General features: G+C 69.1%; 53 protein-coding genes and 1 pseudogene (1 of these 54 running past the window's edge). 29 read left to right on the top strand and 25 right to left on the bottom strand.

Annotated features, from left to right (window positions below; translation table 11 throughout):
- The 6 genes and pseudogenes from OXG55_03305 to OXG55_03280 form a co-directional block, all read right to left on the bottom strand.
- On the bottom strand, positions 1–367 hold the 5' portion of the coding sequence (locus OXG55_03305; GenBank protein ID MCY4102286.1) for a hypothetical protein. It extends 272 nt beyond the left edge of the window; 367 of the gene's 639 nt are visible here — the first part of the coding sequence; its start codon is at positions 365–367; its stop codon lies off the left edge, out of view.
- Positions 364–846 carry a pantetheine-phosphate adenylyltransferase gene (gene coaD / locus OXG55_03300; GenBank protein ID MCY4102285.1) on the bottom strand — a complete coding sequence of 161 codons (483 nt, stop codon included), beginning with the start codon at positions 844–846 and terminating at the stop codon, positions 364–366. Before coaD ends, OXG55_03305 begins: the two co-directional genes overlap by 4 nt.
- Before the next feature lies 1 nt (position 847).
- Positions 848–1,432, bottom strand: a pseudogene (locus OXG55_03295) (RsmD family RNA methyltransferase).
- A gap of 18 nt (positions 1,433–1,450) precedes the next feature.
- On the bottom strand, positions 1,451–2,086 hold the full coding sequence (locus OXG55_03290) for a GNAT family N-acetyltransferase (GenBank protein ID MCY4102284.1): 636 nt from the start codon (positions 2,084–2,086) through the stop codon (positions 1,451–1,453).
- Positions 2,087–2,099: 13 nt separating this feature from the next.
- Positions 2,100–4,253 (bottom strand): ATP-dependent DNA helicase RecG, encoded by a 2,154-nt coding sequence (gene recG / locus OXG55_03285; protein MCY4102283.1) that lies wholly within the window; start codon positions 4,251–4,253, stop codon positions 2,100–2,102.
- Between the two features lie 28 nt (positions 4,254–4,281).
- The gene (locus OXG55_03280; protein ID MCY4102282.1) at positions 4,282–5,889 is read right to left on the bottom strand and encodes a DAK2 domain-containing protein; all 1,608 of its coding nucleotides are present in this window, start codon (positions 5,887–5,889) and stop codon (positions 4,282–4,284) included.
- Between the two features lie 198 nt (positions 5,890–6,087).
- On the opposite strand from OXG55_03280, the gene OXG55_03275 reads away from it, so the two are divergent.
- Together OXG55_03275 and OXG55_03270 are read left to right on the top strand one after the other, a co-directional pair.
- Entirely contained in the window at positions 6,088–6,315 is a 228-nt protein-coding gene (locus tag OXG55_03275) for a cold-shock protein (protein MCY4102281.1), read from the top strand.
- A gap of 30 nt (positions 6,316–6,345) precedes the next feature.
- Complete coding sequence (locus OXG55_03270) at positions 6,346–8,157, top strand: phosphoenolpyruvate carboxykinase (GTP) (protein ID MCY4102280.1); 1,812 nt, start codon at positions 6,346–6,348, stop codon at positions 8,155–8,157.
- Positions 8,158–8,162: 5 nt separating this feature from the next.
- On the opposite strand, the gene OXG55_03265 is transcribed toward OXG55_03270, so the two are convergent.
- From OXG55_03265 to OXG55_03235, 7 genes are all read right to left on the bottom strand, one after another.
- Positions 8,163–8,399 carry an Lrp/AsnC ligand binding domain-containing protein gene (locus OXG55_03265; GenBank protein ID MCY4102279.1) on the bottom strand — a complete coding sequence of 79 codons (237 nt, stop codon included), beginning with the start codon at positions 8,397–8,399 and terminating at the stop codon, positions 8,163–8,165.
- A gap of 153 nt (positions 8,400–8,552) precedes the next feature.
- Positions 8,553–8,978 carry an Hsp20/alpha crystallin family protein gene (locus tag OXG55_03260; GenBank protein ID MCY4102278.1) on the bottom strand — a complete coding sequence of 142 codons (426 nt, stop codon included), beginning with the start codon at positions 8,976–8,978 and terminating at the stop codon, positions 8,553–8,555.
- Between the two features lie 180 nt (positions 8,979–9,158).
- The gene (locus OXG55_03255) at positions 9,159–9,530 is read right to left on the bottom strand and encodes a hypothetical protein (protein MCY4102277.1); all 372 of its coding nucleotides are present in this window, start codon (positions 9,528–9,530) and stop codon (positions 9,159–9,161) included.
- A 36-nt stretch (positions 9,531–9,566) separates the two neighbouring features.
- Entirely contained in the window at positions 9,567–10,358 is a 792-nt protein-coding gene (locus tag OXG55_03250) for a PIG-L family deacetylase (protein MCY4102276.1), read from the bottom strand.
- A 164-nt stretch (positions 10,359–10,522) separates the two neighbouring features.
- Positions 10,523–11,662, bottom strand: a complete 1,140-nt coding sequence (locus OXG55_03245; protein MCY4102275.1) for a CaiB/BaiF CoA-transferase family protein — start codon at positions 11,660–11,662, stop codon at positions 10,523–10,525.
- Between the two features lie 46 nt (positions 11,663–11,708).
- Entirely contained in the window at positions 11,709–12,365 is a 657-nt protein-coding gene (locus OXG55_03240; GenBank protein MCY4102274.1) for a PH domain-containing protein, read from the bottom strand.
- Between the two features lie 65 nt (positions 12,366–12,430).
- Positions 12,431–12,772, bottom strand: coding sequence for a metallopeptidase family protein (locus tag OXG55_03235; GenBank protein MCY4102273.1), 342 nt, complete (start codon positions 12,770–12,772; stop codon positions 12,431–12,433).
- A gap of 122 nt (positions 12,773–12,894) precedes the next feature.
- Here OXG55_03235 and OXG55_03230 point away from each other — a divergent pair, with 122 nt between their 5' ends.
- Positions 12,895–14,148 carry a Xaa-Pro peptidase family protein gene (locus OXG55_03230; protein MCY4102272.1) on the top strand — a complete coding sequence of 418 codons (1,254 nt, stop codon included), beginning with the start codon at positions 12,895–12,897 and terminating at the stop codon, positions 14,146–14,148.
- Between the two features lie 162 nt (positions 14,149–14,310).
- On the opposite strand, the gene lhgO is transcribed toward OXG55_03230, so the two are convergent.
- Complete coding sequence (lhgO, locus tag OXG55_03225) at positions 14,311–15,507, bottom strand: L-2-hydroxyglutarate oxidase (protein MCY4102271.1); 1,197 nt, start codon at positions 15,505–15,507, stop codon at positions 14,311–14,313.
- Between the two features lie 267 nt (positions 15,508–15,774).
- On the opposite strand from lhgO, the gene OXG55_03220 reads away from it, so the two are divergent.
- Entirely contained in the window at positions 15,775–17,577 is a 1,803-nt protein-coding gene (locus OXG55_03220; protein ID MCY4102270.1) for an ATP-dependent DNA helicase UvrD2, read from the top strand.
- Here the strand turns inward: OXG55_03220 and OXG55_03215 are convergent.
- Entirely contained in the window at positions 17,574–21,101 is a 3,528-nt protein-coding gene (locus tag OXG55_03215; protein ID MCY4102269.1) for a pyruvate carboxylase, read from the bottom strand. The genes OXG55_03220 and OXG55_03215 overlap by 4 nt on opposite strands.
- On the opposite strand from OXG55_03215, the gene OXG55_03210 reads away from it, so the two are divergent.
- The 6 genes from OXG55_03210 (at position 21,100) to OXG55_03185 (ending at position 26,674) form a co-directional block, all read left to right on the top strand.
- Positions 21,100–21,921: a class I SAM-dependent methyltransferase gene (locus OXG55_03210; protein MCY4102268.1), complete on the top strand. Its 822-nt coding sequence runs from the start codon at positions 21,100–21,102 to the stop codon at positions 21,919–21,921. The genes OXG55_03215 and OXG55_03210 overlap by 2 nt on opposite strands.
- 47 nt (positions 21,922–21,968) lie before the next feature.
- Complete coding sequence (locus OXG55_03205) at positions 21,969–22,931, top strand: PD-(D/E)XK nuclease family protein (protein MCY4102267.1); 963 nt, start codon at positions 21,969–21,971, stop codon at positions 22,929–22,931.
- A gap of 403 nt (positions 22,932–23,334) precedes the next feature.
- A complete protein-coding gene (locus OXG55_03200) occupies positions 23,335–24,297 on the top strand; it encodes an ABC transporter substrate-binding protein (GenBank protein MCY4102266.1) in 963 nt (320 codons plus the stop codon).
- Between the two features lie 18 nt (positions 24,298–24,315).
- Positions 24,316–25,152: an ABC transporter permease subunit gene (locus OXG55_03195; GenBank protein MCY4102265.1), complete on the top strand. Its 837-nt coding sequence runs from the start codon at positions 24,316–24,318 to the stop codon at positions 25,150–25,152.
- Entirely contained in the window at positions 25,149–25,937 is a 789-nt protein-coding gene (locus OXG55_03190) for an ABC transporter ATP-binding protein (GenBank protein ID MCY4102264.1), read from the top strand. Before OXG55_03195 ends, OXG55_03190 begins: the two co-directional genes overlap by 4 nt.
- Positions 25,934–26,674, top strand: coding sequence for an ABC transporter permease subunit (locus tag OXG55_03185; GenBank protein MCY4102263.1), 741 nt, complete (start codon positions 25,934–25,936; stop codon positions 26,672–26,674). Before OXG55_03190 ends, OXG55_03185 begins: the two co-directional genes overlap by 4 nt.
- 40 nt (positions 26,675–26,714) lie before the next feature.
- On the opposite strand, the gene OXG55_03180 is transcribed toward OXG55_03185, so the two are convergent.
- On the bottom strand, positions 26,715–27,134 hold the full coding sequence (locus OXG55_03180; protein ID MCY4102262.1) for a PIN domain nuclease: 420 nt from the start codon (positions 27,132–27,134) through the stop codon (positions 26,715–26,717).
- A gap of 363 nt (positions 27,135–27,497) precedes the next feature.
- Here OXG55_03180 and OXG55_03175 point away from each other — a divergent pair, with 363 nt between their 5' ends.
- A complete protein-coding gene (locus OXG55_03175; GenBank protein MCY4102261.1) occupies positions 27,498–27,770 on the top strand; it encodes a hypothetical protein in 273 nt (90 codons plus the stop codon).
- Positions 27,771–28,296: 526 nt separating this feature from the next.
- Here OXG55_03175 and OXG55_03170 read toward each other — a convergent pair.
- A complete protein-coding gene (locus tag OXG55_03170) occupies positions 28,297–29,277 on the bottom strand; it encodes an adenosine deaminase family protein (GenBank protein ID MCY4102260.1) in 981 nt (326 codons plus the stop codon).
- A gap of 8 nt (positions 29,278–29,285) precedes the next feature.
- Positions 29,286–29,987 (bottom strand): pyridoxamine 5'-phosphate oxidase family protein, encoded by a 702-nt coding sequence (locus tag OXG55_03165; GenBank protein ID MCY4102259.1) that lies wholly within the window; start codon positions 29,985–29,987, stop codon positions 29,286–29,288.
- A gap of 302 nt (positions 29,988–30,289) precedes the next feature.
- Between OXG55_03165 and OXG55_03160 the strand changes: the two genes are divergently transcribed.
- The gene (locus OXG55_03160; GenBank protein MCY4102258.1) at positions 30,290–31,588 is read left to right on the top strand and encodes a DUF4143 domain-containing protein; all 1,299 of its coding nucleotides are present in this window, start codon (positions 30,290–30,292) and stop codon (positions 31,586–31,588) included.
- A gap of 169 nt (positions 31,589–31,757) precedes the next feature.
- Here OXG55_03160 and OXG55_03155 read toward each other — a convergent pair whose 3' ends face one another.
- Complete coding sequence (locus OXG55_03155; protein MCY4102257.1) at positions 31,758–32,177, bottom strand: PIN domain nuclease; 420 nt, start codon at positions 32,175–32,177, stop codon at positions 31,758–31,760.
- A gap of 297 nt (positions 32,178–32,474) precedes the next feature.
- Between OXG55_03155 and OXG55_03150 the strand changes: the two genes are divergently transcribed.
- Positions 32,475–33,242 carry a hypothetical protein gene (locus OXG55_03150; protein ID MCY4102256.1) on the top strand — a complete coding sequence of 256 codons (768 nt, stop codon included), beginning with the start codon at positions 32,475–32,477 and terminating at the stop codon, positions 33,240–33,242.
- Between the two features lie 72 nt (positions 33,243–33,314).
- On the opposite strand, the gene OXG55_03145 is transcribed toward OXG55_03150, so the two are convergent.
- From OXG55_03145 to OXG55_03130, 4 genes are all read right to left on the bottom strand, one after another.
- Positions 33,315–33,728 (bottom strand): DUF488 domain-containing protein, encoded by a 414-nt coding sequence (locus OXG55_03145; protein ID MCY4102255.1) that lies wholly within the window; start codon positions 33,726–33,728, stop codon positions 33,315–33,317.
- 1 nt (position 33,729) lies between these two features.
- A complete protein-coding gene (locus OXG55_03140; protein ID MCY4102254.1) occupies positions 33,730–34,986 on the bottom strand; it encodes an ATP-binding protein in 1,257 nt (418 codons plus the stop codon).
- Between the two features lie 144 nt (positions 34,987–35,130).
- A complete protein-coding gene (locus OXG55_03135) occupies positions 35,131–35,862 on the bottom strand; it encodes an alanyl-tRNA editing protein (protein MCY4102253.1) in 732 nt (243 codons plus the stop codon).
- A gap of 302 nt (positions 35,863–36,164) precedes the next feature.
- Positions 36,165–36,563, bottom strand: a complete 399-nt coding sequence (locus OXG55_03130; GenBank protein ID MCY4102252.1) for a VOC family protein — start codon at positions 36,561–36,563, stop codon at positions 36,165–36,167.
- A 317-nt stretch (positions 36,564–36,880) separates the two neighbouring features.
- On the opposite strand from OXG55_03130, the gene OXG55_03125 reads away from it, so the two are divergent.
- Both OXG55_03125 and OXG55_03120 read left to right on the top strand, forming a co-directional pair.
- Positions 36,881–37,993: an ATP-binding protein gene (locus tag OXG55_03125; GenBank protein ID MCY4102251.1), complete on the top strand. Its 1,113-nt coding sequence runs from the start codon at positions 36,881–36,883 to the stop codon at positions 37,991–37,993.
- A gap of 661 nt (positions 37,994–38,654) precedes the next feature.
- Positions 38,655–38,960 carry an NYN domain-containing protein gene (locus tag OXG55_03120; GenBank protein ID MCY4102250.1) on the top strand — a complete coding sequence of 102 codons (306 nt, stop codon included), beginning with the start codon at positions 38,655–38,657 and terminating at the stop codon, positions 38,958–38,960.
- Between the two features lie 185 nt (positions 38,961–39,145).
- Here OXG55_03120 and OXG55_03115 read toward each other — a convergent pair whose 3' ends face one another.
- Both OXG55_03115 and OXG55_03110 read right to left on the bottom strand, forming a co-directional pair.
- The gene (locus tag OXG55_03115; protein MCY4102249.1) at positions 39,146–39,271 is read right to left on the bottom strand and encodes a hypothetical protein; all 126 of its coding nucleotides are present in this window, start codon (positions 39,269–39,271) and stop codon (positions 39,146–39,148) included.
- A gap of 211 nt (positions 39,272–39,482) precedes the next feature.
- Complete coding sequence (locus OXG55_03110; GenBank protein ID MCY4102248.1) at positions 39,483–39,764, bottom strand: hypothetical protein; 282 nt, start codon at positions 39,762–39,764, stop codon at positions 39,483–39,485.
- Between the two features lie 644 nt (positions 39,765–40,408).
- On the opposite strand from OXG55_03110, the gene OXG55_03105 reads away from it, so the two are divergent.
- From OXG55_03105 to OXG55_03040, 14 genes are all read left to right on the top strand, one after another.
- Positions 40,409–40,645 (top strand): Arc family DNA-binding protein, encoded by a 237-nt coding sequence (locus tag OXG55_03105; GenBank protein ID MCY4102247.1) that lies wholly within the window; start codon positions 40,409–40,411, stop codon positions 40,643–40,645.
- A 436-nt stretch (positions 40,646–41,081) separates the two neighbouring features.
- Entirely contained in the window at positions 41,082–42,200 is a 1,119-nt protein-coding gene (locus OXG55_03100) for a DNA sulfur modification protein DndB (protein ID MCY4102246.1), read from the top strand.
- Positions 42,201–42,372: 172 nt separating this feature from the next.
- A complete protein-coding gene (locus OXG55_03095; protein ID MCY4102245.1) occupies positions 42,373–43,734 on the top strand; it encodes an RNA-directed DNA polymerase in 1,362 nt (453 codons plus the stop codon).
- Positions 43,735–43,814: 80 nt separating this feature from the next.
- Positions 43,815–43,952, top strand: coding sequence for a hypothetical protein (locus tag OXG55_03090; protein MCY4102244.1), 138 nt, complete (start codon positions 43,815–43,817; stop codon positions 43,950–43,952).
- A gap of 20 nt (positions 43,953–43,972) precedes the next feature.
- Positions 43,973–44,434: a hypothetical protein gene (locus OXG55_03085; protein MCY4102243.1), complete on the top strand. Its 462-nt coding sequence runs from the start codon at positions 43,973–43,975 to the stop codon at positions 44,432–44,434.
- Between the two features lie 3 nt (positions 44,435–44,437).
- Positions 44,438–44,683 (top strand): hypothetical protein, encoded by a 246-nt coding sequence (locus OXG55_03080; protein MCY4102242.1) that lies wholly within the window; start codon positions 44,438–44,440, stop codon positions 44,681–44,683.
- Between the two features lie 270 nt (positions 44,684–44,953).
- A complete protein-coding gene (locus OXG55_03075; protein ID MCY4102241.1) occupies positions 44,954–45,844 on the top strand; it encodes an alpha/beta fold hydrolase in 891 nt (296 codons plus the stop codon).
- A 191-nt stretch (positions 45,845–46,035) separates the two neighbouring features.
- Positions 46,036–48,306, top strand: coding sequence for a TerB N-terminal domain-containing protein (locus OXG55_03070; protein MCY4102240.1), 2,271 nt, complete (start codon positions 46,036–46,038; stop codon positions 48,304–48,306).
- The gene (locus OXG55_03065) at positions 48,306–49,673 is read left to right on the top strand and encodes an ATP-binding protein (GenBank protein MCY4102239.1); all 1,368 of its coding nucleotides are present in this window, start codon (positions 48,306–48,308) and stop codon (positions 49,671–49,673) included. The genes OXG55_03070 and OXG55_03065 overlap by 1 nt, the downstream gene beginning before the upstream one ends.
- 101 nt (positions 49,674–49,774) lie before the next feature.
- Positions 49,775–53,470, top strand: a complete 3,696-nt coding sequence (locus OXG55_03060; GenBank protein ID MCY4102238.1) for a DEAD/DEAH box helicase — start codon at positions 49,775–49,777, stop codon at positions 53,468–53,470.
- A 234-nt stretch (positions 53,471–53,704) separates the two neighbouring features.
- Positions 53,705–54,709, top strand: a complete 1,005-nt coding sequence (locus OXG55_03055; protein MCY4102237.1) for an endonuclease NucS — start codon at positions 53,705–53,707, stop codon at positions 54,707–54,709.
- Positions 54,710–55,141: 432 nt separating this feature from the next.
- Positions 55,142–56,305 (top strand): XRE family transcriptional regulator, encoded by a 1,164-nt coding sequence (locus tag OXG55_03050; GenBank protein MCY4102236.1) that lies wholly within the window; start codon positions 55,142–55,144, stop codon positions 56,303–56,305.
- Entirely contained in the window at positions 56,295–56,801 is a 507-nt protein-coding gene (locus tag OXG55_03045) for a DUF4411 family protein (GenBank protein ID MCY4102235.1), read from the top strand. Before OXG55_03050 ends, OXG55_03045 begins: the two co-directional genes overlap by 11 nt.
- Positions 56,802–57,312: 511 nt before the next feature.
- On the top strand, positions 57,313–57,507 hold the full coding sequence (locus OXG55_03040; GenBank protein MCY4102234.1) for a hypothetical protein: 195 nt from the start codon (positions 57,313–57,315) through the stop codon (positions 57,505–57,507).
- The last annotated feature ends 164 nt before the right edge of the window (positions 57,508–57,671 follow it).

Below are 57,671 nucleotides of genomic sequence, written 5' to 3'. Positions count from 1 at the left end.
TGCGCCCCGCCTCGGCCTTCACGTCGTCGATGAGCTCCTCGGCGTCCCGGCGCGCCTTGGCCAGGTAGTCGTTGCGCTCCTTGATGAGCCACCTGGCGCTGCGCAGGGCCACCGGCAGCCGGGCCCGGGCGATGCGGATCAGCTCCAGGAGGTGGTCACGGTCCAGCCGGACCTGCGAGGACAGGCTCGAGGCGCGCGCCCCGCTGACGTACCGCTCCAGGTCGGCGAGTGCCGCCTCCACGTCCTCGACGACTTCGGGGCCGCCGCCGGCGAGGGACTCGAACGGCCCCGGCTCGCCGGCCGGCCCGCCCGGGGAGAAGTCCGGCTCGTCGCCGCCGGGCGCGAAGGGATCGTCGTAGCGGCTCACGAGACCGACCGGTTCTCGGCGAGGCGCTTGGCCACCGGGGCGGGCACCATCGAGTCCACGTCGCCCCCGAAGCGGGCGATCTCCCGGATGTACTTCGAGGCGATGAAGGAGCTGGCCGAGGTGGACGGGAGGAAGACGGTGTGCACGCCGGCCACCTTGCGGTTGGTCTGGGCCATCTGCAGTTCGCTCTCGAAGTCCGACACGGCGCGCAGGCCCTTCATGATGAAGTCGGCCCCCTCCCGGCGCGCCAGGCTCACCACCAACTCGCCGAACATGGTGGTGCGCACGTTCGGGAGGTGCGCGAACGTCTCGTTCAGCATGGCCTCGCGCTCGGTCATGCTGAACAGCGTCTCGCCCTTGGTGGGGTTGCGCATCGCCGCCACGATCACCTCGTCGAAGAGTTCGGCCGCCATCTCGACGACCTCCACGTGACCGTTGTGCACGGGATCGAACGAACCGGGGTACAGCACGCGGACCACGTCAGTCACGTCCCTCAGGTCCCGCCGGGGTCTCGGCGTCCCCGGCGACTCGACGTCTCGCCATTTGCACAACGGTACTCCCCCGGCGACGCTCGGAGATGACTATCCAGTCCGGGTGGGCGGGCACCGGGCGATCGGATTCGGCGACGAGAATCCCGGCGTCCAGCCGCCCCAGCAGCCGCTGCCAGCCGTGATCGGGGAAGTCGTAGGGCGGGTCGCAGAACGCCACGTCGAAGGACTCGTCGGTCTTGTGCAGCCAGCCCACCACGTCGCCGGTCACGATGCGGCAGCGGTCGCCGAAGTCCAGCGCCGCAACGTTGGCGCGCAGGATCGCCGCCGTGGCACGGTGCCGCTCCACGAAGGTGACGTGCGCCGCGCCCCGGGAGAGCGCCTCGAGCCCCAGCGCGCCGCTGCCGGCGAAGGCGTCGAGCGCCACCGTGCCCGCCACGTCACCGAGGCTGCCGAGCGCCCCGAAGATGGACTCGCGCACCATGTCGGTGGTGGGGCGCACCCGGTCGCCGCGGGGGACCTTCAGCCGGCGCCCCCGGGCCTCACCGCCGATGATGCGGGTCATGGGGACGGGCCGTTCATCGGGTCGGGCCGTTCATCGGCCGGGCGGGCGCCACAAGAGCGTCAGCGCCACCCGCTCGTCGACGGTGCGGACCTCGCCCGTGACGGCGAACCCCAGGCGTTCGTAGAAGGTGAGGTTCCGGGAGTTGGAGGACTCCAGGTAGGCCGGCAGCCCCAGCCGGTCGCAGCGGGCCAGCATCGCCCCCAGCAGGCGCGCCCCGAGGCCCTCCCCCTGGCGGTCGGGCGCCACGCCGACCGCCGCCAGGTGCCAGTGCGGCTCGGCCGGCGCCCGGCGGGCGATCCGGGCGAGGCTGGCGAGCACCACCGGGGCGCGCTCGCCCGCCATCTCGCCGACCATGCGCCGGAACTCCTCCACCGCCCCCGCCGGCAGCTGCCCGGCGCCCGGCGGGTGCCAGCAGGCCGCGCCGGACCCGTCGCCGGTGACGTGCAGTTCGGTGCCCTGCGGCGCGTGGGTCACCATGAAGCTCCACCAGGCGGTGCGCCAGGCAACACGCTCGCCAGCCGCCACGCCCTCCAGCAGCCAGGCCTGCAGCGGGTCGGCGGCGAAGGCCTCCGCCAGAACGCCAGCCACCTGGGCGGTGCGCTCGCCGCCGACCCGGCGAACCTCCTCGAGGCGGGCCAACTCGCTGGGTCGCCGTTGGGTGGTCATCGCCCCATCCTGCCTAGGACTTGTCGAAATAGTCGATGTCGGCGTCGCTCAGCAGCAGCGCGATCTCATCGGCGAGCACGGCGTCCGGGCCGCCGGCGTCGCAGATCGACTCGGCCGCCCGGCGCGCCAGGGGGATCCAGTCGCGGTCCCGGCGCAGCGAGGCCAGCTTCAGGTCGCTGCGGCCGGTCTGGCGGGAGTCCATCAGGGTGCCCTCGCCGCGCAGGTCCAAGTCGATCTCGGACAGTTCGAAACCGTCGGTGTTGTCCACGAGGGCAGCCAGGCGCGCCTGCGCCGGCGGCGAGGGGCTCTCGGCCACCAGGAAGCACCATCCCGGCTGGGACCCGCGCCCCACCCTGCCCCGCAACTGGTGGAGTTGGGCGATGCCGAAGCGGTCGGCGCCGAGGATGACCATGACGGTGGCGTTGGGCACGTCCACACCCACCTCGATGACCGTCGTGGCGACCAGCACGTCGAGCTCGCCGCGCCGGAAGGCGGCCATCACGGGCTCCCGGGCGCTCGCCGGCAGGCGCCCGTGCAGCAGCCCCACCCGCAGGCCGGCCAGCTCGCCGGCGCGCAGCTCCTCGTAGGTCGCCTCCGCCCCGGCCGCCTCCACCTTGTCGGACTCCTCGATGAGTGGGCACACCACGTACGCCTGCCGGCCGGCGGCGACCTCGTCCCGCAGCCGCTCCCACACGGCGGTCTGCTGGAGCGCCTCGGTCACCGCCGCGGTGGTGACGCCGGCCCGCCCGGCGGGCAGCTCGTCGAGGCGTGAGACGTCCAGGTCGCCGTAGACGGTCATGGCGGCCGTGCGCGGGATGGGCGTGGCCGTCATGACCAGCACGTCCGGCAGGCCACCGCCGGCGCCGCGGGCCCGCAGGGCGGCGCGCTGCTCCACGCCGAAGCGGTGCTGCTCGTCGACCACGGCCAGGCCCAGGGACTCGAAGGCCACGCCTTCGCTGATGAGGGCGTGCGTGCCCACGACCATGGGGATCTCCCCGGAGGCGAGGCCGCCGAGGATCCGCTCGCGCCCCGAGGCGCGGACGCGACCCGTCAGCAACTCCAGGGTCACCGGCGGCAGGCCGCCGAGGGCCAGCCGCCCGCCGCCGCTCCCGAAGCCGCCGGCGCCGTCCAGCGAGCGCAGCAGCTCGCTGAGACCCAGGTAGTGCTGCTCGGCCAGCACCTCGGTGGGCGCCATCAGGGCGGCCTGGCCGCCGCCGCAGACCACCGCCAGCATGGCCATCAGAGCCACCACCGTCTTGCCCGAACCCACCTCTCCCTGCAGCAGCCGGTGCATCGGCCACGGCTGTTGCAGGTCGGTCAGGATCTCGTCGACGGTGCGGCTCTGAGCGGCGGTCAAGGCGAAGGGCAGCCGCCGGCGGAAGCCATCCAGCAGTTCGGCGTCCAGCCGGTGGGCGATGCCGTCGCCGGAGCGCTCCCGCAGCCGCTTGCGACCCACCAGCACCACCTGCATCCGCAGCAGCTCGTCGAAGACCAGCCGGTTCCTGCCCCGGGTCGCCTCGGCGAAGGACTCCGGGCTGTGCACCAGCCGCAGGGCCTCGTGCCGCCCGCACAGGTCGTGGTCCGCCAGCAGCTCCGGCGGCACGGGGTCGGCGATGCCGCGCTGGTCGCAGCGCCGCAGCCCCTCGCCCACCATGTCGGCGATCTCCCAGGTGGTGATGGCCGCCTTGGCCGACTGCGGGTAGACGGCGAATATCCCCCCGGTGCGGTTGCCCACCAGATCCACGACCGGGTTGGTCATCTGCAGCCCGCCCCGGAACACCTCCAGGCGCCCGTACAGCACCGCCTGCATGTCCTCGCGCAGCTGCTTGGCCCGCCACGGCTGGTTGAAGAAGACGCAGCTCAGGCGGGCGCCCTCCCGGTCGCTCACCAGCACCTCCACGCGGGCGCGCCGGTTGCGGCCCGGGATGGCCCTCACCTTCTCGACGGTGGCCAGGACCATGGCGTCCTCGCCCACGTTCAGCTCGTCGACGGTGGCCTCGCGGCTGCGGTCCAGGTAGCGGCGGGGGTAGTAGGTGAGCAGGTCTCCCAGGTGCGCCACGCCCAGCTCGCTCAGCGCCTGAACCCTGCGCTCGTTGCCGCGCTTCAGGCGCGCCAGACCGATCCCGGCCAGGTCCCGCCAGGTCAGCGGGGCGGGCGCCTCAGCCACGGGTCAGCAGCACCGCCGGGCCCGGCGGCTATTCGACGCCGACGTAGTAGTGGTAGAGGGGCTGGCCACCGGCGTGCACCTCCAGCTCGACGTGCGGCCGGGCGTCCGCCAGCCAACTCGCCACCGCCTCGGTGTCCGCCTCGGTGGCCTCGGCGCCGCAGATGAGCGTCACGATCTCGTGCTCGTCGCCGACGATCCGGTCCAGCAGGCCGCAGGTGACGGTGACCAGATCCTGAGCGACGCACTGCACGTCGCCGGCGCTGAGACCCATGAAGTCGCCCTCGGCCACCGGGCCCGCCGGCGTGGCGGCGTCGCGCACGGCGCGGGTCACCTCGCCGGCGGTCACCTCCTCGGCCAGGGCGGCCATCACCTCGCCGTTGCGCGCCGCCTCGGACTCGGGATCGAACTCCACCATGGCGCTGAGGCCGGCGGGGATGCTGACCGTCGGCACCACCACCACGACCTTATCGGTGAGCTCCTGCAGCTGCTGGGCGGCCAGGACGATGTTCTTGTTGTTGGGCAGCACCACGACGCCGTGGGAGGGGGTGCGCTCCACCGCCTCCAGGAGCGTGGCCACCGAGGGGTTCATGGTCTGGCCGCCGGTCACCAGCTCGGCGGCCCCCAGCCCCTTGAAGATGCGCCCCACACCGTCGCCGGTGGCCACGGCCACGACCCCTGTCGTGGTGCGCACCGGCGCCGCCACGTGGTCGACGTGGGAGACCTGCTCGTGGAGGTCGGTGACCTGGATGCGGTGCGGGCGGCCGGCCTCGATCCCGGCTTCGATGGAACCGCCGATGTCGTCGGTGTGGATGTGGCAGTTCCACAGCCCGTCGCCGCCGACGACCACGATGGAGTCCCCCAACTGCTCCCAGCGGTCCCGGAAGGCGGCGATCCGGTCGCCGCCGGCGTCCAGCAGGAACATCACCTCGTAGCGCAGGTCGGCCACGTCGCCGGCGCCCTCGATGTGGTGGGGGTCGTCGCCGAGCAGCGGGGCGCTCACCTCGGGCGGCTCGGGCAGGGGGCGCCCGTCGACCACGTGCGCCAGGGCGTCCAGCAGCAGCAGCAGACCCTTGCCGCCGGCGTCCACCACCCCGGCGGTGCGCAGCACCTCCAGCAGCTCCGGGGTGCGCTCCAGGCTCTCCCGGCCGGCCTCGATGGCCGCCTCGATCACCTCGGCGAGGGGCGCGTCCCGGCGGGCCGCGGCCGCGGCGGCCGCCGCCACGTCCTTCCCCACCGTCAGGATTGTGCCCTCCACCGGCCGCGCCACGGCGCCGTAGGCCGCCACCGAGGCGGCCTCCAGGCTGCCGGCCAGGCCGGCGGCGTCGATCGTCACCTCCTCGCGCCAGGCGCCCGCCATGGCGCGCAGGAACTGCGACACGATGATCCCCGAGTTGCCGCGGCCCGCGGCCAGGGCGCTGTCGTAGATGGCCTGGCACACCGAACGCAGATCACAGTCGGGGGGCAGGGCATCGACCACCGCCCGCAGCGTCAGCGACATGTTCGTGCCCGTGTCGCCGTCGGGCACCGGGTAGACGTTGAGGGCGTCGATGACGGACCGGTGAGCAGCCAGCGCCTCGCTGTAGCGCCGCATCAGCAGGTCAACGTGATCGGCGGTCAAACTGTCGAGGGGAGCCACGCCGCTACACAATAGCGACGGCGGGTTGCCGGCCCGGCCAGCCACCGGCGATGCGACCCTCGTCACACCGGCGGCGCGATCCGCCTCGCGCCGGTGCGCGGCCGACTACCCTGCGGGCACGCTCGGCGGGGACCTCGCCGAGCGCTGTCACATACCGGGGACCACCCACCGCGGACCACACAGCGGGGAGAATCGCGCATGCAGGGAGTCATCAAGTCCTACGACCCCGTCACCGGTGACGGCGTCGTCGTGCGCGACACCGACTTCATCGAGTGCGACCTCGCCGAGGGCGCTCTCGAGGGATCCGTGTTCCGGTTCCTCCGCCAGGGCCAGAGGGTGATCTTCGATCTCGACGACGACGGCCGGGCCACCGCCCTGCGCCTCGGCAGCGAGGTCGACATGGGCACCCCGACGCATCTCTACTGAGACCGCCGGCGCCGTGCTGCGAGCAGCCCCATGACCACCACCGACGTCAGAGCCGCCACCACCCACCGGCGCCTCCTGGCCTGGGTGGAGGAGTGCCGGCAGGTCCTCGGGCCCGACGACGTCCACTGGTGCGACGGCAGCGAGGCCGAGTGGGAGCGGCTCTGCGCCTCCCTGGAGGCCTCAGGGACCCTCCACCGGCTCAATCCCGAGCTGCGCCCCAACAGCTTCCTGGCACGCTCGGATCCCGCGGACGTCGCCCGGGTGGAGAATCGCACGTTCATCGCCTCGGCCGACCCCGACGACGCCGGACCGACCAACAACTGGCGCGCCCCCACCGAACTGAAGGCAGAGCTTCTCGAGCACTTCCGGGGCGCCATGCGGGGACGCACGATGTACGTGATCCCCTTCAGCATGGGACCGCTGCGGTCGCACATCTCCCAGATCGGCGTGCAGCTCACCGACTCGGCCTACGTCGTGGTGAACATGCGGATCATGGCGCGCATCGGCGACGAGGTGCTGGCCCAACTCGGCGAGGACGGCGACTTCGTGCCGTGCCTGCACTCGGTCGGGCAGCCGCTGAGTGACGGGCGCCCCGACGATCCGTGGCCCTGCGACGCCGACAACAAGTACATCGCCCACTTCCCCGAGACCCGGGAGATCATGTCGTACGGCTCGGGCTACGGCGGCAACGCCCTGCTGGGCAAGAAGTGCTTCGCCCTGCGCATCGCCTCGGTCATGGCCCGCGACGAGGGCTGGCTGGCCGAGCACATGCTGATCATGAGCGTCACCCCGCCCGGAGGGCAGAAGCACTACGTGGCCGGGGCCTTCCCGTCGGCCTGCGGCAAGACCAACATGGCCATGATGGTGCCGACGCTTCCGGGCTGGAAGGTCGAGACCCTGGGCGACGACATCGCCTGGATGCAATTCGGCGACGACGGGCGCCTGTACGCCATCAACCCCGAGCACGGCTTCTTCGGCGTGGCCCCCAATACGTCGTACCGCACCAACCCCAACGGCATCGACACCCTGTGGGGCAACTGCATCTTCACCAACGTGGCCGCCACCGCCGACGGTGACGTCTGGTGGGCCGACCTCACCCCCACCCCGCCGGAAGGACTGACCGACTGGCGTGGACGAGCCTGGTCGCCCGGAAGCGGCGAACCGGCGGCGCATCCCAACGCCCGCTTCACGGCTCCCGCCTCCCAATGCCCCTCGATAGCGCCCGAATGGGAGGACCCGGCGGGCGTGCCGATCTCGGCCATCGTCTTCGGCGGCCGCCGGGCACGCAACGCCCCGCTGATCACCGCGGCGCGCGACTGGCGCCACGGCGTGTTCCTGGGCTCGATCCTCAGTTCGGAGACCACCGCGGCAGCCGAAGGCGAGATGGGCAGGGTGCGCTTCGACCCCTTCGCCATGCGGCCCTTCTGCGGCTACAACATGGGCGACTACATGGCCCACTGGCTGGAGGTGGGCGCCGCCCGCGACCCCTCCCGCCTGCCGCAGATGTTCTGGGTGAACTGGTTCCGGCGCGGCGACGACGGGCGCTTCCTGTGGCCCGGATTCGGCGAGAACTGCCGCGTGCTGCGCTGGATCGTCGAGCGGACCGAGGGGCGCGGCGAGGCCGTCGAGACCCCGCTGGGGCTGACCCCGCCGCCCGGCGCCCTGGACCTGTCGGGGCTGGAGGTGCCGCCGGAAGACATGGACGAGCTGCTGGCGGTGGACCGGGAGGCCTGGCGAGCCGAGGTGGACCTCATCCGGGAACACTTCGCCGGCTTCGGCAGGCACCTGCCGGGCGAACTCTGGGAGGAACTGGCGCTCCTGGAGAAGCGTCTGGCGGCCTGAGGGGCTCAGATCTCCACGACGGGGCAGGTCAGGGTGCGCGTGATGCCGCCCACCGCCTGGATCCGGCTGATCACCATGTGCCCGAGGCTGTTCATGTCGGGGGCGGTGGCCTTCACGATCACGTCATAGGGACCGGTCATCACGTCGGTTGCCTCCACGCCGTCCATGCCCCGGATGCTGCGGGCCACGTCCGCCGCCTGGTCCATCTCGGTCTGGATGAGGATGTACGCACTCACCGACATCTCGACCTCCTCCGCGTTGAGGCGACGGGACAATCGTAGGTGACCGCACCCAACAGGTCGTCGCGACGACCACGCCGGCGCGCACGGCCACCCGACGCGTTCGTGGCCCGGCACCGGCCGGGCCACGAACGGGGGGGGAGGGAAGGGAGTGGATCAGCCGGCGGTCACGTCGATGGCCTCCGCCGGTGCGGTGTTGACGAGCACCTTGCGAGGCCGGGCGACCTCGGCGAGCGGGATGGCGAGCTTCAGGACGCCGTCGCGGTAGTCGGCCTCGATCGCCTCCAGACTGAGGGTCCGGCCGAGGTGCAGGCGCCTCTGGAAGGTTCCGTGCCGGCGCCCTGCGGCGGCCAGTTCGGCCTCGGAGACCTCGGGGGCCTGCCGCCGGCCGGCGATGGTGACGTCCCTCCCCTCGACGGTGATGTCGATGTCGGCCGGGTCCACGCCCGGCAGATCCATCCACACCTCCACCCGGTCCTCGAACCGGTAGACGTCGTAGGGGGCGGCGAGTGTCTCTGTCGTGGGGAAGGCCAAAGGAGCGAGACGCTCGAACAGGCCTGGGCTGATCGTCCGCGGGAACATCATGTGACTCCTCTCGGTTCCTCGTCGGCTGTTTCCCGCACGGCGGCGGGATTCGACCTGTACAACATTCCCCGGCCGGGTTTATTCCCGAAGCCCCCGGAATCCGCCCACCCCGGCGCGGTGCGCCCGTGGGTGCTTGACCGATCGGGGGCGGTCCGGGTGTTGGGGTGATGCGGGGGCTCAGCCGATGATCATCGTCCTGATCACGAGGCCGGTGATGAACAGCCCGCCCCAGCCGTAGAGCAGGTAGCGCCGCGTCCGGCTCAGGTGGCCGCGATAGCTGAAGAGGATCCCCACCGCGGCGAGCGTGATGAAGCCGTAGAAGGTGTGGATGCCCGACACCGCCCGCCCCTGGCCCGCCATGAGCCCCACGCCGAGCGCCACCTCGACGGCCAGCAGCACCTGGGCGAGGGCCACGAACCACCACAGGGGGCGCCCGCGCAGCGGCGCCAGGCGGTGCGCGGCCAGGGCCCAGACCGCGGCGGCCCCGTTGCCGGCCAGGGCGACCCAGGCGAGCGTGCCGTGCGCCGCCGAGAGCGAGCCGAACCCCACCGTCGCCTCAGCGGCTCCGGGCGGCGCCGACCATCCTCAGGCGAACAAGTCGGGCGCCTGCGGGCCGTTGCGCGGCCGGTCGGGACGCACGAACCATTCGGTGCCGAAGGCGGCGGCGAAGTCCCCCTCCGGCAGGTTCAGGAAGAACGAGTCCGCCCCGATCTGGCTGGCGTGGGCGGCCATCGCGGCCCGCTTCCGGTCCAGCACGCCGGTGACGTCCACGGCGTGGGTGATGTCGGCGTCGGGCAGGCCGAACTCCTCGCTGTCGACGCGCTCGGTGCGCTCGGCGTTGAGCGGTGTGCCGGCGCGTTCGGCCGCCTCGACCATCTCGCGGACCCGATCGCGGTTCATCGTCGCCCAGTAGACCCGCGGCGTGCCCGCCAGCTCGGCCGCCCGGGTGCCGACCCGGTGCACGGCCACGTGGTCGGGATGGCCGTAGCCGCCGTGGCTGTCGTAGATGGTCAGCACGTCCGCGCCCTCGGTCGCCAGGATCCCGGCCAGGCGCCGGGCGGCTTCGTTCACGTCTGCCTGCCAGAACGACTCGGGGGCGTCGTTGGTGGGCACGCCAGCCATTCCCGAGTCGCGGTAGCCCAGGAACACCACGCGATGGCATCCCAGCACGGCCGCCGAGTCCCGGGTCTCCCGCTCGCGCCAGGCGCCGAGGTCCTCGCCGTCGGGCACGACGCCGGGGATCTGCTCGCCCTCCTCGCCCCGCGTGGCCAGCACCAGCACCACCCGGTGCCCGGCCGCGGCGGCCTTGGCCATGGTGCCCCCGGTGGCGATCGCCTCGTCGTCGGGGTGGGCATGGAAGCAGACCAGGGTCGCCACGGCGCTCAGGCTACGGAGCGGCGGGCGCGACGGGCCGGGACGGTGACCGGCGCGACGGACCAGGACGCGGCCAGCGTCGCCGCCCGGCGGTGCTCAGGCGATGGCTCCTAACACCGTCATCCCGGCGTAGGCCGGGATCCATGGGCGCGCCGCCGGCCGGGTGCTCAGGCGATGACACCGCCAGCGCGCAGCGTCGCCATCTCGCCGGCGCTCAGTCCCAACTCCGCGAGCACCTCGTCGGTGTCGGCGCCGGGCTCCGGCGGCGGGCGGCCCACCGTCGACGGCGTGCGGCTGAAGCGCGGCGCGGGAGCGGGCTGGGTGACCCCGTCGAACTCGAAGAAGTTCCCCCGGGCCTCGTTGTGGGGGTGGGTGGGGGCCTCGGCGAAGTCCAGGACGGGGGCCACACAGGCGTCGCTGCCGTCGAAGACGGCGCACCACTCGTCACGGGTCCGGGTGGCGAACACCTCGGCCAGGCGCTCACGTGCTTCCGGCCAGCGGGCCTGGTCGTACTGGTGGGGCAATCCGGCCGGGTCGAGTTCCAGCAGTTGCAGCAACTCGGCGTAGAACTGCGGCTCCATGGGGCCGACGCTCATGTAGCCCCCGTCGGCGCACTCGTAGACGCCGTAGAAGTGGGCGCCGCCGTCGAAGATGTTGGTGCCGCGCTCGCCCCACCACCCGGCGCCGTGCAGGCCGTAGACCGCCGTCGCCAGCAGCGCGGCGCCCTCGCTCATGGCGGCGTCGATCACCTGCCCCTGACCCGAACGCCGTGCCTCCAGCATCCCGGCGACCATCCCCAGGGCCAGCAGCATGCCGCCGCCCCCGAAGTCCCCGATGAGGTTCAGCGGCTGGACCGGCGGCCCGCCGAGTGTCCCGATCGCCGACAGCACACCCGACAGTGCGATGTAGTTGATGTCGTGGCCGACGGTCGGCGCCAGCGGACCGTCCTGGCCCCAACCCGTCATGCGCCCGTAGACCAGGCGGGGGTTGCGGGCACCGCAGACGTCGGGGCCGACGCCCAGGCGCTCGGCCACCCCCGGGCGGAACCCCTCGATGAGGCCGTCGGCGCCGGCGACGAGGCGCAGCACCAGCTCCTGACCCTCCGGGTTCTTGAGGTCCACGCCCAGCGAGCGGCGACCCCGGCGCAGGATCGAGCCGGACAGGGCGCGGTACTCCGGGTTCGCCGCCGGGACGGCCCGGTCCACGCAGATCACGTCCGCGCCCATGTCGGCCAGCATCATGGCCGCGAACGGGCCGGGACCGATCCCGGCCAGCTCCACGATCCTCACGCCTTGCAGTGGACCCATCGGGGCCTCCTCTCGGTCCGTTGCGCCCCGGGAGTGCCTGCGGCCCTCAGAGCCGCCTCAGCAGGTCGCGCTTCTTCTCCTCGAACTCCGCCTCGGAGAGGATCCCCAACTCCACGAGCTCGTACAGCTTGCGGATCTGGTCGGGGATGTCCAGCGCGGGCTCGTGGAACTCGTCGCCCATCGCCGGCTCGTGCCCCCCCGCCGGGGCGGGCTCGGTCGCACGCTCGGTGGCTTCGCGCTGCAGGCGGTACACCTGCTGGCGCACCGCAGCCGGGCGCGGCACGAAGGCGAGCCTGCGCACGTGGCCCTCCACCTGCGACCGGACCGCCACCGTGCCGACGCCCAGCAGGCGCTGCCAGATCGTCTGCTTGACGTCGATCTCGTCCACCAGGTCGAGGCCCAGCTCGATGCCCCGCCAGCGCGGCACGCCCTTCCAGTAGACGATCCGGCGGTCGGTCACGAGGTAGTAGGTGTTGGCCCAGCGGACCAGCCGGATGGCCGCGGCGGCCGTCGACACGCCGGCCACCACCCCGATCGTGATGATCGCCGCCAGCGGGAACCCGTCCACCACGACGGTGACGCAGATGACCGCGGTGATCATCACGACGAGGGCGCCGAGTTGCGCCGCCAGGTAGGTCCAGTGGGGCCGGGTCTCGACCGCCACCTCCTCGTCGATCGAGAGCAGCCGGGCGGGAAACGGCACACCGCCATCGTACCGAGCCCGCCGAGGCGAGCCGGGAGCCGCCGGGGACTCCAAGTGCCCGGCGGTCAGTCCCAGCCGAGCTCTTCGAGCCGCTCGTCGTCGATGCCGAAGTGGTGGGCCACCTCGTGGATGACCGTCACCTTTACCTGCTCGCGGATTTCCTCCTCGTCTTCGCAGAGGGCACAGATCGGCTTGCGGTAGATGTAGATGCGGTCGGGCATGACGCCGCTGTAGTGCTCCCGGTCGGTCAGCGCGATGCCGTAGTAGAGGCCCAGCAGCTCAGGATCATCCGGCGAGCAGTCCTCCACGGATACCCACAGGTTCTCGATGGCCTCGGCCAGTTCGTCGGGGATCAGGTCCAGCGCCTCGGCCACGAGGGCCTCGAAGCGCTCGTGCGGCACCTCCACACCGCCACGCTAACCGTGGAGATCCGGGCGGGGGCGCCGCCGGACGGCTCGGGACGTGTTGGGTAGCCTCCGCCGTGTCGGGCGAGACCTCGCCCCCAAACCGGCAACGCCAAGGAGCCTCCATGGACGAGTTCCCGGTCGCCACGAGCCCCGCACCCGGCTTCATGAACGTGGACTGGGAGCAGCGGGTGGACTTCGATCGTCTCCGCTCCTGGCGGCTGCAGCGTGTCCGCGAGCAGTTGGAGGCCTTCGAGTTGGGCGCGCTGTTGCTGTTCGAGACGTCGAACATCCGCTACGCCACCAGCACCCACATCGGCTACTGGGCCTTCAACAAGGGGGAGCGCTACGCGCTGGTGACCCGCGACGGCGGGCCGTGGATCTGGGACTTCGGCTCGGCGGCCCGGGCGCACCGGCTGCAGTTGCCCCACCTGTACGACGAGGAGAACTCCCGGGGCGGCAACACGGGCCTGCAGGGGGCCATCGCCCCGAGCGCGGGCCTGCACACCGCCGCCATGGCCGAGATCCGCGACGTCCTGGCCGATCAGGGCCTGGCCGGCGCCCCCGTCGGCGTGGACATGGCCGAGACCTCGATCTTCCTGGAGCTTCAGGCCCAGGGGTTCGACGTGCGCGACGGCCAGCAGCCGATGATGCTGGCCCGCGAGGTCAAGAGCCCCGACGAGGTCATGCTGCTAACCCAGGCCTGCGCCATGGTCGACGGCGTCTACCAGCACATCTTCGAGGCGCTCAAGCCGGGCATCCGCGAGAGCCAGATCGTGGCGCTGGCGACGGCGTACCTCTTCGACGTGGGCGCCGAGACCGTGGAGGCCGTCAACTCCATCGCCGGCGAGCGCTGCAGCCCGCACCCGCACGTGTTCTCCGACCGCCTGCTGCGCCCCGGCGACCAGGCCTATTTCGACATCATCAACGTGTTCAACGGCTACCGCACCTGCTACTACCGCACCTTCGCCGTCGGCCGGGCGACCCAGCCCCAGCGGGACGCCTTCAAGCAGGCCCGTGAGTGGATGGATGCCGCCATCGATCTGGTGCGCCCCGGAGTCACGACCGACGAGATCGCCAGGGTGTGGCCCGAGGCGCACGAGTACGGCTTCGAGAACGAGATGGAGGCCTTCGGGCTGCAGTTCGGCCACGGGGTGGGCGTGGGGCTGCACGAGCGGCCGATCATCAGCCGGCTGAACTCCCTGACCGAGCCCATCGAGATCGTCGAGGGCATGGTGTTCGCCCTCGAGACCTACGCCCCCGCCACCGACGGGCGCTCGGCGGCCCGCATCGAGGAGGAGGTCGTCGTCACCGCGGAGGGGCCGCAGGTCATCACCCTGTTCCCGTGCGAGGAACTGATGGTGGCCAACGCCTACTAGACGGCCATGGAGGCTCCCATGACCGACGCCACCCCACCATCGGCAGGATCCGGCGACGTCGTCGTGGACATGGGCACCTCCGGCCTGGAGTACACGCAGCGGGCGGGCCGGACTCGGCGACGCCGACATCGGCCGGGTCGCCGTCCACCTGCGCGGCGGCCCCTAGGAGTCCAGGCGTCGGACCACCAGGTCGGCGATGTGGTCGCCGATGGCCAGGGAGGCCGTCGCCGCCGGGGAGGGCGCGTTCAGGACGTGGATGAACCCCGGTGATTCCTGGATGCAGAAGTCGTCCAGCAACCGGCCGTCGCGGCCGACCGCCTGGGCCCGTACGCCTGCGCCGCCGGGCAGGAGGTCTGAGCCGCGGAGCTCCGGCACCAGCGCCCGGGCCGAGCGGGCGTACACCCGCCGGATCCGCGACCGCCAGATCTCGGCGCTCCCGGCCCGCCAGTGGCGGCCGAGGAGGCACCAGAAGCCGCCGAAGCGCAGCAGCTCGGCGACGTCGCGGGCGTTGGGGCGGCCGCCCCGGTAGTGCTCGCGCCCCAGCGCCAGGACGGCGTTGGGACCCACCTCCACCGTGCCGTCGACGCGGCGGGTGAAGTGCACGCCCAGGAACGGGAAGGTCGGGTCGGGGACCGGGTAGATGAGCGAGCGCACCAGTGAGGCGGCCTCGTGGCGGAGCCGGTAGTACTCGCCGCGGAAGGGGACGATCCGCACCGCCGGGGTGACGCCGGCCAGGCGGGCAACCCGGTCGCTGTGCAGGCCGGCGCAGTTGACCACCAGGCGGGCCCGGCACGTCGAGCCGCCCGCATGCAGGGTGACAGCTTCGCCGACCTCGACGGCCTCCAGGGGTGCGCCGGTGCGCACATCCGCGGGCAGCCCTGCTGCGATGCGCCGGGCCACGGCGGCGAAGTCCACCGACGCAGCCTCGGGGACCTCCAGCGCAGCGAGACCCCGGGCGTGCGGCTCCCGCTCGCGCAACTCGTCGCCGTCGAGGCGCCGCAGGCCGCGCACGCCGTTGAGGCTGCCGCGCCGGTGCAGTTCCTGCAGGCGCGGCAGCTGCGCCTCGGTGGCGGCGACGATCACCTTGCCGCCGTCGCGGAGCGGCAGTCCCTCGTTCCGGCAGAACTCCGCCATGGCGCGGTGGCCCCGCACGCACAGCGTCGCCCGCAGCGAGCCGGGCGTGTAGTAGATGCCCGTGTGCAGCACGCCGCTGTTGTGGCCGGTCTGGTGGGTGGCCGGCTCGGCCTCCTTCTCGATGATCGCCAGGGCCGCACCGGGCAGCCGCGCCGCCAGCGCCCGCGCCGTGGCCAGCCCGACGATCCCCGCGCCGACCACAACCACGTCGTAGCGATCGCTCACGCCGCTCCCACCTGCCGCACTCCCCACCGAGCCATCGCGGCGCGACGCTAACCGTGCGCCAATCCGCTCCCCAACGATCCCTCGGCACCGCGCCCACCAGCCGTCATCCCGGCGAAAGCCGGGATCCAGTTCGTGATTCCCGCGCCGGTGCGCCGGTTGGACCTGCACACGAGCCGTGATCCCGGCGAGGGCCGGGATCCAGAGGCCGCGAAGCCGCCGGCCTGCACGAGCGGACGCTGTCTCAGCGCTTCGGTAGCCTCCGGAATCGTGAGTAGCGGCGCCGCGCCGGGCCTCCCGGACCCCGACGACCGGGATCCTGCCGGGCCCGACGGCGACGCCGCCCACCTGCTGGCCGACCTCGATGAGGCGCAGCGCCACGCCGTCACCACGCCGGCGGCGCCCCTGTGCATCCGGGCGGGCCCCGGCAGCGGCAAGACCAGGGTCCTCACACGGCGCATCGCCTACCGGATCGCCACCGCCGACTGCGAGGCGCGCTTCTCGGTGGCGGTCACTTTCACCCAGCGGGCCGCCGCCGAGTTGCGGGGGCGCCTCGGGGAGTTGGGGATTCGCGACCGGGTGGCGGTCGGCACGTTCCACGGTCTGGCGGCCCGGCAGCTGCGCCGCCACGCGGAAGACGACGGCCGCTCCGTCCCGGACATCCTGGCCGACCCCTCGCGCCTGCTCGGCGACCTGCTCCGCGGCGGCGAGTCGCCCCAGGCGGCGCAGGCCGAACTGGACTGGTGCGCCGCCCAGAGCGTGCGGCCCGCCGACTACGCCGGTGCCGCCGCCGAGGCTGGTCGGCGGCCTCCGCTGGCGCCCGGGCGCCTCGCCGAGCTGCTGGTCGCCTACGAACGAAAGAAGCGGAGGCTCGGCCTGGTGGACTTCGGCGACCTGCTCCGGCTGGCCGCCGAGCGGCTCGAGAACGACGCCGCCACCGCCGAGGCCTGGCGCTGGGGCCGCCGCCACTTCTTCGTCGACGAGCTGCAGGACCTCAACCCCGCGCAGCTCCGGCTGCTGCGGGCCTGGCTCGGCGACCGGTCCGATCTGTGCGCCGTCGGCGACCCCGATCAGGCCATCTTCGGCTGGAGCGGCGCCGACCGGCGCATCCTGGACGACTTCGCCGAGTTGTTCGCCGGCGCCACCGTCGTCGACCTGCGGCAGAACTATCGCTGCACCCCGCCGATCGTCGCCCTGTCGGCCGTGCTGCGAGACGAGGGCACGCCCTCCGGCGCCGCCGCCCGGCCGGCCGCCGCCCCCGACCCGTTCACTACGCCGGCCCCGCTGATTGTGGCCTATCCCGACGAGGCCGCCGAGGCCGCCGGCGTGGCCGGGGCGGTGCGCGGCGCCCGGGCGCCCGGCGACCGCTGGTCCGCCCAGGCGGTGCTGGTGCGGACCCGCCGCCAGGTCGCCGCCGTCGCCGGGGCGCTGGAGGCCGCCGGGGTGCCGGTGCACGTCTCGGATCCCGACGCCGCCGCCACACCCGGCGACCCCGACGCGGTCTGCGTCTCCACCATGCACGCCGCCAAGGGCTTGGAGTGGCCGGTGGTGCACGTGCCCGGCCTCGAGGAGGGCCTCGTCCCCATTGCCGGCGCCGGGCGCGGCCGATCACTCGACGAGGAGCGGCGCCTGCTGTACGTGGCGCTCACCCGGGCGCGTCGCCACGTCCACCTCAGCTGGGCGCAGCAGCGGGACACCCCGGGCCAACCCGGCGAACGGCGGCCGTGCCGCTGGCTGGCCGCGCTCGCCGAGGCGGGCGAGCCTGACCCGCCCGGAACTTCACGTTGGCAGGGGTCACGGCCGGCCGGTCGGCCTCCCCCCGACATGGGCTCACCCGCCGAGCCCCTCATCGCCGCACTGTCAGCGTGGCGAGAGCAGGTGGCCCGGGTGGCGCGCGTCGCACCACCGGCGGTGCTCAGCGACACCGACCTGGCCGCCATCGCCGAGAGCCGCCCGGCCACGGTCGCCGAGTTGGGCATCATCACCGACCTCGGCGCCTCCCGCCTCAACCGGCTGGGGCCCGAATTGCTGGCCGTCGTCGCCGAGCACGCCGGCGACGAGGGCGCCCCCTAGTCCGCCAGGGACTCCTCCTCGTCGGTGCCCTCGGGCGCGGGGACGCCGGGCACGATCTCCAGCAGCAGGTCGCCGGCCTCCACCGCCGCCGAGCCCTCGATGCAGATCCGCCCCACCGTGCCCCCCAGCGGCGCCGTCACCCGCGTCTCCATCTTCATGGCCTCGATCGTGGCCAGCGCCTGGCCCTTGGTGACCGACTCACCGGCGGCCACGAACAGCTCGGCGACCCCGCGGAACGGCGCCCCCACGTGCCCCGCCTCGGACGGGTCGGCCTGCTCGGCCCCGGTGGTCGGCAGGGCCGAGTCCCGCAGCCGGGCGCTGATCGGGCGCAACTCGCCGTTCAGGCGGAAGACGACCGAACTGAAGCCCGCCTCGTCCACCGCACCGAGCGCCTCGATGCCGACGCTGATCCGCTGACCCGGCCCCAACTCCACCAGCACGTCGTCGGGGCCCTCCTCCAGGCCGTACCAGAACTCCTTGGTGCCGAGCACCGACAGGTCGCCGTGGCGGTCGCGCATCGCCGCCTGCGAGCGGGCCGGCTCGGGGAACAGCAGCGCCGACAGCGTGCCGCGGGCGTCGGGCGACTTCAGTTGCTGCTCCTGCGCCGGCGTGAGCGCGGGCGCCGGCGGCGCCTCGGGCCGCCCCTGGAGCGCGGCGCTGCGGAACGGCTCGGGGAAGCCCCCCGGCGGCACGCCCAGGGCGCCCTGCAGGAACCCCACGACCGAGGCCGGCAGGTCCACCTCCTCGGGGTGCTCCTCCAGCCGGCGGGGCGTCGTGCCGGTGGACACCAGGTGCAGCGCCAGGTCGCCCACGACCTTGGAACTGGGCGTCACCTTGGGGGGCCGTCCCAGGATCCGGCTGCAGACCGCGTACAGCTCGGCAACCTCCTCGAAACGGTCGGCCAGACCCAGCGCCGAGGCCTGGAAGCGCAAGTTGGAGAGCTGCCCGCCGGGGATCTCGTGGTGGTACACGGCGTTGGTGGGCGACAGCAGGCCCGCCTCGAACGGGGCGTTGAGGCGGCGCACCAGCTCCCAGTACGGCTCCAGGCGGCTGATCGCCGCAGCCGGCAGGCCGGTCTCCCGCGGCCCGCCGTCGGTGAGCGCCACGATGGCGCCCAGCGAGGGCTGGCTGGTCATGCCCGCCAGCGACGGGATGGCGCCGTCGATGGCGTCCACGCCGGCCTCGATGGCCGCCAGGTAGGTGCCGATCTGGCCTCCGGCGGTGTCGTGGGTGTGCAGGTGCACCGGGACGTCGAAGCGCTCCCGCAGGGCGCCCACGAGCCGTGTGGCCGCCGGCGCCCGCAGCAGCCCCGCCATGTCCTTGATGGCCAGCACGTGCGAGCCGGCCGCCACCAGCTCCTCGGCCAGGCGCAGGTAGTAGTCCAGGGTGTAGAGCCGCTCGTCGGGGTTCGCCAGGTCGCCGGAGTAGCACAGCGTGCCCTCCACGAGGCCGCCAGCCTCCCGGGTGGCCCGGATGGCCGGCAGCATCTGGCCAACGTCGTTGAGGGCGTCGAAGATCCGGAAGATGTCGACGCCGCCGCGCCGGGCCTCGGCCACGAAGCGCTCGCAGACCACGTCGGGGTACGGGGAGTAGCCGACGGTGTTGCGGCCCCGCAGCAGCATCTGCAGGCACACGTTGGGGGCCGCCGCGCTGATGCGCTCCAGGCGCTCCCACGGGTCCTCGTGCAGGAACCGCAGCGCCACGTCGAAGGTGGCCCCGCCCCAGCACTCCAGGCTCAGCAGCTGCGGCAACCCGTGGGCGTGCCGGCGCGCCCCCGCCACGAGGTCGATGGTGCGCACCCGGGTCGCCAGGATCGACTGGTGGGCGTCGCGCAGCGTCGTGTCGGTGACCAGCACCTCGGAGGCGTCCCGCATCCAGCGGGCGAATCCCTCGGGACCCAGTTCGGCGAGGCGCTGGCGGGTGCCGGCCGGCGGCCGGCCGGGGGGTACGGGTGGCAGCTTGGTGGCGGGATCGGCGACGGCCGGCACCGGACCGTGGGGCCGGTTCAGCGACACGTCGGCCAGGTAGGTCAGCAGCCGGGTGGCCCGGTTGGCGCTGAGCGCCACCGCGGTCAGGTCGGGCCGGGTGTCGACGAAGTCGGTGGACACGGCGCCGGCGCAGAAGTCCGGGTCGTTGAGCACCGCCCGGATGAAGGAGCGGTTGGTGACCAGGCCCCGCACGCGCAGCTCGGCGATCGCCCGCAGGGCCCGGCGGCGGGCGGTGTCGAAGTCCGGCCCGCGGCAGGTCACCTTCGCCAGCAGCGAGTCGAAGTACGGCGTGACCTCGGCGCCCACGTAGACGGCGTCGTCGACCCGCACCCCCGCCCCGCCCGGCGTGCGGTACACCCGCACCCGCCCGGTGTCGGGGCGGAAGTCGTTGCGGGGGTCCTCGGCGGTCACCCGGGTCTGGATGGCGTAGCCGTCGACACGGATGCGCTCCTGGCGCAGGCCGAGTTCCTCCAGCGTGGCGCCACCGGCGAGGCGCAGTTGGGCGGTCACGATGTCCACCCCGGTGATCTCCTCGGTGATGGTGTGCTCCACCTGGATGCGGGGGTTCATCTCGATGAAGACGTAGCGGCCCGAGTGCCCCAGCAGGAACTCCACGGTGCCGGCGTTCGTGTAGCCGATGGAGCGGGCGAAGGCCACGGCGTCGTCCAGCATCTGCCGGCGGACCGCCTCGTCGAGGTTCCTGGCCGGCGCCGATTCGATCACCTTCTGGAAGCGCCGCTGCACCGAGCAGTCCCGCTCGTAGAGGTGGATCGCCTCGCCGGTGCGGTCGCCGAGCACCTGAACCTCGATGTGGCGGACGTTCGACAGCGCCTCCTCCAGGAACACGGCGTCGTCGCCGAACGCCGATTCCGCCTCGCGCTGGGCGGCCTCCACGGCGCCGGGGAGGTCCTCGGGGTGCTCGACGCGGCGCATGCCCCGCCCGCCGCCACCGGAGACCGCCTTCACGAACAGCGGGAAACCGATCCCCGCACCCCAGCGGACGGCATCGTCGATCGCCGACATCGCCGGCGACTGCGCCAGCACGGGCACGCCGGCGGCCTCGGCGGCGCCCCGCGCCGCCACCTTCGAGGCGGCCAGCTCCAGCACGTCGGGCGTCGGGCCGACGTAGGTCAGCGAGGCCTCCCCGCAGGCCCGCGCCAGCGCGGCGCTCTCGGACAGGAACCCGTAGCCGGGGTGCACGGCGTCGGCGCCGCACGCCAGGGCCGCCCTGACGATCGTGTCGATGTCCAGGTAGGGCCGCAGCGGGTGCTCCTCCGGCCCGATCTCGTAGGCCTCGTCGGCCTTGGAGCGGTGCAGGCTGCCGATGTCGGCCCGGGTGTGCACCGCTACCGTGGCGATGTCCAACTCGGTGGCGGCCCGGAAGGCGCGGATGGCTATCTCGCCGCGGTTGGCGACGAGCAGCTTGCGGATGGGGGTGGTCGACTCGGCGCTCAGGATTTCGACCCTACTGCCACGCCGCCGGGTGCTGGGATCAAGACAGGCCGCCGGGCGGGATGCCCCTAGCCTCGGGCCCATGGCAGGTGACCGCTACGCCGGTGAGTGCTACACGCACGGCTACCACCCGGCGATCGTGGGCTCGTACACCTGGCGCACCGCCGAGAACAGCGCCGCCTTCCTGCTGCCCCATCTGCGCTCCGACGCCGAGGTGCTCGACGTGGGTTGCGGGCCCGGCACCATCACGCTGGGCCTGGCCCGGCGAGCCGGCCGGGTGGTCGGCGTGGACATGTCGCCCGAGATGGTCGAGGCGTGCGGCGCTCTGGCGGCCCGCGAGGGCGTCGCCAACGTGAGCTTCGAGGCGGGTTCGGCCTACGAGTTGCCCTTCGACGGCGACGCCTTCGACATGGTCTACGCCCATCAGGTGCTGCAGCATCTGGCCGACCCGGTGGCCGCCCTCCGGGAGTTCCGGCGGGTGCTGCGGCCCGGCGGCCTCGTGGCGGTGCGCGACTCCGTCTACGCCACGATGGTGCACGCCCCCGTCGAGCCGGCCATCGAACGCTGGCGCGACATCGTCCAGGAGGTTGCGGCCGCCAACGGCGGCGAGGCCAACGCCGGCCGGTACCTGCCGGGGTGGGTGCGCGCCGCGGGTTTCGTGGAGCCGGCGGTCACCACCAGCACCACCACCTTCGCCGACGCCGAGGGCCGGGCCGCCTGGGGCGGCATGTGGGCGGTGCGGGCCACCGAGAGCGACTTCGCCCGCCACGCCACCGCCGGCGGGTTCGCCACCCGGGGCGACCTTGAGGCGATCTCCGCCGCCTTCACCCGCTGGGCCGACCAGCCCAGCGGGTTCTGGGCCTGGCTGAACGGCGAGGTCGTGGCCGGGGCGCCTGCGGTCTGACCGGGCAGCCGGCAGCGGCTGTCACAGGGGCGCGCAAGACTCGGGGTGTGAGCGACGACGCGCCGGCGCCCGAACTGAACGCCGCCCAGCGGCAGGTCCTCGACCGGCTGCGGCGGCCGGCTGCCGAACGTCCCAGCTTCGAGGCCGACCTGGCCACCCGCCTCCGGGCGGAACTCGAGAGCGGTCTGGTCGACGTGGCCGAGGCGGTCGACCCCGTTGCGCCCCTGTTCGTCGGCAAGCGAGAGCTGGCAGGTGTGTTCGGCTGCGAGGCCTCGTTCCGCCACGACGAGGAGCAACTGTTCGCCTGGAACCCGCCGATGGCCACCGGCGCGGTCGCCCACAAGGCCATCGAGTTGGGCCTCAACTGGCACGCGCCCGCCGCGCCCACCGACCTCGTCGACGCCGCCCTCGACTCGCTCACCAGGGGCGACAGCGGTCTGGCGGACTGGCTGCACCGCTGCGCCGAGGTCGAGCGGGCCGACCTGCGCAGCCTCGCCGTCAGCCGCGTGGCGGCCTTCTGGGAAGGCTGGCCACCGCTGCTGCCCCAGTGGCGGCCCACCACCGAGTCTCGCTGCCGGGTTGAGCTCTGCGACGGCCGCATCCAGCTCAACGGCAAGTACGACCTCACCCTCGGCACCCCCGACGGCCGGCGCGCCGGCAAGGTCATCGTCGACCTCAAGGCCGGGCGCCGCCACACCCACACGCACCGCGAGGATCTGCGCTTCTACGCCCTGCTGGAGACCCTCAAGCTGGGCACCCCGCCGCGCACCCTGGCCACCTACTACCTCGAGTCCGCCCAGATCGACATCGAGGAGGTCGACGAGAACCTCCTGGATGTGGCCCTGCGCCGCACCGTCGACGGCATCCGACGCTACGCCGAGTTGCACGGCCACCTCGGCCCGCCGGCCGAACCGCTCAAGCGACCCGGACCGCCCTGCCGCTGGTGCGCCCTCCGCGACGACTGCGCCGAGGGCCAGGAGTACCTCGCGGAAGCTGACGACGACCGCTGAGCGCCGGTGACCGCGGCGTCAGTCGGCGGGTGCGGGGCGTGCCCGGTCGTCGGGGCTGCGACCGGCGAGGTCCCCGACCGGCGCCGGCGGCCCGGCGCCGGTCCGCAGTACCGCGCTCGACCATCCCGCGGTCACCACCCCGCGCCGCGCTGCGGCCCCGAGTCGATTCGCCCGTCGGATTCCGCTCTTCGTGATCCCCGCAGTACAACGCCAGTGAAAAGAGTTCAGATTGGGTTCAGAGAACCGATTTTTCCCTGCTCAGACGGGTGTTGGCCCCTTGCCCCGCGGCGAGCCGGAAGTCTAGGATTCGTTCGGCTCAGCAGGAATGCGAGGCCGCTGATTCAGACCAGTCCGGGGGGGCATCATGGGACTCAGAAGTACACGTTGGCGGCTACTTGCGGCGGTGCTTGCCGTCGCCTTACTGGGCGCAGCCTGTGGGGACGACGACGAGGACGTCAGCCTGGTCGCGGTCGCCGGTTCGAGTGAGGACTTCATCTCACTCGTCTCCACGGCCGCCTGGGAGATCCTCGCCGAAGAGGGCATCATCGTCGAGCAACGGTTCCTCGAGGATGCGTCGACCGCCATCCAGGCCGTGACGCGGGGCGACGCTCAGATCGCCAACAACATCGGCGTCAATGTCGGCGTTCCCGCCGTCGAAGCGGGGGCGAACATCGTCGACGTCGTCGCCACGCAGCGACCCACGTGGGCCCTCGCCGTCGCACCCGACATCAACTCGTTCGCCGACCTCGAGGGCAAACGCCTGGCCGTGCACGGCGAGGCCTCGTTCACCCGGGCCGTGTCGCAGTACTTCAGCAGGCTGCACGGCTTCACGTACGAGGAGCTGATCATTCCGGGCTCGGAGGTGCGCGCCGAAGCGCTGGCGCAGGGTCAGATCGACGCGTCCGTCATCGACCTGCCCGACATCGTGCAGCTCGCCAAGACGTACCCCGGCAAGTTCAAGGTGCTCAGCACAATCGGCGAGGAGTTCCCCGAGCTCATCGAGCAGGACATGTGGCTGGATCGCGAGTGGGCCGAGGACAACCCCGAACTCGCCACCAGCGTCGTCGAGGCCGTCGTGGCGGCGATGCGCAAGCTCACCGCGGACAGCGACTACGCGCTGCAGCTGGCCGAGGAACGGCTCCCCGAGATGGACAGCGACGTCCTCGAAGAGCTCGTCGTCGAGTACTCCGAGCGAGGTCTCTGGCCCGCCGACGGGTTGCTGACCCCGGCCCGGGCGCTGGACACGCTGCAGTTCTTCAACGACGTGGAGGAGATCGACATCGCGGTGCCGACCGATGACGCCGGCCTGGCGAAGTACTTCGACTTCTCGTACCTCCGGTCTGCGCTGAGCGAACTGGACGGCTGACCGACAAGACTCGCCGCCGTGGCCGACCAACCGACACAACTTCCCGGCCAGGCCACGGCGGAGAGGCCGCGCGCTGCGGCGCTCCGAGCGCGCGTGGCCGGCCACGGGCCGCGCCTGGTCGTCGGCGTGCTGTCGGTGATAGTCGGGCTGCTGGCATGGGACATCTACACGCGCACGGCGGGTGACCAGCTCTTCACCCCCACGGTCCCGTCGATCGCGTCCGCCTTCTGGGATCTGATCCGTGAGCGCGAGTTCTGGGCGTCGTACGCCACGACGCTCGAGCCGTTCTTCTACGGGTGGGCCTCCGCGCTGGTCCTGGGCCTGACGCTGGGCCTCGTCATGGGCCTCAGCAGGCCCGTCACGACGGTGTCGATGCCGCACCTGGGCTTCTTCAACACCCTGCCGGTCTCCACGCTGGTACCGGTCGTGGTGATCGTGTTCGGCATCGACCTGGTGGCCCGCTCCGCCGTCGTGTTCCTCTTCGCCATCGTCGAGGTCACCCTCACCACCGCCTCAGGTGTGCGGTTCGTCGACAGGGACCTCATGGACATGGGTCGATCGTTCGGCCTGCGGCGCATCAGGCGGCTGACGCGCATCATCCTCCCCGGAGCGGCCCCGGGCATCGCCGCGGCGGTCCGGGTGGGAACCGGGCGCGCCGTCGTCGGCATGGTCGTCATGGAGCTGCTGCTGGTCTCGGTCGGCGTGGGCAAGCTCATCAGCCGGAGCCGGGACCTCTTCCAGGCGCCCCGGCTCTACGCCGTCGTGGTCTCCCTGGCGATCTTCGCGCTCGCCGTCCACGCACTCATGCAGGCGCTCGAGCGGCGCACGCAACGATGGAGAGGAGCGGCGGCGTGATCGAGCTGCGCAATGTCGGCATGACCTTCGAGCGCGACGGCGAACCGTTCCAGGCCCTCGGCGACGTGACCTTCACCATCGACGACGGCCAGTTCACCACGATCATCGGCCCGTCGGGATGCGGCAAGACCACGCTGCTGAAGATCATCGCCGGCCTCCTCAGGCCCACTGCCGGCACCGTCGCCGTGGACGGCGAGGTCGTGGACGGGCCCGGGCCCAACCGGGCCCTCGTGTTCCAGAACTTCGTCCTGCTCCCGTGGGCCACGGTTCTCGACAACGCCGCCTTCGGCCTCGAGGCCCGCGGCATGAAGAAGGAGGAGCGCCACCGCGTGGCCGCCGAGCAGCTGGCCCGCGTGGGCCTGGTGGGCTTCGAGAACCACTACCCGCGGGAACTCTCCGGCGGCATGCAGCAGAGGGTCGGCATAGCCCGCGCCCTGGCGGTCGATCCAGCCAACCTGCTCATGGACGAGCCTTTCGGGGCGCTCGACGCCCTGACCCGCCAGCTGATGCAGAAGGACCTCCTCGCCCTCTGGCAGGACTCCGAACCGCGGACGGCCGCGTTCGTCACCCACAGCATGGACGAGGCGGTCTTCCTGTCCGACAGGGTCGTGCTGATGAACACCCGGCCAGGTCGCATCGAGGAGATCATCGACGTCCCGTTCGGGCGCCCCCGCCAACACGAGATCACCTCGAGCGCCGAGTACAACGAGTTCACCAACCTCCTGTGGTCCAAGCTCGAAGGCATGCAGCGGATCGACATGGAGTCCAGGGAGGGTCCGGCTTGAGGAGGCATCGCACCCGCATCCTCCAGGTCGCCTCGGTCGCCGTCGCGCTGGCGGCCTGGGAGGTCGTCGGCCGGCTCGGCCTCTCCTCGGCGCTGCCGCCGTTCCACTCGGTGGCCGCTACCCTCCGCCACCTGGTGACCGACGAGCGCTTTCTCGACGGGATGGTCTCGACGGTGTTGGCCATCGTGATCGCATTCCCTCTCACCGTCGTGGCCGGCGTGTTGCTCGGTGTGGCCATGGCCGTGGCGCGACCGGCCCGCTGGTCGCTGGACCCCTACCTCACGCTCGGCCTCTCGCTCCCGCTCGTCAGCGTGATCCCCGTGATCATCAGCATCTTCGGTCTGGGCCGGCCGACCATCATGGCGGTCATCGTCGTCTACACGCTGCCCGTGCTCGTCCTCAACACCGCAGCGGGCATCGGCGGCGTCGACCCCGAGCAGGTGGCCATGGCCCACTCGTTCGAGGCGGCATGGCCCCTCATGCTGCGCCGGGTCATGCTCCCGGCCGCGTTGCCACTGGTCGTCGCCGGCATCCGCCTGGCAGCGGGACGCGCCGTCAAGGGCGCCATCATCGCCGAGCAGATCGTGGGCCTCATCGGCCTGGGCGGGATCATCCAGCGCTACGGCGGCGCCTTCGCCGTCGAGGAGCTGTACGCGGCCATCCTGTTCATCGGCGTGGGAGGCGCACTCGTCGTCTTCGCCATCGGACGCCTCGAACGACGCGTCGTCGTGGCGTGACGGCTTTCGGAGCCTTCGAGCAGTAAACGCCAGACCGGCGTCAGTCCGCTGTGCCTCGCTCGACGGCCCAGCGGTGGGGCTGGCCGGTGATCCGAGCGATGGTCTCGAAGTCGCCGTCATAGTGCAGCACCGTCAGGTCACGGCTCTCCGCAACGGCGGCCACGAGAGCGTCGACCAGGGAGACCGCCCGGTGTGCTCCCTGCTCGGCTAGCCGACCCTGGATGTCGATGGATCGTTGATGGTCACCGTCGGTGACGGGAACCGACTCGAAGGCATCCATCCGGCTCAGCAACGCTTCGTGATCCACTCCGCTCCGAGCGCTGAATCCGAGCTCGAAGACCACAGGCGCGCAGACGGCCACGTCCCCGTCGAAGATCAACGGGGACACCGCAGCCGCCACCGCCGGCTTGGACAGCCCGGCGAAGACGCTTGTGTCAGCCAGGAAGGTGGCCCGTGCCACCTAGCCGCCACCTCGCCCGCCTCGGCGCAGACCTCCGAGCACGAGACCGAGGTCCGCATAGTCGCCCGCCGCGTCGCCGACGGCCGCGCCGAGTTCGCCCTCCAACAACGCATCCACGGAACCGCCTGGGGGGACCGCATCCTGCCCCGGGCCCGGTTCCTGCCCCCCGCCGCCACCCAAGGCCGCTGGCTCGCCAGCACACCACTCACACTCAACAGCGCAACCGCCCCAGCCGAGACCGACGAAGACGAATCCCTACCCGTAGTCGGAGAGATTCCTCTACCCGTAGAGACTGAGCCAGAAGCTGAGACTGATGAGGATATATATGCAAAATATAGATGCATATCAGAATATACAAGCATAGTGCTACGTGCTGACGATAATGATAGACCGCTTATTGGAAGTCTTTATCGAGGTATTGTACTTGTCGCAAGAATATACTCTTTGTGGGATGAATCTGGCAATCTTCTCGGCAAAGTAACATATAAATATGATTGCGATACGGGTGCTCTAATCAGTAGCCCCGATAATTTAACTGAAGAATTCCAGCAACGAATTGAGCAGATGAACAGAGATTATGCTCAACACTTTCAACGAGCAATTGATTACGTTTATAATGCTTACGGCATTGAATAGCCTAACAGGAGCAAGATTCTCACTATCTTATACGACAATCATGACTATATCGACACCCCACTGGCGGACACGGGCCCCGGATCCCACACCGGATTTGTTCCCAGGAGCTGCTCATCCGGTTGGTTGGGAGGAATGCGGAGAGCACCAGCGATCAGTTAGTAGTGGCAGAAGTAGCCGTCGTTGAAGGGCAAGTATTCCTCACCAAGACGGCAAGCGTCCTCGGGGCCAAACCCCTCGACGCCCACCACGAGGCGAGCCGGGGATTCCACCACCCCAGAATGCACAACCAGGAAACTGCAGGACAATCAACGCCTCACACCGGTCGGGCGGCGAAGTCCTGGATTCCGGCCTTCGCCGGAATGACGTGTCGGGGCGTCGAGAGCATTGCTCAGCAGCCTCCTAGTGTCCTGAGCCGGAAGTTCGGCGGAGGTATCTGGTGAGGTTAGCAAGCCTCTCAACAGCGGTTTCGCGCCAAGGCGAACGGTTGAGGCCACGCCATATCCTCATGAACTTGGAACTCAGGACACTAGGCCCAGCTCGCCACGAGCCGCTCCCGCAGCCGGGCGCGCTTCGGCTCGGTCACGAACGCGGCTTCCAGCGCGTCCAGTTGGCGGCGTGCCAGCACCGCCCGGTCCCACCCGAAGGCGTCGACGAGGAGGCGCATCTCGTTGGTGAGGGTGGTGTCGGTGATGCCCCGCTGGTCGGTGGAGATGCCGATCGAGACGCCCGCCGCCGCGAGCGCGTCGATGGGGTGCTCGGCGATGGACGGCGCCGTGCTGGTCTGCACGTTGGAGGAAGGGCAGGCCTCCAGGTGTACGCCCTCGCGCACCAGGCGGGCCACCACGGCGGGGTCCTCGATCGACCGGACGCCGTGGCTGATCCGCCGGGGCTGCAGGCAGTCGAGCACCTCTGCCACGCTCTCGGCGCCGACCGCCTCCCCGGCGTGGACCGTGAAGGGCGCACCGGCCCCACGCACGATCTCGAAGGCCCGCAGATGGGTCGCCAGCGGGTAGCCGGCCTCGTCTCCGGCCAGGTCGAAAGCCACAGGCAGGTCCTCGCTGTGCAGCGCCGTGGCGAGCTCTGCGGTCTGGATGCTCTCGGCCTCGCTGTAGTGGCGGAGCGTGCAGAGGATGACCGCGCAGCTCAGCCCGTCCCGCTGCCAGTCGCGCGCCTCCTCGACCACGATCTCGACCGCCTCACGGGCAGTGAGGTCGCCCTCGAGGTGCTGCAGGGGAGCGAACCGCGGCTCGGCGTGCAGCGCATCGTCGGCCGCCAGTTGCGCTCGCAGGTCGCGCATGCAGGTCCGCAGCCCGCGCTCGGTCTGCAACAGGTCGATGTGGCGGCCGGTCGACGCCAGGAACGAGACGAGCGAATCGAACCGCTCCGGGCCGACGAAGTCTCGCCGGTACGCGTCGGCGTCGACGCTCGGGTCCAGCGACGCCACCGCCTCGAAGGACATGCAGATGTCCATGTGCAGGTGCAACTCGACAGTGCCACCGAACCTCACCGCGCCCCCTACCTACGGGCTGGTGGCGCCCGGTCGTCGGGGCTGCGACCGGCGAGATCCGCGACCGCCGCCGGCGGCCCGGCGTCACCGGTGTAGTCGGCGGAGACCACCGGCGCCTCGAAGCGGGTGCTGACGGGCACCACACCGGCCCACCACGGCCCGGCGATGTCCTCGGGCTCGTCGATCGGGTCGCCGGTGCGCACCTTGGCCGACGCCTCCGCCAGCGGCAGCTCCAGCACCAGAGTCCGCCGCAGGTCGATCCCCGACGGCGGCCGGGACGTGTCCCAGTTGGCCACGACGTGGTCGGTGATGAGCTGCAGGGCGTAGCGCTTGCGCTCCTCGCCGTCGATGCGCGCGGCCTTCCCTCGCACCACCACCGAGCGATAGTTCATCGAGTTGTGGAACGGCGTGCGGGCCATCACCAGCCCGTCCAGGTGCGTGACGGTGACGCAGATCTCCCCGCCCTCCCCCGTGCCGAGCAGATGGTTCGCGGCGGCGCCGTGCAGGTAAAGCCGCTCCTCGTCCCGCCCGTACGCCATCGGCAGCACCAGCGGCCCATCGGGCGTCGTCACCCCCACATGCGCGATCAGCCCGGCATCCAGGATCCCCAGCACCTCGTCCCGCTCATACCGGGCCCGCGGCGCACCCCGTCGAACCCGAGTCCGCGCCGAAGCCGGCCCAGCCCCGCCAGCAGCGTCTGACTCACCCATCGGCGAGGATCGTACCGACGAGCGCTCCGTCTCTCCCCCTCAGATCGTCGGCAAGACATTAAGAGCGTTAGCGGATAGGCGCTGAGCAGGCGCTTTGCAGTCGACTGCGGCGGCGCGAATCGTGTCGCCGGAGCCTAGATTCCGGCCTTCGCCGGAATGACGGGAGAATTCTCCAGTCGGTGGTGGCTGCCTATCCGCTAATGCTCTAAGTATCTATTTATTGATGTATTGAGCATCCATAAGTTGATGTCCAGACTATACTCGATGCACCCGGACAAGCTGGAGGATCTGCTGAACGCGCCGTGAACGAGGATCTTGGACCGACCGGTTACCTCCCGCGTGTCGTGGACGCCGAGATGCGGGACGCGCTGGCCGCCGCGCCTGCGGTGCTGATCGAGGGTCCCCGGGCCTGCGGCAAGACCTCGACCGCCAAACGGTTCGCGGCCAGCGAGCAACTGCTGGACGCAACTGTGAGTGCCCGGCTGGCGGCCAACGTGGACCCCGCGGTGCTGCTGGAGGGCACACCGCCGCGCCTGCTCGACGAGTGGCAACTGGCACCGGGCATCTGGAACCCGATGCGGCGGGCGTGCGACGACCGGGGGCGGCCGGGACAGTTCATCCTGACCGGGTCCGCCGACCCGCCCGACGACATCACCCGCCACTCCGGCACCGGGCGGGTGCTGCGCGTGCGGATGCGCCCCATGAGCCTGTTCGAGTCCGGCGAATCCAGCGGGAGCGTCTCGCTCGCACGCCTCTTCGAAGTCGGCCGGCGAGGCGCCGGCGACTCCGGGCACCGCCTCGGCGACATCATGGAGATGGCCTGCCGCGGCGGGTGGCCGAACCTTGTCAGAACCACCGCCGACCAGGCCACGTCGCTGCGCCTGCTGCGGGGCTATCTCGACGAGATCAGCCGCACTGACGTCTCCCGCGTCGACGGCGTCTCCCGCAGCCCCGCAGGCGTCCGGCGCCTCCTGGAGTCCCTGGCGCGCAACACCGCCTCCGAGGCCAGCTTCACGACCCTCGCAGCCGACACCGCCGGCGAGGACGGCGAGGACGCCGACATCGGGCCGGTCCACCGTCTCACGGTCGCCTCGTACGTGGCGGCACTCGAGCGCCTGTTCGTGATCGAGGACCTACCGGCATGGAAGCCGCACATCATGTCGCGCGCCCAACTGCGGGGATCCTCGAAGCGCCATCTGGCGGACCCGTCACTGGCCGCCGCGGCGCTGGCCTCCACCGTCGAAGCGGTCATGGTCGACCTTCGGTTCGCCGGACAACTCTTCGAGTCGTTGGTCGTCCGCGACCTGCGCATCTACGGCCAGGCCACCGGCTGCGAGCTGTCCCACTACCGGGACAGCAACGGACTCGAGGTGGACGCAATCGTGAGGCGACCCGACGGCCGCTGGCTGGCCGCGGAGATCAAGCTCGGCGGCGAGGCCGGCATCAACAGAGCCGTCCGATCGCTCAGGCGCCTAGCCGACAACATCGACACCGATCGCACAGCCCAACCGTCCCGCTTGCTGGTGATCACCGCGGGCGGCTACGGCTACGAACACCCCGACGGCGCCACAGTCGTACCCATCACTGCGCTCGGTCCCTGAACAGGGACGCCTGCTGGACGTTCGGGACCCCAGCCCAGTGCTGGTCGTGTTTCTCGGGAATTCGTCGGTCGCCATTGACCCCCAATTCGACGGGGCGTGAGCATCCAGCGCCGAGGACGCCCGCGAACCCAGTCGGATCGTCCCTGACCGGCGCCCGCCGGGGCGGGTGTCAATCCGCCGTGCCCCGCTCCGCCGCCCAGCGGTGGGCTTGGCCGGTGATGCGGGCAATGGCCTCGAAGTCGGCGTCGTAGTGCAGCACCGTCAGGTCACGGCTCTCCGCGACAGCGGCCACGAGGGCGTCCACCAGCGAGATCGCCCGGTGTCCGCCCTGCTCGGCGAGCCGGCCCTGGATGTCGATGGATCGTCGATGGGCGCCGTCGGTGACCGGAACCGACTCGAAGGCGTCCATCCGGCTCAGCAACGCTTCGTGATCCGCGCCGTTCCGGGCGCTGAATCCGAGCTCGAAGACCACAGGCGCGCAGACGGCCACGTCCCCGTCGAAGATCAACGGGGACACCGCAGTCGCCACCGCCAGCTTGGAGAGGCGGGCGAGGACGCTCGTGTCGGCCAGGAAGGTGGCCCGTGCCACCTAGCCGCCACCGGCCCCACGCCCGCTCGGCTGCCCCGAAATCGAACCGGCCCTCCTCGGCCAAGAGTGCCACAACTTCCAGCCGGCGCCGCGCGTTGACGATCTCCCGCAGCGCGGCATCGATGGTGTCGCGCAGCGTCGTCGTGCCAAGAATCTCCGCCGCCTGCGCAGCAATATCTCGATCTACTTCGACAGATGTCTTCACTGAGCCAAGAGGATATCACCAGACCCTGAGGCCCCATCCTTTCGCTGCGGCTCGTTTTCGCGCCGTTGAGTTCTCGCCCGAAAGGACTGGCCGTGAAACGCCTCGCCCCCGCATTCGTCGCCCTGACGGCGCTCGCTGTTCTCCTGCCAGCCACGGCGGTGGGCGGCCAAGAACCCAACTCCAGGACCGTGCGCATCATGGCTCGGCCGCTCGCGGATGGTCGTGTCGAGTTGGGGTGGCAGTACCAGCAACCGGACGGCTCTTGGGCTGGCCAACGCCTCCCTCGCCCCCGCCACCTGGCTGCCGACGCCCCGGTCGGGGAGTGGTACTACACCGGGCCCGTCCGCGTCCAGAGCTCCTCCTCGCCCGCTGGCGGCGACACCACGACCAACACCACAGCTCGAACAGCGGGGACAGGCGGGTGGGAATTCTTCGATGGCGCGAACACGGCAGGCAACTTCGAGGGCTACGCCCTCGCCGCAGAGTCAGACTCCGGCTATGAGTGGGAGAGCCCGCACTTCCTGGTCATTCGCTGCACAGGCACCACCTTGGAGGTGTTCTTCGGTACGAGCCTTCTGATCTTCAACGACTACGACAACGACTCGTCTAGCCTCGCCTACCGGCTGGCGGAATGGGAATCACCAGAGACGGATCTCTACACTTGGTGGAGCAACGAGGAATCGGCGAGCACCCTGTTCGCGGACCCCGATAGCAACTTCATCGCACGCGTAATCCAGGCAGCATCGGGGGGGACGCTGTACGTCGACTACGTCCCGGGCAGCGACATCGGCGACGGCGGCTCTGCCACCTATGTGCTCGACGGGATCACCGCCGTGCGCGACGCCTTGGGCTGCGTGTAGTCGGCGCGGAGGTACACGGCCGCTCCCAGCCGCCGAGCCTCGGCTGCCCGGCTGCCGCCGCTCCTGGGCTGGTCACGACTTCAGCACACGGACGGCGTGCTGCTGCGCGGCGACATCCAGGATGCACGAGCGGTGGCAGTCGCGGTGTTGGCGCTCGTAGCACAGCAGGGCGATCCGGGTGGACCTGGCCAACTCCATGATCTCGGCAAGCACCTCGGAGCCGTTCGCCACTAGATAGGCCTCGCACCGCTCCCGGTCGAACGGGTCACGGTTGTCCCGGGGGTTCCCGAGCGACCGCTCGTGGCGGTACCGGATGCCGGCTTCGGCGAGGGCCTGGCTCAGCGGGTTCTTGGAGAATCCCGCCTTGCGCGAGATCGGGTTCAGACGGACATCGACGAGAAGCTTCACCGCGCCGGCCCGGAGCACGTCGATCAACTCGTCGACGCTGCGCCCCTGGTAGCCGACCGAAACGATCGTTGCGATCACGTCAGCGGTGCTCGCTCCACAGCAGGTCGATGGGCGCGACGATGATCCGGTCGTCGAGTCGGTAGGTGAGTTCGCCGGTGTGCAGGACGATCCCGCTGTTGAATCCCTCCCCTAGGGCATCCCGGAGGGTTCGCAGGCCCCGGAGGTCCCGCGTGGTGACCCGTGCGGCGGACTTGACCTCGAACGCGGTGACCGAGCCGTCGTGGTGCTCGATGACGAGATCGACCTCGTGGCCGTCGTGGGTCCGCCAATGGCCGACGCCGGCGATGTCGCCGGTCCAGGACGCCTGCTTGAGGAGTTCGCCCACGACGAAGGTCTCCAGCAGGTGCCCGAACTCGCTCAGCGCAGCCGGATCGAGCCGCCCCAACCTCGCCGGGCTCAGACCCAGCAGCCGCGCCGCCACACCGCTGTCGAGAACGTGAATCTTCGGGGTCGCGGCGGTGCGCGCCCGCAGAGTGCGCCCCCACGCTCCCAGACGCCGCACGAGGAACAGATCCTCCAGCAGCTTGGTGTAAGTCTCGGCAGTGCGGGGGTCGAGACCCGCACCCCTGCCGGCAGTGGCCATGTTGAGGACCTGCCCCGTCTGCGCGGCGAGGCGCCGCAGCAGCGCCGGCAGCAGCGCCCCCTGGCGGATTCTCGCCAACTCCGTCACGTCGCGGGCCAGAGAGACGCGTACGTAGTCATCGATCCAGCGATTGCGGGACTCGGCCTGCCGGGCGACGGCCAGCGGCAGCCCGCCGCGGCAGATCCGTTCGATGTAATCGTCGCGGCTCGTCGCCGAGCGACGCGCACTCACCAGCAGGTCGGGCGTGGTCATCGCCACGGCAAGGAAGCCCTCCACGCGACCGTCCATCTCTCCCTGGGAGAACGGCAGCAGATCGATGACGTGGATACGTCCCGTGAGGGCCTGCGCGGCACGGGGCAGCGCGTCGAATCGGGTCGAGCCACAGAGGACGAAGCGGCCGGGCCCCAGGCGCCTGTTGAGTTCGGCCTTGATGGCGTCGAGCACCACGGGAGCCTTCTGGAACTCGTCGATGCACACGGGCGGCGCACCTGCTGTGAAGGTTCCCGGATCCGCCCTCACCGCGTCACGCACCGCCGGCTCATCGAGGTCGATTACCGCGACGCCGTGCCGGGCGGCGACCTCACCCAGCAGCGTCGACTTACCGACCGTGCGCGGCCCCTGCAGCGCAACCACCGGCTCCTCAGCAAGCCGAGCCAGCACCAGCCCCAGCACACGACGCACGACACGATCCATCACCGCACAACCCTAGCACTGAACTTTCGCAATTCGAGCACTATTTCTTTCGGAATCCGAGCACCTTTGCGTTCGTAATCCGAGCAGTTCGTGGTTCGGAACCGGAGGCCGGGGAGGCCGCCAGGATCGGGCTCAGCGCTCGCCTCAGGCGTCGCTGAGGGCGATGCGCAGGCGCTTGTTGGCCTTGCCCTTGGACTCGGTCCTGGTGACCTCGAAGCGGCCCACCTCGGCGGTGGAGGCCACGTGGGTGCCGCCGTCGGCCTGGCGGTCCAGGCCCACGATGTCCACCACCCGGATCTCGGTCACCGACTCGGGGATCAGGTTCACCTTGGTGCGGATCAGGTCCGCGTCGGACAGCGCGGCGGCCCGCGGCCAGAACGACACTTCCACCGGGCGGTCGGCGGCGATCTCGGCGTTCACCAGCTCGGCCACCTCGGCGCCGAACCCCTCCGGCAGCGGCCCGAACTCGAAGTCCATCCGCGCCCGCAGCGGCTCCATGTTCCCCCCGGTCACCGCCGCCCCCCAGGTGTTGTAGATCACCCCGCACAGGATGTGCAGCGCGGTGTGCGTGCGCATCAGCGCATAGCGCCGCTCCCAGTCCAGAGTCCCCCGCACTGAAGCGCCGGTCGCCGGCACGTCCCCCTCCAGCGTGTGCCACACCACCGCCCCATGCCCCCGCACGTCGGTCACCGCCGCCGACCCCCCGTCCCAGGCCAGCGTCCCGGTGTCATGCGGCTGTCCGCCCCCGGTGGCATAGAACGCCGTCGCATCCAGCGCCACCCGCCCGCCGTCCTCCACCGCCACGACAACGGCATCGAACGTCCGGCAATCGGCGTCCCGAAGATAGATGCGATCCGTGACGGGCTCGGCACTCATGAGACCTCAAGTCTGGCCCATCGAGGCCGACAGAGGGACCCTCATTCGTGAGGATTCGCCGGTCGCGTCCTGCCGTTCGACAGCGATGCGGCTCGTGCGTATGCGGCGATCGCCGCAGATCGCCGTGCCGCCGGTCACCCGATCGCCCTGGCGGATGCCCAGATTGCAGCCATAGCCCGATCCCGCGGCATGGCGGTGGCAACGCGCAACACCGGGGACTTCACCGATGTGGGCGTCGATCTCCTCGACCCGTGGACGGACGATTGAGCGACGTCCCACCACGGTGAACTCCGGCCGCGCCGCTATGCAGGTCTTGGAGCCGGGGTCACGATCTGGATCAGGTTCCCGCAGGTGTCATCGAAGACCGCCATCACAACGGTGCCGACATCGGTGGGCGGCTGAGCGAACTCCACGCCGGCAGCAAGCAGCCGCGCGTGCTCGGCATGAACGTCGTCAACGGTGAACTGTGCAGATGGGACCCCGTCGGCGGTGAGAGCGTCGCGGGATGCCCTGGCGGCCGGGTGCGCTGCGGGCTCGAGCAGCAGTTCCGGCCCGTCAGGCTGCTCCGGGGAGACCACGGTGAGCCACGAATACTCCCCGACGGGTACGTCGTGATACTTCTGGAATCCGAGGACCTCGGTGTAGAAGGCGACGGCCTTGGCCTGGTCGTCGACGATGACGTTGGTCAATGTGATCCGCATCTGCGTCCACCTCTCGTCAGGGGGATCCCGCACCCTAGACGCCACCACGAGACGAGCCCATCGCCCCACCTGACGGCATGACGCCGGAGGAAGCGCTCCGAGCGATCCTCACCCGCAAGCCTGACCCTGAGAACGTCGAACACTGGCAAACCCACGGCGGCGGCGACATCCTCTCACCGCCCGCGTCGGCACCATCCGATATAACCCCCAGTAGAGGCCCGAACACTAAAGATTTCAAAACTAATAAAGGAAACAAAGATCATAAAGCCCACAAACGGCTAGACTCGTGTTGCGCCGCAAGCAGCGAGGAGAACCGATTGGCCGTCCGCAACCCCTTCTCGCCGAGCTTCGGAACCTCGCCACCGGTGCTTGCCGGGCGCGACGCCATTCTCGACAGCGTGGGCGACGCCCTCGCCGCCGGTCCGACCCATCCGGACTACACAGCCCTGTTCATCGGCGTGCGGGGCGCCGGCAAGACGGTGATGCTCAATGCCGTCGAGGACCTCGCCCGGAGCCGGGGATGGCTCGCGCGGTCCGACAGCGCCTCATCGGTGGGACTCTCCGATCGTCTCACCCGCGCGGCATCCGATCTCCTCGAAGAAATCGGGCCGGCGGAACCCAAGCGCCGCCTCAGCAGCGCGACCGCCGCAGGGTTCGGCGTCGGACTCGCGACCGTCCCAACACCCCAAGCCGAGTACGACCTCCGGGGAGCCCTGTCCGATCTCGGCGACGCTCTCGCTGAGCAAAAGACGGGCTTGTTGATCACCGTCGACGAGATGCAGAGTGGCGACGTCGACGAGATCCGCGAGTTCGGCTCGGTCCTCCAGCATGTGTCGCGCCGCGAGGAGCGGCCGGTCGCGTTCATCGGCGCCGCCCTTCCCCAGATCGAGGACACCCTGCTCTCCGACGACGCCATCACGTTCCTGCAACGCTGCTCTCGCTACGACATCGACCGACTGAACCCGCAGGCGACCCGGCGCGCCATCGCCGAACCGATCAGCCAGCACGGTCGCTCCATCGACTCCACAGCTCTCGAACGCGCCGCCGCCGCAACCTCTGGATACGCATTCATGGTCCAGCTCGTCGGGTTCCATAGTTGGCAAGCGGACATCAACTCCCCGGTCATCACCGACGAGCACGTCACAGCAGGAATCGCCGAGGCTCAGCGGCGTATTGGCCGGATGGTCTTTGCCCCCACCTGGAGAACGCTCTCGGACGTGGACCGACGATTCCTACTGGCGATGGCTCAGGACGACGCTGAGTCGAAGCTCACCGACATCGCCGACCGCCTCGGCGCCACCACCAGCTACGCCGGCGTCTACCGGCAGCGACTACTACGCGCCGGCATGATCCTTCCCGCAGGCTGGGGGCGCATCACTCTCGCCCACCACGCCGCCCGGGACTGGCTACGCGAACAGCATCCCCAATAGGGCACGACGCCCACCGGCAAGGAGGTCCGCGGATGCAGCTCGCGGGCCCACGTCCGCCAGCCTCATGTACTCCGACACCGGCGGCGATGGGCCGGTGGTGGTGTTGCTGCACGGGGTGTTGATGGGTGACTCCCTGTGGAACACCGTCATCGAGGGCCTGCGGGACCGCTGCCGCTGCGTCGTCCCGGAGTTGCCGTTCGGCGCGCACACCACGCCGATGCCCGATGGTGCCGACCTGTCCCTGCCGGCGATCGCCACCCTCATCGCCGAGTTCCTCACCGAACTGGACCCACATGAGGTCACGCTGGTCTGCAACGAGCCCTCCCCTCTTCGGCGCCCTGTTCAAACAGCGGGTTCCCGAGGACCTGTTCGGGAGCTGGATCGGTCCGCTGCGCCACAACGCCAAGGTCCGCCGCGACCTACCTACGCACCGTCCCCAAACCTCACCAGCTGCTCGCCTGGGCCGACCAGCAGCGCAGCTTCGCCGGCCCGGTCCTCGTCGCGACGACTCCAGGCGTCCGCGGTCGCAATCCTGATGAGACGGCGCACCCAGCAGCTACTTGCGCGTCCACGAAAAACCGGTAAGATGCTGACATTCCTCCCCGCCTTTCCGGCTAGCCGGGAATGGCGGGGCTTATCTTTTTCGTGAGGTGATGGACTGGTGACGCGCATCGCGGTCTTCCTTGACTACCAGAACGCCTACCACGTGCTCATGGCCATCGACATCGCTCTCGGCGCCCGGGACGACCGCTACGACGTCGCCGTGATCGTCTCGGCCGATACCGACCTGGTTCCGGCAATCGAGGTAGCCCTCGACGCCGGTAGGCGAGTCGAGACGGCCACGTGGGTGGGGTCCGCCTCTCGGCAGTGGCCGCTGCGCGTCCCGACTCACCGCCTCTGGAACCACCAACTGGACGAACGACGATTCGGATATGTGCGGGACGACACGAACTATCTCGCGTCCTGATCGCCACCGTGGAGTTCGGCGCTGACTCGTGACGGCCAGGAAATCGTGATGCAGCTTCAGGGCCCCACGTCAGCCGGCCTCATGTATTCCTACTCCGGCGGCGACGGGCCGGTGGTGGTGTTGCTGCACGGGGCGTTGATGGGTGGCTCCCTGTGGGACACCGTCACCGAGGGCCTGCGGAATCGCTACCGCTGCGTCGTCCCGGAGCTGCCGTTCGGCGCGAACAGCGCGCCGATGCCCGACGGCACCGACCTGTCCCTGCCGCGATCGTCACCATCCTCGCCGAGTTCCTCACCGAACTGGACCTGCACCAGGTCACGCTGGTCGGCAACGACACGCTGGTCTGCAACGACTGGGGCGGCGCGCAGCTCGTCATCAGCCCCGGCGGGTCCGATCGTGTCGCCTACTTGGTCCTGGTCTCCTGTGAGGCCTTCGACAACTACCCGCCCGGGGCGCCGGGCCGGCTGCTGTGCCCCATCGCCGCGCTGCCCAGCGGGGCGATGGAGATGCCGCGGAGGCGTCTCAGCGGACGGCGGCCTCGGCGGAGATGCCCGGTAGTTCGGCGATCCGCTCCGTCGACGACGGTTCCGTCCGGGAGTAGACGGGACGAGTCACGCGGATGGCAACCTCGGAACCGGCGCCGAGCAACACCACCTCGATCTGCGGCCGGTCCGCGTACTCGCGCTCCCGCTCGCCGTAGGTGTCGACGGCCTTCTTGCCGTTGTGGAGCCGCTCCAGATTGAGGAGTTGCCTATTCGAGCGGTCATACGTGATGAGGAAGTGGATGGTCCTGCCCCTGGCCATGTCTGCCTCCCTATCCTCACTCCCGCCGCGGCTCCGGGCGCTGCGGCGTACGGCTGTTCCGCTGCCTGCCGACTCGGCAGCCGACCTCAGTAGCCATGTGCGCGCCGGCTAACGCCGGTAAGATGTCGACATTCCTCCCCGCCTTTCTGGCTAGCCGGAAATGGCGGGGCTTATGGTTTCGGCGAGGGGCCTCGCCATGGTGCCGGCAGTTGCGGTGATCGGTTTCCGAGGCGCTCAGGAGTCCCGCGGTTCCGCGGGTTCGTCGATCGTCTTGCCGAGATGAGCAGGACCCGAGTTCGCCGGCCGCAGACAATTCGTATTCGTCTGTATTACACTTTCGTGGGAGGATGGCCTGTTCGACATAGACCTACTCGATGAGGACGACCCGTTCGAGATCACCAGGCAGGCACCGCACCTGTTCAAGCATGAAGCGCTCGGAATCGACGACATCCACGACGTGTGGCGCAATGACCCGCTGTTCTATCCGGCCAAACCGCCGGCCCACTGGCTGATGGTTGCGCAAGTCAGCGGCACTGTTCTCGTCGTCCCCTGGCACCCCCGGATTCCGGCGACCCGACGAAGTGTCGGCCGATCGGTTGCTACGTCGCCACAGCGCACCTCGCCACCCGCTACTTGGAGGACCGATGAACGACTCCACGATGACCCCCGCCGAGGAGCACGAGTTCTACGGCAGGTCCGAGAACCAGATTCCCCAGGGCCCGCCCCGGCGACGCAAGGAGCCGATGACCGATCCGGTCCCGGTGCGGTTCCCGCCCGATGTCCTCGAGCAGGTCAGAGCCGCCGCCGAGGCCGACGACCGCTCGGTGTCGTCATGGATCCGCCGAGCCGTCACCCGCACCCTCGAAGCCGACCGTCCCTGACGAACGTCGTCCTCACGGTCGCGGCACGCAGAGATGCCGCTACCGCTGCGTCGTCCCGGAACTGCCGTTCGGCGCGCACACCACGCCGATGCCCGACGGCGCCGATCTCTCCCTGATGCCCTCTAGCGCACTTGAGATCCGCTGAGCAATGCGCCGAAGTCGCTCCGATTTGGTGCCGGTGATGGTGTGAGGTCCTCCTCTGCCGTCCGAGGTAACGCCGGGTGCTGCATCGGAGTGCAGTGATCCAGTCCGATCATGAATCTCTCATGCGGAGAGGCAGGAGCAGTCTGATGTCCCAATTGCTCATCCAAGTCGACGTACTTGCGACTCTTTGAGACGTACTAGTTGCAATAGTGCGACGTATCTGGTAGAGTACCGGTGCCGGGTGGCGAAATCGCTGCTCGGCCGTTGACTGACCAAGCTCAGAGGAGATCCGATGACATCAGCAAGCTTTAGCAGCCGCCTCCGGCCCACCTTTCAGGTCCCCGCGACCCGAGGCCGGATGGGCACGACCAACTACTACACGGCGACGCTCCCGTTCGGGGCAGTCACGAAGCTCTTCACCTTCGACCCCGACAAGATGCTCGAGCTGACGCCAGAGAACCGTTCCCAGAGAACGCTGATCGCCAAGCGGGTCCCCGAGATCGCCGAGTACGTGCTGGACCACGATGACTACATCTTCTCCTCGATCACCGTCTCGGTTGACTCCGACGAGGTCGATTTCCGTCCCGTCGAGGAGGGAGCCGACATCGGCAACCTGGTCCTGCCGTTGGAGGCGAAGTATGTGATCAACGACGGCCAGCACCGCGTGGCGGGCATCTCCGAGGCGCTGCGACAGGACCCGAAGCTCGCGGAGGACACCATCTCGGTGGTCGTGCTGCCCGACGGCGGCCTGGAGCGCAGCCAGCAGATCTTCTCTGACCTCAACCGCACCGTGCGCAAGACGTCGAAGTCTCTCGACATCCTCTTCGACCACCGACTGCCGATCAACCGCATCACCATGGCGTGCCTCGAGGGAGTCCCACTGTTCGAGGACCGCATCGACAAAGAGCGCGTGTCGCTGTCGGTGCGCTCGCCGAAGTTCGCCACCCTCTCGGGTCTGCAACAGGCCAACCTTCAACTCCTCGGTAACCCATCCGAGAAGCTCCCCGCAGAGCAAGTAAGCGAGCTGACAACCCAGGCGGTCGACTACTGGACCCGCCTCACCGATCTTGTCGCACCCTGGTGCCACATCCTCGACGGTGACATGAAGGCGCAGGAGGCACGCCAGGTATACGTGTCGTCCTACGCGCTGTCACTGTGGGCTCTCGGCTTCGCCGGCGCCGCAGCCCGCGCCGCGCATGACCACGCCAACGGGCACTGGACCGATTCCCTCAAGGGACTCGCCGACATCGACTGGCGCAAGACGAACCCCGATTGGCAAGGCATCTGCATGGCAGACAACGAAGTAGTCACACGCATGCCCACGAGGCGGGCGACCGCCACATACATCATGTGGAAACTCGGTCTCGAAGCCGAACGCCCCGGCACCGTCCTAGCCGACCGGCTCTTCTAGCGCTCGCTGGCGCAAAGGAGGAATCGTGGGCTCCCTATGTCCCCACGACGGCGGCCACCCGCCGACGTTGGACGAAGTCTCAGTCAACTTGCGGGCGGGCGCTCCCTGGGTCGGCAGGCGGGATCTGCCGGACGTTGACGGATGGGCCGACTTCATTGCGGCTCCCGAGTTGGTGCGTCAGCGCCTGATCAGCCGCTCACAGGAGGGGCGCTGCCCGTCCGTCGCCCACACGTTCCCACTGCCGAAGAGCGGCAAGGGCGAGGTCCGCAAGATGGCGTGGCTCAACCCGTACGACGATCTCCATCTCCGGATCGTTGTCGGACGTGTTGCGCTCGCGGTCGAAGCGGCGCTTGGCCCCGACGTGTTCAGCTATCGGCTTGCGGACGATCCGCCGGCGTGGTCCGTGCAGGACGTGCGAGTGGCTTTCGGGCTGCGGCGCGAGCGCGCACGGGAGCTACTCGCAGCGGCGGGTTGCAATGCGATGGCCGTTGCCGACCTGAGGAACTACTACCCCTCGGTTGAACCCGAGGTCGTCATGGATGCTCTGCGCCAGGCGGGTTCGCCGCAGGGCGCCGTCACCCTCATCGGTGATCTATTGCGTGACCTCGAGCCCATGGGCGCGCCAGGTGGTCTGCCCGTCGGGCCCGAGGCGTCCGGGTTGCTAGGGAACATCGTCCTGATGGAGCTTGACACGGCGATCTCCTGCCGGGTCCGAGGCCACATCCGGTACACGGACGACAGTTGGATGTTTCTCGGAGCCGAGACGGAGTGGCCGGAGGTTCTCGAGGTCTACGCCGCGTTGGCGTCAGATCTCGGACTTGAAGTCAACGCCTCGAAGGTGGAGGTTCATCCGAAGGGCAGCGCAGCTGCCGAGCACATCATCCAGCACGGGCAGATCGCCTATCTGACTTCACCCGGCGCGGGGTTCCGACCACCGCAGAGAGCTGCCGGCGAACTTCGGGACGAACTCCAGCGAGACACACCGGACTTGACCCTCGTCAAGTTCCATTTGGGTTCGCTCAGATCTGCGCAGAGTCCGCTCGCGCTACCGATCCTCTATGAGCAACCGCAGTTGCTACAAGAAATACCGCTCAGCGTGGGTCACTACCTCTCGGCAGTCGTTGGCCATCCCCACAATCGTCAGGAGCTTGATCAAGACTGGCTCGTTGACCAGGCGACGGCGAGCCCTACGGCGCGATCCGCCGCAGGCGAGCTCCACCTCTGTCGAGTTGCCAGCCAACTTCGGTTGGGCAAAGAGCATGGCAACCGCCTGCTGGATCTCGCTACCGACAGCAGTCTCCGACGCCATGCCCCGCTTCGGGCTTGGGCGGCCAAGGCTTGGGGCTCCTCCGAGGCCCATCGCTCTGCACGCGCCGTCGAATACGCGTGCGACCTTGGCGACTTCTCCGTTCGGCGAGCCTTCGCCCTGACGCTGCCCCCAGACGCGTCGACTCCCTCGAAGCGATCCTGCTGGCGCCGAAAGCTCCGATCGGCCGATCCTGACCTCGAGCCAACCCTTGCGCGAGTCACCTGAAGAGTCAGGCATCGGTCTAGCCGAGTGCGGGGACCCGCCGTTACGGCCGTCGTCGAGATGCCTGGTAGGACCTTCCCGACGTGATCGCCGAGCGGGCGGCTTCGGACAGGATGCGCCTCGATGTCCTGGACGAAGCAGCAGCCACCGAACCCCACCGCCAGGCCCGCGCGCAGTGGTCCGAGATCCGGGCACACCCAGCGCTGGCACTGTCACCGTGAGCCCGTAACGTGCAGCGCTCATGAGTGCCCGTGTGCTGTTCCTAGACGATTCGGGCAAGCCCGCCCTTCGTGACAGCTCGGGCGCGGTCGTGATCGGCGGCTTCTCGATCCCGGCGGCGAACGCCCCGGCGCTGAGCCGCAAGTTCGCGGGTGTCAAGGCGCGCTTCTTCGCGTCGCGTGGCGATCCGACAAAGTGGGAGGTCAAAGCGACAGAGACGATCAGGCCGAACCCCTGGAAGCGTCGCAAGAATCGCGATCTTGTGGATGAGACGCTGCAAATCCTCCGACTGCTGAGTTGCACCGTCTACACGGTGAGCATCAACAAGAAGCGGATGCATCACCCCATGACTCTGGAGACGACGGCGCCGCTACAGATGCAAGCCCTCGTGGAGCACTTCGCAGTTGAGTGTGCCCACCACGGCGAGACAGGCCTCATCGTCTCGGACTGGTCCGGCTACGGACTCGACGCGCACGTCAGCTAGTGCGTGGCGAGCTTCGTGCTCTCGCGGCGGCTGCCGCTGCACCCCAGCGTCTACTACGGAAGCTCTCTCACGACTCAGGCGATCCAAGTCGCCGACTTGGTAGCGGGCATCAGGCGACGGGTAGTCGAGGGCGATCGCCGCCTCGGCGTCCTCGGCTCCAGGCTGGCCGCAGTGCGCACGCTGCCGAACAACACCAACGCGACCACCCACAGCGGCCGCCGCTACACCAATGAGATCGTCCTGTTCTGAGCGGGCGCGATCGTTGCGGCCATAGGCCCAAGCGCCTATCGTGGGGGATGCCTGTCGGTTCGGCTAGTAGGCGACAGCCGAATGCAGCCGAAATACCGCGGCAACGGGACCCCGGAACGCACGGGGTCCCATTCTTTTTGGGCCTTTGCACCCGATTCCAGGTCGACGTGGACACCTGCACCTGCCAGAGGCGGACCCCGGTACCGTGATCCCCGCGACTCGGCGTCGACGATCTGCCGATTTGACCCTCACCGGCGAGGAGGTCTGGGGATGCAGCTTCAGGGCCCCACATCCGCCGGCCTCATGCATTCCGACAGCGGCGGCAATGGGCCGGTGGTGGTGTTGCTGCACGGGGTGTTGATGGGTGGCTCCCTGTGGGACGCCGTCGTCGAGGGCCTGGGGGATCGCTACCGCTGCGTCGTCCCGGAGTTGCCGTTCGGCGCGCACAGCGCGCCGATGCCCGACGGCGCCGACCTGTCCCTGCCGGCGATCGCCACCCTCCTCGCCGAGTTCCTCGCCGCACTGGACCTGCAGCGGGTCACGCTGGTCTGCAACGACTGGGGCGGCGCGCCGCTCCTCATCAGCCCCGGCGGCTCGGATCGTGTCGCCAACTTGGTCCTGGTCTCCTGTGAGGCCTTCGACAACTACCCGCCCGGGGCGCCGGGCCGGCTGCTGTGCGCCACCGCGGCGCTGCCCGGGGGCACCTTCCTGGTCGCCCAGTTGTTGCGCCGGCGCTGGATCCGCCATCTCCCCGTGGTCTTCGGCGCCCTGTCCGAACAGCGGGTTCCCGAGGACCTGTTCGGGACCTGGATCGGTCCGCTGCGCCACAACCCCAAGGTCCGCCGCGACCTCGCCAAGTACCTCCGCACCGTCCCCGAACCCCAGCAGTTGCTCTCCTGGGCCGACCAGCAGCGCAGCTTCGCCGGCCCGGTCCTCATCATCTGGGCACGAGAAGACAAGCTCATGCCCCCCACCCACGCCCAACGACTCGCCGACCACTTCGGCAACACCCAACTCGCCTGGATCGACGACAGCTACACCCTCATCCCCATCGACCATCCCCATCGACCAGCCAGAGACCCTGACCGACCACCTCCGCAGCTTCCTGGTCGCGCGCACCTGAAGTCGACGGGTGCTAACTCGGCGCGGCGTGCACCATGAGGCGCGACGTTCTGAAGAATAGGTCTGGGGTCCTCTCGGACAGACCGGAATCGCAGGAGGTTACGCGACGAAGTCTTGGGCGTGTTAGAAGTATTCGGTCCGACGAAGAAGACACGCTGCCGAATCCGAGCTGCTGAGGCGACCGCGTGGCGGCGATGGCGCCGTGGAAGGGCGTGAGAGATAGGAGTCTGATGGGCCTGGGCAAGCTATTCGGCAGAAGACGGGCTTCACATCACGGCCGGCCACCGCTCTCGACTCCGTCGGTTCCGGCCTCGGCGCGGACCGCGCACAGCGACTCCCCCTCTCGGCAACAGGCGACGACACGACCCGCATCGTCGCCTGTGCGCCCGACGAGGGGCTTGGCGACGTGGGTTCCGGCCGGCGGGAGCATCATCGTCGGTGGCCGCCCAGTTGCGGGTGGGATGGTATATGTGGGCAGTGGTGCTCGATCGGCGGACCAATCCCAAGTCGAGCCGTGCCTGATCGATCCCCGGTTTCCCGTTAACTGGAAGCGTCCCGACTGGGCAGGGAGCACGATGGGCTACTGGCCGTCGTACGATCGTCTGGACAAGCGCGCCCGTGCTGCATACCTGATCTGGCTGATCAACGGTCGCCGGGACGAGTCCGCCTACATCGGTTACGTGTTCCTGTTCTTGTACGGCCTCGAGCGACGACTTCTGGTCGACCTGGGATCAGACTTGGACAACCCCGAAGTCCCGGTTCTCGTCGCCGAGATCAGACGCCTCCTCGCGATCTACGGCGACAACTACTCGTTCGCAGGTTACGCAGGCGAATTGGTCGACTTCATTGAAGCATTGTGTCTTGTCAACGCCGACCTCGAGCCGGTCGCGTGGGACCCCGAGGAGAACCGTTGGGAGGTGTCCCTCGCGCTTCAAATCGGCATCGGAAGGCTTGTGGGTGAGGGGCAGCGGATCCCCGCAGAGTGGGCACTCAGCTACCTACGCCACCACCCATACGTTCCTTTGCGGACCGCGGCAATGCGCTGTCAGCCTCAATTTGATCAGCTGTTCCTATTGCGATATCGGACTCGATTCGGCGACGGCATCAAGGTGCGGCGGCCCGCGAAGAATCTCGAGTTTTCCTACCGGCCAGCATCGGGTGGTTTCGGTGGCACGGTGTCGTGCACTCTCGACGAGATTCCCGACGTGACATCGGTCATCGGTCCAATCAACAAACTGAAGGACTTGGCCGAGGAGTGCACCGACGAACTCGATGCATACAGTCGATTCCTCGGTCGCCGCCCTGATGAAGCAGCGACGGCCGCAGCGATCGCATTGCTTCCTGACGAGTTGCTGGATACCCATGGCGGTCCGATTCTCGACGACATGCGTCGCTGGATGTCGGGAGTTCTGACCGGCGAATCAAGCGCGGTAGTCCCGCTCGACGACCTGGTAGCACGCTGGGCTCCTGGCCGGACCGAGAAGCTCGCGAAGCGTGATGCCGTCTCACTGGCAACCCTGCTCAGCAAGATCGGTGTCGGCATTGAACCGGACGTCCGTTTCGGCTCATCTACGCCGAAGCCAGGATCGAAAGCGGTCGTTTTCCGACTTTCCGAGAGCGCGGCGGCCGCTCCCTCGTCGGCTTACACAGCTGCGATGTCGCTAGTCCATCTGACCGCTGTGGTCGCAGCAGCAGACGGGACCATTAGCGACGCTGAGCAGCAGCACCTCGCAGAGCACGCCGAACTGGTCCTCGGACTCGACGATGCCGAGCGAGCCCGTTTGGAGGCACACCTTGCCTTTCTGGCGACGGGCAAGCTCGGTCTGGCCGGGGTGAAACGCAGGGTGGAAACTCTGCCGACCGCAGAGCGGGCGTCAGTCGGAAGGTTCCTCATCGACGTGGCGGCGGCCGACGGAATCATTAGTCCCGAAGAGATCAGCACTTTGACCAAGGTGTTCGGGCATCTCGGGCTCGAGGAATCCGACGTGTACCGCGAGGTTCACGCGCTCAGTACCGGCGAGACAGGGCCCGTCACGGTCCGACAGGCAGATCCGAGCACCCGGTGGGCTGTTCCTGAGCGGCCCATCGACGCGCCACAGCCAGCGGCGGTAGCGCTCGACCCTGTGAAAGTACAGGCCCGTCTCGCCGAGACAGCCCGCGTGACTGTGCTGCTGACCGACATCTTCACTGAAAGCGACGATCCGGCCGAGATGCCCGCGGCGACGCCGACTGCAACGGCTCCCACGGTCCTGCAGCCCGCACACGAGTCCTCGATCGAGGGGCTCGATGCCGCGCACTCGGCGCTGGCGAGCGCTCTCGCCAGCCAGCCCGAATGGGAGCGTGGCGACGCAGAGGACCTCGCCGCCTCGCTCGGCCTGCCGCTGTTGGACGGCGCGTTGGATGTCATCAACGAGACCGCGCTGGATGTCTGCGGTGAGCCTCTCGTCGAGGGAGACGACCCCATCGAAGTGAACGCCTATGCTATCGAGGAAATGCTCTGATGTCTTCCACTCCTGCGGCTGTCCGTATACGGCCCCGCGAGCGTGATGCCGTCATACAGTCCTTGCGAGCCGGTGTCGTGCCCCGTGTCGGGCAACAGCACATCCAGGTTGGGCGCGTCAACGAGGTCGGTGCGCTCGTCGGCGACATTGACCGGATCGCCGACGGGGGCTCAGCGATCCGGTTCGCCATCGGCGAATACGGCGCCGGCAAGTCTTTCTTCCTGTACTTGGTGCGTTCCATCGCGCTCGAGAGGAAGCTCGTGACCGCCCATGCCGATCTCTCGCCAGATCGGCGCCTACGTGCAACGGGCGGACAAGCGCGGAGCCTCTACGCCGAACTGATGCGCAACCTGTCGACACGGGCAAAGCCCGATGGTGGCGCCATGCCGTCGGTGGTGGAACGTTTCATCACTGCAAGCCTGAACGTGGCGCGCTCCCAGGCCGTCAGCCCGGAGGTCGTGATCCGTGAACGGCTCGCCGAGTTGCAGGAACTCACCGGGGGCTACGACTTCGCCGATGTGATTGCTGCCTACTGGCGCGCCCACGACTCGGGCAACGAGCAGACGAAAGCCGACGCGGTCCGGTGGCTGCGCGGCGAATACTCGACTCGGACCGAGGCGCGGGCCGCGCTCGGCGTCCGTACCATCGTCGACGACGGCAGCTTCTACGACCACCTCAAGCTCCTGGCGCGGTTCGTCCGGCTCGCCGGGTTCGCTGGTCTACTCGTTTGTCTCGACGAGATGGTCAACCTGTACAAGCTCTCGAACACCCAAGCCCGCAACGCCAACTACGAGCAGGTGCTACGCATTCTGAACGACTGCTTGCAGGGCTCTGCAGCCGGGCTCGGATTCGTGCTCGGTGGAACGCCGGACATGCTGCTGGATACGCGTCGCGGCCTCTATTCGTATGCGGCGTTGCAGTCCCGCCTCGCCGAGAACACCTTCGCCACCGGGGGGCTCGTCGACTACTCCGGACCAGTGCTGCGGCTCGCGAACCTGTCGCCTGAAGACATGTTCATCCTGCTCACAAAACTCCGACACGTATTCGCCGGAGGCGACTCCAACGCCTATCTCGTCCCCGATAAGGCATTGGAGGCGTTCATGACTCACTGCGCCTCGCGCGTCGGCGACGCGTATTTCCGTACGCCCCGCACCACCATCAAGGAGTTCGTCAACCTCCTGTCGATCCTCGAACAGAATCCCGGAATCAATTGGAGCGACCTGATCGACCGGGTCGAGATCTCCTCCGAGACAAACCCCGATCTCGAACCGCTCGACGACGCCGACAGCCCGCCAGCGCAGGAAGCCAGCACTCCTCCGGACCCGCTCGGATCTGGCGATGACGGACTCACCAGCTTCCGGCTCTAGAACTCTCGCCCCACCTGTGCCGGCACCTCGTCGTGACGGATCCGCGAAGCTGCAGTCCTGAACCAGCGCCATCGTCGGCGTTCACCCGGCTGCATCCACGGATGCAGCGGTGGGTCTACGACGAAGGTTGGACTTCGCTGCACGACGCCCAAGAGCGTGCAATCGGCCCCATTCTGGAAGGCCAACGCGACGTAATCATCGCGGCGGCGACCGCCGCCGGGAAGACCGAAGCGGCCTTCCTGCCGATCCTGTCGAATCTCGCCACCGCTGCGGAGCAGACCCAGCCTCTCAAACGGGATCCTTGGACCGCGCACGATCCGTGGGCAGATCCGCGGACCGAGCCAGCACCCGGTGTGGAGGTTCTCTACCTATCGCCGCTTAAGGCGCTGATCAACGACCAGTACCAACGTCTGGAACAACTATGCGAACGCGTGGGGATTGCAGTACACCGGTGGCACGGCGATGTCGCCGGCACGGCGAAGACGAAGCTGCTTTCCGAGCCGACCGGGGTTCTACTGGTCACGCCGGAGTCGCTAGAGGCGATGTTCGTGCTCCGAGGGACCCTGGTCGGCAGGCTGTTCGGACGCGTGCGGTACATCGTCATCGACGAACTGCACTCCTTCCTTGCTGCACCGCGGGGCGCGCAACTCCAATCCCTCATGAACCGTGTCGAACTCGCAATCCGTCGGCGGCCGCCACGGATCGGACTATCTGCGACGCTCGGCGACATGGCACAGGCTGCCGCGTTCATTCGACCGACTGATCCAGAGCGAGTCGTTGTGATCGAATCGGCGACCGACGGCCAAGAACTGCAACTCCAACTACGGGGTTACGTCGCGACCGCACGGCCGATGCCTCCCAACGGAACACCGATCGCCGAGGATGCTGAGCCAGGAGAGCCCGTCGGCCCGGAAGACACCGGAGACCGGAACGCGATCGTTGAGCACGTGTTTCAGCACCTCCGCGGACAAGACAACCTCGTCTTTGCCAATGCGCGCCGTGACGTCGAGACATACGCCGATCTGCTTGCCCGCCGCTGCGAGCGTGCACGAGTCCCGAACGAGTTCTGGCCGCACCATGGCAATCTCTCGAAGAACGTCCGCGAAACCGTCGAGGAGCACCTGAAGGACCGCAGCCGGCCAGCGAGCGCAGTTTGCACATCCACGCTCGAATTGGGGATCGACATCGGTACTGTCGCGACCGTCGCCCAGATCGGGCCTCCGCCGACGGTTGCGGCGCTCCGACAGAGGCTCGGCCGATCAGGTCGCCGCGACGATCCAGCCGTGCTCCGCCTGTACGTCACCGAGAAGCAACTCGACCAGAACGCCAGCCTTGTCGATCAACTGCGCTGCGCGACGGTGCGGACTACCGCCATGGTTCGCCTCATGCTCGACAAGTGGCTTGAGGCTCCCGACGATCCCGGATTCAACTACTCCACGCTGATCCAACAGGTCATGTCGACGATCGCCCAGCATGGCGGCGCCACTGCCAGCGATCTGCATCGCGCACTATGCGGGGCAGGACCGTTCCAACTCGTCGACAGCTCGCGATTCGCGGAACTGCTCCGATCAATGGCCGCCAGGGAGTTGCTGGTCCAATCCAGCGATGGGCTGCTCCTGCACGGCACCGCCGGTGAACGGTTCGTGAACCACTACAGCTTCTACGCCGCATTCCAGACAGCGGAAGAGTGGCGGCTCGTCACCGACGGCGCGACTCTCGGCACGCTCCCCATTCATCAGCCGCTCTACGAAGGGGTACTGCTGATCTTCGCCGGGAAACGCTGGAAGGTAACCGGAATCGATACCTCAGCTCGTGTTGTCGAACTGGAACGATCCACCGGCGGCAACCCGCCGCAGTTCGTTGGCGCTGCCGCAACGACATCAGACCGCGTCCGGACGGAGATGGTCGCGATCTACGAGTCCATCGACAGCCTGCCGTGGCTCGACACGAACGCACAGAACCTGCTCGCCGAAGGCCGAGCCGCGTACAAGCGCCTAGGCCTCCTCGATACAACCGTCGTCTCCGACGGCTCGGGTGTGCTGCTGTTCCCGTGGGCCGGCGACCGCGCCCTGTTCACAGCCACGATCGCGTTGCAATACGAAGGCATCGAAGCGAGTGTCGACGGTCCGGCTATCCGGATTCTCGACGCTGACGAGGAGACGGTCGAGGACACAGTACGCCGTCTGCTGGCCGAACCCCCGCCAGCGCCTGAGCAGCTAGCCGAACTGATCCGGAACCGCCAGATCGACAAGTGGGACTGGGTGCTCAATGATGCCCTAGCCGGAGAATCTGCGGGTGCCCGAATGCTCGATCTCGACGGCGCATGGAAGCTGCTTGGAAGAGTTGAACCAGACCTCGCCAACGCTGCACCGTCGGTAGCAGGGGCGCCGCCAGACGCTCATCGACTCCTGAGAGTCCACGATGTGGGAGGGCAGCGTTCGCCGATCACCGTTCAACCAACAATTCCGTCCGCGGCCCAGGCGCCGTCGACGATGGAGGCGCCGAGTCAACGTGGACTCTCCCGCGCCGACCTCCTCGAACAGGAGTTCTGCGTTGTCGACCTCGAAACGACAGGTTTCAGCCCCCGGCTCGGCGACCGAGTCATTGAAGCCGCCGCCGTGCGCATCCGGGGCGACGGAACCAGGCTCTCCGAGTGGTCAACGCTCATCAACCCGGGCCGCGACATCGGCGCCACCGACGTCCACGGCATCACAGCTACCGACCTTGTCGGCGCGCCCCAGTTCGCCGACGTGATCGGCGACATCCTCCAGCACCTCAGCAACGCTGTCCTCGTCGCACACAACATCCGATTCGACCGCACCTTCCTGACCGCCGAATTTGACCGCGCAGGGCACGACTTCCCTGAGTTCCCGTCGCTGTGCACTCTGTCGCTCGGATCCAGCCTCCAGCCTGGTAAAGGCAGCCGTCGGCTCACCGCTTGCTGCAACAGTCTTGGCATCGACCTCCCGAACGAACACGACGCGCTCGGCGACGCTCTGGCAGCATCACATCTCCTCGCCGCCTACCTCACCATCGCAGTCGAGAGCGGCCGTCGCACCCTCGATGAGATCGGCTGCGTCCCCTTGGCCTGGCCTGATGCACTCCCCAGGGTCAAACCATCAGCGAAACGACAGTTGCGAGGAACCGGCCGCTCACGAATCGACAGCCAAGGCCAGTACCTCGCAGCACTTGTCGAGCGTCTCGACGAACCGTCCACTGCGGACCCCGACACATCCGCGTATCTCGACCTGCTGGATCGGGCACTCGAAGACCGACGTCTCACCAAGGCCGAAGCAGACGCACTCGCCGCGACCGCAGCCGACTGGGGACTCGATCGTAGACACGTCAACCTCCTCCACGACCGGTACTTCGACGCGGTACTCGAAGCAGCGACCGCGGACGGAGTCATCACCAACCTCGAATATGAGGATCTCCATCTCGTCGGCTCCCTGCTTGGCATCGACCGCGAGACACTCGAAACTCGCATTGCGGACGCCAAGTCTGCACACGTCTCGACCGGCATCAAGCCTGCAGCCTCTCTGTCTGGACTCTCAGTGTGCTTCACCGGATCGCTCGTCGGCAGAATCCGCGGCGAGACGGTGACCCGCGAAGACGCACACCAGCTCGCCGAGGAAGCCGGGCTCGTCGTGAAGAACAACGTGAGCAAGCAACTCGACCTACTTGTCGTAGCCGACCCCGACTCCCAGTCCGGCAAGGCTCGCAGAGCCCGGGAGCTCGGGATCCGCGTCATGGCCGAAGCAGTCTTCTGGCCCGCTATCGGTGCGGAAGTGGACTAGCGACCTGACGATTCCACTAGTGACCAGACGGGAGAGTTCCGACCACCAGTTGTCGCAAGCGAGGAGGTTCACCTCCACACCATCCTCGCCATGAACACGTGACGCCGATTGTTCGCAGGTCCACACGAGCACGAACCCGTTGCCGCGTCTCCCGAGTTGCGTCGACTGGGGCTGGCGGCGCAGGCTGAGTAGAGCACCGCAATGACATCATGGGCTTGACCGGGAGGAGGGCCGATGGCCGTCGAGATGGCGATCTGGCGGATGACCGACGGCGGGCCGCACCCGTTGGTGTCGTCGCCGCTGGACTCCGAGCAGCGCCTCGAGGACATGATCGCCGAGGATCCCCGCATGAGCGGAACCGATCTGCTCATCATCGCCAGGCAGGTACCCACCGGGTTCGGGGGATTCATCGACCTCCTCGCCCTCGACGCCGAGGGGCGCGTCCACGTCCTCGAACTCAAGCGTGACCGCACTCCTCGGGACGTCGTCGCCCAGGCGCTCGACTACGGGTCCTGGGCGAAGGATCTGAGCCTCGAGGAACTGGAGCAGATCCACCAAGACGACGGAGGGGGCGAGACGCGCCTCGACGAGGCCTCCGCCGAGCACTTCGGCGGTCCGCTGCCCGACGTCGCCGGGGCCGAGCAGCAGTCCACGATCGCGGCCTCCGAGCTCGACGCGACGTCGGATCGCATCATCGAGTTCCTCGCGGAGCCCGACGACGCGCCGATCAACGCCGTCCTCTTCGGCTGCTTCGCCGACGGCGGCCACGAGCACCCGGCCCCGACGTGGCTACTCGATCCCCAACACGTCGAGGACAAGGCGGCTCGACCGTCGCGCCGCAAACTCCGCCCCTGGAACGGCCGGGACTTCTACGTGATCCTCGGTCGGGCCGAGCCGGGCGATCCCCGCCGGCCGATCGCCCACAAGTACGGCCTCCTCAACGCGGGCGGCGGATCGTGGTACTGGAAGCCGCTGCGCAACCTCGAACCGGGACATCGGGTATTCGCCCATGTGAGCGGAACCGGCTACGTGGGCATCGGCCGGGCCACCAGCAAGGTGATCCCCGCACGAGACGCCGACAACTCGGTGGTCCGGGCTCCGGGCCGGCGGGAGTCGCGGCTGCACATTGGTTGGGGCTCACGACGCAGGTGCCCGCGACGTATCTCGCTGCCGTGCCTGCCCGGGTGCCGGCACCCTGGCAGGGGGTCCGCTTCACACAGCGCCCGATCGGCCGGCTGATCCGTTCGCTGACCCCATCGGAGGTGGCAGTGCTGGAGGTCTTGCGCGCCGGTCCCGCAGTCGTTGAGACGGCCTGGGAGGAGCTTCCCGGGGTGATCGCCCGACTGGCCGCTTCGGGCACAGTACGCATCGAGACGCTGGATGAAGCAGTTGCTACCGAACCTAACCGGCAGGCCCGAGCGCGCTGGTCCGAAGTGCGGACTCACCCGGCATTGGTCCCGCCGTCGTCTTCATGACGCTGTGGATGGTGCTACCTGCCGTAGGGATCTTCGGACTGGCAAGGCTCACCTTCGACCGCGAGGATCCCCGATGCGGCTCGACGGACCACCACCGGGGCACTTCGCAACAGGTGACAGCATCCGCCAGCCCTCACGGAGTTGACGGCGTCGTCATACCGGCCCGCTACGCTCAGCGAGCACCGCGGAGGTGACAATGCCGACACAGGGGGTGCCGATCACCGGCTCGGTCCTTGCTTGGGCACGCGCCGAGAGCGGCCTGTCCCAAAGCGAACTCGCCGAGTCGCTGAAGGTCGACCAGGACGAGGTGGAGTCCTGGGAGCGTGGAACGGCGCTGCCCGGTCGGGGTAACTTCTCGAAGCTCGTGAAGGTGCTCGAGCGGCCGAGCGCCGTCTTCTTCCTGCCCGAACCGCCCACCCGCAGCGCTGTCCCCACCAGCTTCCGGAACGCCCCCGGGCTGAGTGACCACCTCCTGGGAAAGGACGAGATCCGCTGGATTCGACGGTCTCGCCGGCTGCAGGATCTCCTCTCCTGGGTTCAGCAGGACTCCGGCGCAGAGCCTGTGTCACTCCCCACCGCAGCACCGGGACGAACACTTGAGACGATCGTTCAAGAGATCCGCGAGTTGCTCGCCGTGCCTGTTGAGACACAGCTCGACTGGGACAGCGCCGGCGATGCGTTCCGCGGGTGGCGCTCCGCGCTGGAGAACGTCGGTGTGGTCGTACTCCAACTCAGCCTCGGCAAGAAGGGCATCCGCGGCTTCTCGGCGTGGGACGACTTCGCGCCTCTCGTCGCCGTCAACGCCGCCTATCACCCGACGGCTCGGATCTTCACCCTGTTCCACGAGGTGGGGCACCTCCTGCGGCGCGACGACGCGGCGTGCTTGCGCTTCATGCGACCCGGCGACGCCGAGGCCGGGATCGAACGATGGTGCGAACGGTTCTCGGCCAATCTCTTGATGCCCAGCGAAGCGCTCGCCGAGGTCGCCGGCCGTTACGGAGTCGCGCCGGTTGCCCCGGTGCCCGACGTCCGGACGGCGCGTCTGATCTCGCAGCAATTCCACGTCAGCACGCGCGCGGGGAGCCTGCGCCTCCAGGAACTGGGCCTCGCCCCCAAAGGGTTCTACGGTCGCGTCGAGAGTGAGTTGGCCACTCTCGACTGGAACAAGGGGGGCGGAGGCGGAGGCGGGAGTCCGCCCGCACCCGAGAAGCGGCTCGGAGAGGTGGGAACCCGCACCGCCTCGATCCTGGTCGAAGCCAGCCGGCGGCGACGACTCAGCCGACTCGATCTCGCCGACTACCTGAGACTGAACACCAGCCAGCTGGATGACCTCCAGTCCTTGCTCGCGGATGCCGGCTGAGCCACCCGCCTGGATTCTCGACACTTCGGCTCTGATCGAGTTCAAGCGGCTGCTCCCGATGCCGGAGCAGTGGAACGCGTTCGTGCGTCTCGGAAGCCTCGTCGATAACGGTCGGATTGCCATGCCGCGTCAAGTCCTCGCGGAGGCCACGAAAGTGAGCCATCCAGACGTTCCCGGCGCTTGGGCCGCGGCGATGAGGGAGCGTCTCCAACACCCGGTCGATCCCGGCTACCACTTCCTCCGACTCGCGATGGCGAGGGCCGGAGACGTCGTCGACTCCAACAAGACGACTGAAGATGCCGATCCCTACGTGGTCGCTCTCGCTCTTCACGCCCGCGAGCGGGGATTCGACGTCATGGTCGTGACGGCCGACGTTGTGGATCGCCTGCCGATCAAGATCTCGCTGGCGACGGCGTGCGCACGCCTGAACGTCGACACGGCAACGCCTGAAGAGTTCCTCGCCGCATCAGGGATCTGGCCCCGCGGCGATCAGTAGGGCCGCTGCCCGGACTCCCTCAACGAAGCGCCGGCCGGACGCCCGCCGGAAGGAGGTTTGCGAATGCAACTTCAGGGCCCGACGACCGCCGGTCTCATGTACTCCCACACCGACGGCGACGGATCGGTGGTGGTGTTGCTGCACGGGTGTCACTGCGCCGCGGGCGGTACAGCAAAGTCCCGCTGCACCAGATCCGCCCGCCGGAGCGTCGGCGGATCTCGTGGCGCGCGCCTCACTATTCGCGTTCTATTCGAAGGGGGAGCACCTCGGCTCGCTAACCCTTTCTGAACTGCGGTTTCGCGCCGCGAACTCTCTCCGAACTCTCAATTCCCTCTCTATTCGCGTTCTATCCGAGGGGGGTGCTGTCTCGGTGGAACCCCCTCTGAACTGCGATTTCACAGCCAGGCCTGCCTTCTTGTTTCCAATTCGCTCTCTATTGGCTTCCAATTCGAGGGGGGTCTTCGACGGCGCCGGGCTGTCCCTGTAGGCGGTCGCCACCAGGGTCGCCGAGTTGCTCACCGATCTGGACCTGCACCAGGTCACAGTGGTCTGCAACGACAGGGGCGGCGCGCGGTTCGTCATCGGCCCTGTCGGCTCCGATCGTGTCGCCAATTGGGTCCTGGTCTCCTGTGAGGCCTTCGACAGTCAGGCGCCCGGGGGCGCAGGGCCGACTGCCGTGCAGCGCTTCGTCACCACGAATACGTGACGCCAATGGTTCCCAGGTCCCCACGAGCACGAACCCGTTTCTGCGTCCCCCGAGTTGCGTCGACTGGTGTTGGCGGCACAGGCCGGGTGGCGCACTCCGATGACCTCACGGGCTTGACCGAAGGAGGGCCGATGGCCGTCGAAATGGCGATCTGGCGAATGACC

Source organism: bacterium (genome assembly GCA_026708055.1).
Classification (GTDB): domain Bacteria; phylum Actinomycetota; class Acidimicrobiia; order Acidimicrobiales; family CATQHL01; genus VXNF01.
Note: the sequence above shows the minus strand (reverse complement) of the source record. Positions and strands in the feature narration are given on the sequence as shown.

Excerpts from the sequence above, each read along its gene's own strand:
- OXG55_03055 (MCY4102237.1), top strand. The coding sequence starts at position 53,705 with ATGGCCGTCGAGATGGCGATCTGGCGGATGACCGACGGCGGGCCGCAC.
- OXG55_03130 (MCY4102252.1), bottom strand. The coding sequence starts at position 36,563 with ATGCGGATCACATTGACCAACGTCATCGTCGACGACCAGGCCAAGGCC.
- OXG55_03075 (MCY4102241.1), top strand. The coding sequence starts at position 44,954 with ATGCAGCTTCAGGGCCCCACATCCGCCGGCCTCATGCATTCCGACAGC.
- OXG55_03215 (MCY4102269.1), bottom strand. The coding sequence starts at position 21,101 with ATGGGCCCGAGGCTAGGGGCATCCCGCCCGGCGGCCTGTCTTGATCCC.
- OXG55_03050 (MCY4102236.1), top strand. The coding sequence starts at position 55,142 with ATGCCGACACAGGGGGTGCCGATCACCGGCTCGGTCCTTGCTTGGGCA.
- OXG55_03165 (MCY4102259.1), bottom strand. The coding sequence starts at position 29,987 with ATGGGTGAGTCAGACGCTGCTGGCGGGGCTGGGCCGGCTTCGGCGCGG.
- OXG55_03100 (MCY4102246.1), top strand. The coding sequence starts at position 41,082 with ATGACATCAGCAAGCTTTAGCAGCCGCCTCCGGCCCACCTTTCAGGTC.
- OXG55_03290 (MCY4102284.1), bottom strand. The coding sequence starts at position 2,086 with ATGACCACCCAACGGCGACCCAGCGAGTTGGCCCGCCTCGAGGAGGTT.
- OXG55_03135 (MCY4102253.1), bottom strand. The coding sequence starts at position 35,862 with ATGAGTGCCGAGCCCGTCACGGATCGCATCTATCTTCGGGACGCCGAT.
- OXG55_03110 (MCY4102248.1), bottom strand. The coding sequence starts at position 39,764 with ATGGCCAGGGGCAGGACCATCCACTTCCTCATCACGTATGACCGCTCG.
- OXG55_03070 (MCY4102240.1), top strand. The coding sequence starts at position 46,036 with ATGGGCCTGGGCAAGCTATTCGGCAGAAGACGGGCTTCACATCACGGC.
- OXG55_03270 (MCY4102280.1), top strand. The coding sequence starts at position 6,346 with ATGACCACCACCGACGTCAGAGCCGCCACCACCCACCGGCGCCTCCTG.
- OXG55_03105 (MCY4102247.1), top strand. The coding sequence starts at position 40,409 with ATGAACGACTCCACGATGACCCCCGCCGAGGAGCACGAGTTCTACGGC.
- OXG55_03065 (MCY4102239.1), top strand. The coding sequence starts at position 48,306 with ATGTCTTCCACTCCTGCGGCTGTCCGTATACGGCCCCGCGAGCGTGAT.
- OXG55_03275 (MCY4102281.1), top strand. The coding sequence starts at position 6,088 with ATGCAGGGAGTCATCAAGTCCTACGACCCCGTCACCGGTGACGGCGTC.
- OXG55_03140 (MCY4102254.1), bottom strand. The coding sequence starts at position 34,986 with ATGGATCGTGTCGTGCGTCGTGTGCTGGGGCTGGTGCTGGCTCGGCTT.
- OXG55_03210 (MCY4102268.1), top strand. The coding sequence starts at position 21,100 with ATGGCAGGTGACCGCTACGCCGGTGAGTGCTACACGCACGGCTACCAC.
- OXG55_03260 (MCY4102278.1), bottom strand. The coding sequence starts at position 8,978 with ATGTTCCCGCGGACGATCAGCCCAGGCCTGTTCGAGCGTCTCGCTCCT.
- OXG55_03230 (MCY4102272.1), top strand. The coding sequence starts at position 12,895 with ATGGACGAGTTCCCGGTCGCCACGAGCCCCGCACCCGGCTTCATGAAC.
- OXG55_03085 (MCY4102243.1), top strand. The coding sequence starts at position 43,973 with ATGAGTGCCCGTGTGCTGTTCCTAGACGATTCGGGCAAGCCCGCCCTT.
- OXG55_03045 (MCY4102235.1), top strand. The coding sequence starts at position 56,295 with ATGCCGGCTGAGCCACCCGCCTGGATTCTCGACACTTCGGCTCTGATC.
- OXG55_03245 (MCY4102275.1), bottom strand. The coding sequence starts at position 11,662 with ATGGGTCCACTGCAAGGCGTGAGGATCGTGGAGCTGGCCGGGATCGGT.
- OXG55_03060 (MCY4102238.1), top strand. The coding sequence starts at position 49,775 with ATGCAGCGGTGGGTCTACGACGAAGGTTGGACTTCGCTGCACGACGCC.
- OXG55_03265 (MCY4102279.1), bottom strand. The coding sequence starts at position 8,399 with ATGTCGGTGAGTGCGTACATCCTCATCCAGACCGAGATGGACCAGGCG.